Genomic DNA, 44,812 nt, shown 5'->3' on the forward strand with positions numbered 1-44,812 from the left:
GCACAGTGCATTGAATTACCTGACCCCGGCCGAATACCGGGAGAAACGCTTACCCCAACCACGCCTGATTGCTACCTAATCAGTGGTATACCAACTGGGGAAAGGTCAATGTAGTGTGAATTCTTGGACAGACTGTCCATCTTATGTCGTTGCGGGAGATCTGCATTTTTGCAAAAATGCGCGGCAGATATTTTATGCAGCGCATATTATTCAAAATGTCGAATTAACCCCTAGGGCGGAAGTCTTGAGCAAATTCAAGGGCGGCGAGTGGCTGCTATTCGGCGCGGTCTGGCTTGCCTGCACGCTGCTTGTGACGGCGCAGTGGGGAGTGAGCGAATATCGCCGCTTGCAGGACGGCTTCGAGCTGGCCGCGCATCAGGCGTATGCGGGTGTGGCCAGGCGGCTGGACCAGAACGAGTCGGTGCTGTCGGCGATCGATGCGCTGCTGTTGTCGCGCGAGCCGTTTGATGCGGCTGCCGTCGGCGCCTTTTCCCGTGAGATGCTTCCCCGTTATCAGCAGTTGTACGCCATCCAGTTTCTCCGCAATGTTTCCGCCGATAATCGGGTGGTTTTCCTGAGAGAGATGGAGCAACGCTTCGGCGAGACTTTCTATATCCGCGATTTCGACGTCGTGGGGCGACGCAGCTGGCAGCCTGCCCCGGTGCGAGCCCAGTCTCTAGTCGTCTCGATGATAGAGCCGGATCTGCCGGCAGCCAGTCCCGTTTATGGTTATGACGTGCTTGGCGATGCCTATTTCGCTCCGGATTTGCGGCGGGCGATTTCCGGCGGGCAGAAAGTGTCTTCTCGTCCCTTCGAACTGTATGACGGCGGTGGGCGGGCCTATCTGCTGATGCAGCCCTTGTTCCGGGACTCGGAATCGCCAGGCAGAAAGCGGCTAGCCGGGATGGCGGTGCTGGTGGTTTTCTGCGATCGGCTGTTGCAATTGCCGGTCGATGCCAGCCTGTCCAATAATCTGGATTTGGCCTTGCTGGCCAAGGAGGGCGGGCATGAGCTGTTGTATGAGCGGCTTCATCGCGTCGCCGAGCATGATTGGTGGCCGGTCGTCACCCGATTGGAGGCGAAGCTGCCGCTGAACAGCGAAGCGCAGCCATTCGTGCTGGGCGTCGCCCAGGACGTCCGCGTCAGCGATCTGGCGTTGTTGCCGCTGCTGTTGAGGGAGCTGTTGCTGACGCTGCTGCTGGCCGCCGCCGGCCTGATATATTCCCAGCGCATGGCCTTGCGCAGGCAGCGCAGCCTGGCGGATGAGGAGCTGTTTCTGCAGAGCGAGCGCGCGTCTGTGACCTTGAATGCGATTCATGACGGGGTGATGATCCTGCGCCAGGATCGCAACATTGAAATGGCGAATCCAATGGCGCTGAGGCTGGTGGAAATGCCGGCCGAAGAGGTGCTGGGCCAGCCTTGCCACGAGGTGTTCCGGCTGCTGGGGGAGCTGGCCTCGGAGTTCGCCGAGGATCCGATAGGCGAGTGCTTCCGCACCGGTCTGCCGGTGGAGTTGCAGGAAAGAATGCAGCTGACCACCGCGCGTGGCAAGGTGCATTTCGTCGAGGGCGGCGTCGCGCCGCTGCTGTCCCGCGACGGCGTGCTGATCGGCGTGGTGTGCGCGCTGCGCGACATGGGGCCGCTGCGCCAACGCACGGCCGAGGCGTTGGAGGCCAGCGAAACCCGGGTCAAGGAGCATTTGGAAAAGCTCTCGCACGTGGCGCGGCTGCACACGATGGGGGAGATGGCTTCGGGCATCGCACATGAGCTCAATCAACCGCTGACCGCCATTTCCAATTATTGCCAGGCGGCGATGCAGATGCTGGAGGGCGTGGATGACGCGCCGCCGCAGGTGCATTCGGCGCTGAAGCTGGCGGTGGCGCAGGCGGGCCGGGCCGGCGAGATCATCAAGCGGCTGCGAGCGCTGGTCAGCAAACGGGCGATCGAGACGCGGCTGATCGATATCAACCAGGTGGTGGGCAACTGCATGTTCCTGGCGGAGTACGATCTGCGCGAGCGGGGCATCGAAGTGGTGCAGCTATTGTCCGGTTACTCCATCCCGGTGATGGCGGACAGCATTCAGCTGGAGCAGGTGGTGTTGAACCTGCTGTCCAACGCGATGGATGCCTTGAAGGACGAGCCGCCTATGAAACGGCACGTGATCATCCATACCCGGCGCGAGGGGCGGAAGGGAATCCTGGAGGTGAGAGACACGGGGCGTGGGATTACTCCCGATCTGCTGGAAGTGCTGTTCCACCCGTTCTTCTCCACCAAGCCGCATGGCATGGGCTTGGGCTTGTCGATCTGCCAGACCATAGTCGAGCAGTACGGCGGGCTGATCTCGGCCGAAAACATACCGGCCAGCGGCGCCTGCTTCCGGATCGAGCTGCCGCTGGCCCTGCAGGCGGAGCGGCAGCTGAGCTAGTTCAGGATGCGCGCGTCAGCGCGCCGGGCAGGGCGCGTTGGGCGCGTTCCTCGCGCGGCGTGATGTTGAAGTGGTTGCGGTAGGTGCTGGAGAAATGCGGACCGCTGGAGAAGCCGCAGGCCAGACCGATCTGGACGATGGATTTGCTGGTTTGCTGCAGCAGTTGCCGGGCGCGGCTCAGACGCAGCTCCAGATAGTATTTCGACGGCACCGTGCCCAGGTATTGCTTGAACAGCCGCTCCAGCTGGCGGCGGGACACGCCGACGTAGTAGGCGATGTCGTCGGTGGACAGGGGCTCCTCGATATTCGCTTCCATCAGGCTGACAGCCTCGGTCAGTTTGGGCTGGCTGCCGCCGATGCGGGTGGCCAGCGGGATGCGCTGGCGCTCGTTGCCGGGACGGATGCGCTCCATGCTGAACAGCTCGGACAGCTGGGCGATGAATTCGTGGCCCTGCTGCTTGCCGACCAGGTCCAGCATGAAGTCGAAGGTGGCGGCACCGCCGGCGCAGCTCAGGCAGCGCCCCTCGCTCTCGTACAGATTGGACGTGACGATCACGTCCGGGAATTCCTCGGTCAGCCGCGCGATTTCGCGCCAGTGTATCGTCGCGCGCTGTCCCGCCAGCAGGCCGGCGCGCGCCAGCCAGTAGCTGCCGCAGCCTAGGCCGGCCAGGGTCATCTTGTCGGCGTTGCCGCCCCCCAGGGCCTTGCTCAGGTCTTCCAGCGCGAAATCGCTGACGATCTCGTCGGCCAGGATCAGCAGGTAGTCCAGCTTGGGCGCGTAGGACAGCGGCAGGTCCACCGCCAGCTTGATGTCGTTGGATAGCTGCACCGGCGCGCCGTCCAGCGACAGCAGCAGCGTTTCGTACAGGCGCTTTTCCGCCAGCAGATTGGCGTGCGTCAGCACCTCGGAGGCGCTGGCGAAGTCGGCCATCGAGGCGTGGGGCAGGAGCAGGAAGCCAAAGCGCAGGGCTTTGCCGGTTTGGGGCGGGTGACCCATGGTGTGATTGTCTGTGTCAGTTGGCAAAAATGCCGCCATGGCAGGCAAGCCTGGCATGGCGGCGTTATCTCGCCCTGCATTGTACGATTTATTTCAGCGGGCCGGCACAAATTGTTGCCGGCCCGCGCGGCCTCACTGCTTGCGGGGCGCGAGGAAGGCCAGGTAGCGGCGCTCGGCCCGCTTCATCAGCCAGACCAGGCCGAAGGTGAGTGCCAGGTAGATCAGCGCGGCGGTGAGAAAGGGCTCGAACGGCATGTAGCTTTCGCTGTAGATGCGGCGGGCGACGCCGGTCAGGTCGGCCAGCGTCACCAGGCCGGCGATGGCGGTGCTCTGCAGCATCATGATCACTTCGTTGCTGTAGGCCGGCAGCGCGCGGCGCAGCGCCGATGGCAGCACGATGCGGCGCAGCATCAGCCACTGGCTCATGCCCATCGAGCGGGCCGCCTCGATTTCGCCCCAGTGGGTGGCGCGGATCTGGCCGGCGATGATCTCGGTGGTGTAAGCGGCGGTATTCAGCGTGAAGGCCAGGATCGCGCAGACGTAGGCGTCCTGCAGATAGCGCCAGGCCCAGCTGTCGCGCACCCAGTCGAACTGGGCGAGGCCGTAGTAGATGATGAACAGCTGCACCAGCAGCGGCGTGCCGCGGAACACGTAGCCGAACAGCCAGACCGCGCCCGCCAGCGCGCGGTTCTTGGAGACGCGGGCCACCGCCAGCGGGACGGCCATGGCCAGGCCCAGCAGCAGGGACAGGCCCAGCAGCTCCAGCGTCAGGATCAGGCCGTCGGTGCTGGACAGCATCGGGCCGCCGTCATGGGCGCCGAAGAACTCGGGCAGCCGCTCGATAATCAGTTGGGGATCGATCACAGTCCGCTCTCCTTGGCGCCCATCGAATAGCGTTTCTCCAGCCAGTGGAGCAGCAGGTTGGATACGCCGGTCACCACGAGGAACAGCGCGCCGACGACGACGTAGACATCGAACGGCTGCTGGGTGGCGGATTTGGCGGCGTCGGCGCGGTACATCACGTCATTGAGGCCGATCACCGACACCAGCGCGGTGGACTTCACCAGCACCAGCCAGTTGTTGGAGAAGCTGGGCAGCGCGTAGCGCACCATCTGCGGCAGCTGGATGCGGAAGAACACCCGCAACGGAGACATGCCGTAAGCAAGGCCGGCTTCCATCTGGCCCTTGTGCACCGCCATCATCGCGCCGCGGAAGGTTTCCGTCATGTAGGCGCCGAAGATGAAGCCCAGCGTGGCCACGCCGGCGGCGAAGGGGTTGATGTCCGGGCTCTGCCAGCCGAAATAGCCGCAGATGTCGTTGAGCGCCATCTGGGCGCCGAAGAACAGCAGGAACATCCACACCAGGTCGGGAATGCCGCGCACCACGGTGGAGTAGAATTCGGCCAGCAGAGTCAGCGGGCGGGAGTGGCTGGACTTGAACAGCGCGCCGACCAGGCCGAGCGCGACGGACACGACCAGCGAGGTGCCGGCCAGTTTCAGGGTCAGCACGCCGCCTTCGAGGATGCTGGGAAGGTAGCCTTGAAGCATGAAGCAATCTCGGAAAAGGGGATTGCCGACGCCGGCGCGCCGGCGTCGTATCGGGTGGTTCAGTTCAGGGCTCAGCCGCCGTAGATGTCGAAGCTGAAGTACTTGTCCTGGACTTTCTTGTAGGCGCCGTCCTTGCGGATCTGGTCGATGGCCTTGTTCAGGCGTTCGACCAATGCCTTGTTGCCCTTCTTGACGGCGATGCCGCAGCCCGGGCCAAAGTATTTGACGTCGGAGTAGTTGGGGCCGACGAAGGCGTAGCCCTTGGCCTGGGCGGTCTTCAGGAACTCCTGCTCGCCGACGGCGCTGTCGACGAACACGGCGTCCACGCGACCGGACTTCAGATCCAGGAAGGATTCAGGAGACTTGGCGTAGGACACGATGGCGGCGCCGTTCTTGCCCCAATTGTCCTTGGCGAACTTTTCCTGGGTGGAGGCGCGCAGCACACCGATCTTCTTGCCCTTCAGGCTGGCGGCGTCCACCTTGGTGCCGTCCTTGGCCACCATGCGGCTGGCGATGTTGTAGTACTTGTGGGAGAAGTCCACCGCCTTCTGGCGCTCCGGCGTGATCTGCATCGAGGAGATGATGGCGTCGAACTTGTTGGCGTTCAGCGCCGGGATCAGGCCGTCCCAGTCCTGGGGCACGATCTGGCAGGTGACTTTCATCGCCGCGCACAGCGAATTGGCGATGTCGATGTCGAAACCTTGCGGCTTGCCGTCGGCGCCTTGCTTGGAGAAGGGCGGGTAGTTGAGATCCACGCCGATGCGCAGGGTTTCCGCCTGGGCGGACAGGGAAGCGAGCAGGGCGATGCCGGCGCTTGCGATCAGGGCTTTTTTCATGATGTTGCTTCTACTTCTCTCTCGTTGGCCGCTGGCGCGATGCGCAGGCGGCCGGCTTGTAAACCCCGCACCGGAGGCGACGTTAATGTTCCGATCCGGGCCGTTTTGTGTTCTGAATTGACCAACGGTTTTTGCGATAGCCAACAATAAGCGGCTGATTTGGTCAATCCCCACAAGCAAGTGCGCACATTCTACCTTACTTTTGCGAGCAAATGGAAATATCATAAAAATCAACAAGTTACGCGATAATTGTTTGATGATCTACAATGCGTGCTGTTACGAGATTTGTGTAATTGTCCGTCGCTTTGCTGTAAGGTGTCGGCTGGATTTTCGGGCGGCTTATGCGCCTGCGTTGTTGCCTCTGGGATAGGCGTGGCGCTTTTTGTGTAAGTGCATGTCGCATTAAGGAAATCCGGCCGGGGTGGCGCTATCTACAATGCCCCGACAACCTCCCTGCTCACAACAAGAGAAGCTAAATGTCGCTTACCAACAAGACCGAACTGGCCAGCCTGATCGCTGATATTCAGGCAGTGGCCGAGAGCAAGCTTTCTTCAAAGGAGACCCAACGACTCGCCGCCTTCTTCCCGATCTATTTCGAAGAGACCGAACATGCCGACCTCAGGCAGTTCTCCTCGCTCGATCTGTTCGGCGCAGGGATGGCGCACTACGAGTTCGCCGGCAAGCGCTCTGCCGGACAGGTCAAGTGCCGCATCTATAACCCCGATTTCGAACGCGACGGCTGGCAAAGCACCCACACGGTGATCGAAGTGGTGAACGACGACATGCCGTTCCTGATCGATTCGATCTCCATGCTGCTGTCGCGATACAACCTCAATCTGCATCTGCTGGTCCACCCGGTGTTGGCGGTTGCCCGCGACAAGAGCGGCGTGCTGGCCGAGGTGAAGCGCACCGAGGACCGCAGCCTGCCGCTGGAATCCTTCATCCACGTCCAGATCGACCGCATCAGCGACGCCGAGCTGCTGGCCAAGCTCGAAGCCGAGCTCAAGCGCGTGCTGGCCGATATCCGCCTGGTGGTCAGCGACGAGCCGAAAATGCGCGAAGTGCTGGCCGGCATCGGCAAGGACCTGGCCAAGCTGAAGGGCGACCGCGCCGCCGAGGCCAAGGAGGCGGTAGCCTTCCTCGACTGGATGGCTGGCCGCAACTTCCTGTTCATGGGTTATTGCGATTACGACCTGGTCAAGCGCGACGGCAAGGACAGCCTGAAGATCGTCAAGGAGTCCGGCCTCGGCATCCTGAAAGAGCAGGGCGACAAGGAGTACTCCGCCAGCTTCGAACAACTGCCGCAGGAGCTGCGCGAACTCGCCCATCTGCCGCAGCTGATCATCCTGAACAAATCGCAGACCCGCTCCATCATCCATCGTCCGGCCTATGTCGACTTCGTCGGGATCAAGCGTTTCAACGACAAGGGCCAGGTGATCGGCGAGCGCCGCTTCCTGGGCCTCTACACCGCCAGCGCCTACCAGATGTCGCCGAAGGATGTGCCCATCCTGCGCCAGAAGGTGTCCACCGTCGTCAAGAACTGCGACTTCGTCGACGACAGCTACAAGTCCAAGACTCTGGGCTTCGTGCTGGAAAGCTACCCGCGCGACGAACTGTTCGAGATTCCGGCCGAAGTGCTGGCGCCGATCGTCGAAGGCATCGTCAGCCTGCAGGAACGTCCGCGCGTGCGGCTGTTCGTCCGCGCCGACCGCTACCACCGCTATGTCAGCAGCCTGGTCTATGTGCCGCGCGACAGCTTCAGCACCGAAGTGCGGCTGAAGATCGAAAAGGTGCTGATGAACGCCTTCAACGGCGCCAGCGCCGAGTTCAGCGTGCAGATCGGCGACGGCACCCTGGCCCGCGTCCATTACATCATCCGCACCGCATCCGCCAAGCTGCCTGAATTCCACGCCGCCGACATCGAGGCTGAAATCGCCCGCCTGGTGCGCGGCTGGAGCGAAGAGCTGCACCAGCAACTGGTGGAAGCCCACGGCGAAGAGCGCGGCAATGGCCTGTTCAACCGCTACAAGGATGGCTTCCCGCTGGCTTACCGCGAAGAGTTCGCGGTGCGCAACGCGGTGCTGGACGTCCAGCACCTGGAGGCGATCTGCCCCGAGCAGCCGCTGGCGATGAAGCTGTACCGACCGTTCCATCGCGGCGGCGCATCGTTCAATCTCAAACTGTTCCGCGAAGGCGAGCCGCTGGGCTTGTCCGCCAGCCTGCCCATCCTCGAGAACATGGGCGTCAAGGTGCGCGACGAGCACCCGTACTGCGTGAAGCGCAGCGACAACAGCCAGGTGTGGATCAGCGACTTCGGCCTCGACGTCGGCGGTTTCGGCGAGCAGATGGCGCAGGACCAGGTGCAGCAGGACTTCCAGGAGCTGCTGGCCCAGGTGTTCGCCAAGCGTTGCGAAAACGATGGCTTCAACCGCCTGGCCTTGGTGGCGGGGCTGGACTGGCGCGAAATTTCGCTGGTGCGCGCGCTGGCCAAGTATCTGCGCCAGGGCGGGCTGACTTTCAGCCAGGCCTATATCGAGCAGTGCGTGGCCAACTACCCGGCCATCACCCGCAGCCTGGTTGAGCTGTTCTACGCCCGTTTGGACCCGGCAGGCTTCGACGACGACAAGGGCGAACTGCTGCTGGCCGCGGTGCGCGGCATGCTGGACGGCGTGGCCAACCTTGACGAAGACCGCATCCTGAACGGCTTCCTGGCCGTGATCCTGGCCACCCGCCGCACCAACTTCTGGCAGAAGGCGGAAGACGGCCAGTTCAAGTCCTACATCTCGTTCAAGCTGGAATCCAGCCAGGTTCCGTTCCTGCCGCAGCCGCGGCCGATGTTCGAAATCTGGGTCTACAGCCCCCGCGTCGAAGGCGTGCACCTGCGCGGCTCCAAGGTGGCCCGCGGCGGCCTGCGCTGGTCCGACCGGATGGAAGACTTCCGCACCGAAGTGCTGGGCCTGGTGAAGGCGCAGATGGTGAAGAACTCTGTGATCGTGCCGATGGGCTCCAAGGGCGGCTTTGTCGGCAAGCAGCTGCCGGCGCCGTCCGAGCGCGAGGCTTTCCTGGCCGAAGGCATCGCCTGCTACAAGATCTTCATCTCCGCCTTGCTGGACGTCACCGACAACCTGGTGACCGGCCAGATCATACCGCCGACCGACGTGCGCCGCCTGGACCCGGATGATCCGTACCTGGTGGTGGCGGCCGACAAGGGCACGGCCACCTTCTCCGACATCGCCAACGGCATTTCCGAGGCCTACGGCTTCTGGCTGGGCGACGCCTTCGCCTCCGGCGGCTCCGCCGGCTACGACCATAAGGGCATGGGCATCACCGCCCGCGGCGCATGGGAATCGGTGAAGCGCCACTTCCGCCACCTGGGCATCAACACCCAGGAGCAGGATTTCAGCGTGATCGGCATCGGCGACATGGCCGGCGACGTGTTCGGCAACGGCATGCTGTTGTCCGAGCATATCTGCCTGAAGGCGGCGTTCAACCACCTGCACATCTTCCTGGACCCGACTCCCGACGCGAAGAAGAGCTTCGCCGAGCGCGCGCGCCTGTTCAATCTGCCGCGCTCCAGCTGGACTGACTACAATCGCGAGCTGATCTCCAAGGGCGGCGGCATCTTCGAGCGCAGCGCCAAGTCCATCCCGCTGTCGCCGGAAGTGAAGGCGTGGCTGGAGACCAGCAAGGATCACATGGCGCCGAACGAGCTGATCCATGAGATCCTCAAGGCCAAGATCGATCTGCTGTACAACGGCGGCATCGGCACCTATGTCAAGGCGTCCACGCAGAGCCATGCCGACGCCCGCGACCGCGCCTGCGATCCGGTGCGCGTCAACGGCAACCAGCTGCAAGCCCGCGTGGTGGCCGAAGGCGGCAACCTGACGTGCACCCAGCTGGGCCGCGTCGAGTTCGCGCTGGCCGGCGGCCGCATCGCCACCGACGCCATCGACAACTCCGCCGGCGTGGATTGCTCCGACCACGAGGTCAATATCAAGATCTTGCTGGGCGCGGTGATGCAGGCCGGCGACATGACGTTGAAGCAGCGCAACGAGCTGTTGGCCGAGATGACCGACGAAGTGGGCCACCTGGTGCTGCGCAATAATGTGCTGCAGACCCAGATTCTGGCGATCAAGCGCCAGGAGTCGGCGGCGATGCTGACCACCCATGCGCGGATGATCGCGCACATGGAAAAGACCGGCGAGCTGAACCGCGAGATCGAGTACCTGCCGTCCGAAACCCAGATCAACGAGCGCCGCCTCGCCCGCCAGGGCCTGACCGTGCCCGAGATCGCGGTGCTGCTGGCCTATAGCAAGATTTCGCTGGATCAGGCTATCCTGGCCACCGACGTGCCGGACGACAAGGACTTCCTGCCGGTGTTGGTCAACTACTTCCCGAAACCGCTGCAGCAGCGCTTCGGCAAGCAGATGGAACAGCATCAACTGCGCCGCGAGATCATCGCCAACCAGCTGGCCAACCAGATCATCAACCGCATGGGCACCACCTTCGTGTTCCGGATGCAGGAGGAGTCGCCGTTCTCCGCGGCCGACATCGCCCGCGCCTGGTGGATCGCCAGCCGCGTGTTCGACGCGGAAAGCCTGTGGGGCCAGATCGAGGCGCTGGACAACAAGGTGCCGGCCGACCAGCAGATGCAGCTGATGGTGCTGGTGCGCACGCTGGTGGAGCGCGTGACCCGCTGGGTGCTGCGCAACAAGCGTCCGCTCGGCTCCGTCAACGCGGTGATCGAGCAGTACGCGTCCAAGGTGCAGGGCCTGCTGGCGCAGCTGCCCAAGCTGATTCCGGCCGCCGACTACCCGGCGGTGGCCGCGCTGGAGCAGCGCATCGCCCACGCCAACCTGCCGCAGCCGCTGACCCAGGTGCTGGCGCGCCTGGAGTTCGCGGTGCCGCTGATGGACATCATCGAGATCAGCGAGGGCAGCAAGCTCAAGCTGGAGCAGGTGGCCGCCAACTATTTCCAGCTGGGCAGCACGCTGCAGCTGGACTGGCTGCGCGACGCCATCACCGGCCTGCCGCGCGACAACCGTTGGCAGTCGCTGGCTCGTTCCGCGCTGCGCGACGACCTGTACAGCGTGCATCGCAATCTGGCCCGCCAGGCGCTGGAAGGCGTATCGGCGGCGGACTTCGCCGCCAAGTGGCTGGTCAACCGCCAGGGCGCGGTGGAAATCTGCGGCCAGATGTTCGCCGAGCTGCAGTCGTTCAGCGCGCTCGACCTGGCAATGCTGTCCGCCGGCATGCGCGAGTTGAACAACCACCTGTTGGCCTGATGCCGATGGCCTGAAAATTCCGGCCGCGAGGACGGAATGAAAAACGCCGCGAGGACTCCTCGCGGCGTTTTTGTTGATAATGCCGGAATATCGGATTTACATTGGTTTTGTGGATTTTAGTAGCTCAAATGTCACTGAAATTGTGTATCTTTGCCGATCTCGACGTCATGCCGTGGCAGCGGCGGGCTTCGTTAAGAACAATACACAAGGAGCAAGTGATGAAACTGATTTCGCTGGGCATGACCCTGGGCGCCGCGCTGGCGCTGGGCGGCTGCATGTCCGATTCCTCGTCCGTGAGCGCGACGCGCACCCAGACCGGCGACGAAGCCGCCGCCGGCCAGGTGGCGGTCAAGATGATCGCCTTCAACGATTTCCACGGCAACCTGGAAGCGCCAGGCGCGCTGGCGATTCCCGATCCGCAGGACCCGAGCAAGACCGTCAAGGTGACGGCCGGCGGCGTCGACTATCTGGCGGCCTGGGTCAAGCAGCTGCGCGCGCAGTCGCCGAACACCGTGGTGGTGTCGGCCGGCGACCTGATCGGCGCCAGCCCGCTGGTGTCCGGCCTGTTCCACGACGAGCCGACGGTAGAGGCGATGAATCTGCTGGGCCTGGACATCAATGCGGTGGGCAACCACGAATTCGACGATGGCCAGGATGAATTGCTGCGGATGCAGAATGGCGGCTGCAAGCCAGGCGCGGCCGATACTTCTTGTCTATACGGCGGCGGCTTCGCCGGCGCCAAGTTCAAGTTCCTGGCGGCGAATGTGCAGAAACAGGACGGCGGCACGCTGTTTCCGGCTTACGAGATCAAGAAATACGGCAATATCCCGGTCGCCTTCATCGGCATGACGCTGAAGGGCACGCCGGACATAGTGACGCCCACCGGCATCCAGGGCCTGAGCTTCAAGGACGAGGCGGACACCGTCAACGCGCTGGTGCCCAAGCTGAAGGCGCAGGGCGTGGCCGCGGTGGTGGTGGTGGTGCACGAGGGCGGCTACCAGAGCGGCAACTACAACGAGTGCAAGGGCATTTCCGGCCCCATCGTCGACATCGTCAAGAAACTGGACAAGGCGGTGGGGCTGGTGGTCACTGGCCACACCCATCAGGCTTACAACTGCCAGATCGACGGCCGCACCGTCACCAGCGCCAAGAACTATGGCCAGTTGTTCACCGAGATCAATTTCAAGCTGAGCCCGGCGACGCGGACCTTCGTGCCGGGGTCGATCCAGGCGGTGAATCGCCTGGTGACGCAGGACATCGCGCCGCTGGCCAATATCAGCAGCCTGGTTCAGTTCTATCTGGGCAAGGCTGCGGAAAAAGGCAACAAGCCCGTAGGCACGCTGGCGGGCGCGCTGACCCGCAGCGCCAGCGCGGCGGGCGAGTCGACGCTGGGCGACGTGCTCGCGGATTCCCAGCTGGATGCGGGCAAGGCGCAGGGCGCAGTGGCGGCCTTCATGAATCCGGGCGGCATCCGCGCCGATCTGGCGCCGGCGGCAGACGGCAGCGTCAGCTACAAGCAGATCTACACCGTGCAGCCCTTCGGCAACACCATGATGACGATGACGCTGACCGGCGCGCAGATAGACCGCTTGCTGGAGCAGCAATGGAGCAATCCGTCCCAGCCCAAGATCCTGCAGGTGTCGTCCGGCTTCAGCTACAGCTGGAGCCAGTCGGCCCCGGCCGGCAGCAAGGTGGACATCAACAGCATCACGATCAACGGCGTGAAGATCGATCCCGCAGCCAGCTACACGGTGCAGGTGAACAACTTCATCGCCGGCGGCGGCGACGGCTTTACCGTGCTGACCGAAGGCGGCAACCGCGTCGGCGGCGGGGTGGATGTGGACGTGCTGCAAAGCTATCTGGCCAAGCACGCCAACTTGCCGGTGCCGGCGCTGAACCGCATCGTTCAGCTGCCATGAGCGATGGGCCTCTCCGCCTGCGGGCAGGTGGAAGGGCTCTGCGCCTGTTCAAAGTCCGGCGAGCGAGGGCGAGACAAGGAGAAAACAGCTGAAGAAGCGCAGCGCGCATACGGCGCGTGAGATTCCGAGGCTGTTTTCGCCGTGCCGCCGACGCGCGGCAGGCATGGGGCGGGCTTTCAGAAGTAGTCTATCTGGTCGGCGATGAGCGGGGATTCCAGCTTGCCGCCGGCCACCAGCTTTTCATAGCCGCAGACCTGGTCGCGGCCGTGGCTCTTGGCGTAGTAAAGCGCGCGGTCGGCTTGTTCCAGCAGCTGGTCCGGCAGCAGGCCGGGCGTGATGGGGGTGTAGCCGATGCTGATGGTGATGCAGCCTGCTTGGGGGAAAACGTGCCGCCGGACCGAGGCGCGGAAGCGCTCCAGCGCGACTTCGGCCGGCTCTGCGTCCCCGCATTCCAGCAGCAGCGCGAATTCTTCGCCGCCATAGCGGAACAGTCCGTCTTCTTCGCGGAAGCTTGCCTGCATCAGCTGAGCCATCAGCAGCAGCACCTCGTCCCCGACCATGTGGCCGAAGCGGTCGTTCACCTGCTTGAAATGGTCGATGTCCAGCAAGGCCAGCATATGGGTGGCCGCGGACTCCGCCTCATGCTGCAGGGAAGCGATCAGGTTGTAGAAGCGCAGGTCGAACTTGCGGCGGTTGTGCAGCGCGGTCAGCATGTCGCGGTCGGCCTCGAACAGCAGCCGCAGGAAGTTCTCGTGTATCCGCGCCATCGCCAGCAGCATGTCGCGGTTGACGTCGGCGTCCGGGCCGCAGTGGATCACCACCAGCGAGGTGATGTTGCCCATGCAGTGCAAGGGCAGGCACAGGCCGCTGGGAATGCGCAGCAGCGCTGTGTTGTCGTGATGGGCATGGCTGAACAGCTCGCGCAGGAACGGGGAAGGGGGCAGCCAGCCGTCGGCTGGGGTTTCGCGGACCTCCGGCTTGCCGGACGCGGCCAGCGCTTCCAGCCGCCGGCAGAGATAGGGCGAGCCGTTGACCCGGCGGCAGGCGAACAGCTCGACCCTGTCGACATGCATCAGCTCCACCAGGGTGGACAGCAGGCTGGACTCCAGCATTTCCTGCTCGCGCTGCGAGGTCAGCTCGACCAGATTGTCGAGCAGCAGCTTGCTTTCATCCTGCTCCGCGGGAGACGTCGGCATGGCGGGAACTCCTGGAATGGCCGCGATGCGGCGCGTCCGCGCCGCAAGTTCCCAGAATTATAGGCAAGCCGCCGAAGAAAACAGTCCTAGCCGCGACCAGTGCTGCCGAAGCCGCCGGCGCCGCGGTCGGAAGCGTCGAAGTCGTCGACGATATTGAAGCCCACCTGCACCACCGGCACGATCACCATCTGGGCGATGCGCTCCATCGGCTCCAGGCGGAACGGTTCCTGGCCGCGGTTCCAGACCGAGACGAACATCTGGCCCTGATAGTCGGAATCGATCAGGCCGACCAGATTGCCCAGCACGATGCCGTGCTTGTGGCCGAGGCCGGAACGCGGCAGCAGCATGGCGGCCAGGCCCGGATCGTTCAGGTGGATGGCGATGCCGGTCGGGATCAGCTTGGTTTCGCCCGGCTGGATGGTCATCGTCTCTTCGGTGGCGGCGCGCAGATCCAGGCCGGCCGAGCCGGAGGTGGCGTAGGCGGGCAGGTTGTCGCGCAGGCGCGCGTCCAGGATCTTGACGTCGATTACGGGTTGCATGGTGTTTCCTTGTGATGCGGGGCGGCCGAAAGCCGCCCGATGGTTGATTCTTCAGCGCTTGGCCAGCAGGGCGGCCAGGTGGTGGACGATGGCGGCGGCCACGTCGTCCTTCGGCATCTGCGGCAGCGGGTGCTCGCCGGCGTCGTCCAGCAGCACCACCTGATTGTCGTCGGCGCCCATCGCCTGCTGGGCGAGGTTGGCCACCAGCATGGGCAGCTTCTTGCGCCTGCGCTTGGCCTCGGCGAATTCCAGCAGGTTCTGGCTTTCGGCGGCGAAGCCGACGCAGAACGGCGCGGCCGGCAGGCTGGCGACGGTGGCCAGGATGTCCGGGTTTTCTTCCAGCTCGATCGTCGGCGCGGTGGCGCCTTTCTTGATCTTGTGCTCGCTGCGGTTCTTCACTCGGTAGTCGGCCACCGCCGCCACGGAAATGAACACATCGCTGCGGCCCACCTCGGTCAGCACCGCCTGTTGCATCTCGGCCGCGCTCTGCACGTCCAGCCGGCGCACGTTCAGCGGCGTCTCCATGCCGGTGGGGCCGGATACCAGCGTGACTTCGGCGCCGGCGTCGCGGCAGGCGCGCGCCAGCGCGTAGCCCATCTTGCCGGAGCTGATGTTGGTGATGCCGCGCACCGCGTCTATCGCTTCGTAAGTGGGGCCGGCGGTCAGCAGCACTTTTTTGCCGGCGAGCAGCTTGTCGGCGAAAAAGCCGTGCAGCAGCTCGACGATTTCATGCGGCTCCAGCATGCGGCCGTCGCCGGTCTCGCCGCAGGCCTGGAAGCCGTTGCCGGGGCCGAACACGGTCACGCCGTCTGCTTCCAGCTGGGCGATGTTGCGCTGGTTGGGCGGGTTTTGCCACATTTGCAGATTCATCGCCGGGGCGACGATCAGCGGGCAGGTCCGCGCCGCGGCCAATGTCGAGACCAGGTCGTCGCAAGCGCCGTGGGCCAGCTTGAACAGCAGGTTGGCGGTGGCCGGCGCGATCAGGAAGGCGTCGGCGCGGCGCGACAGCTCGATATGGGCCATCGCGTTGCTGGGGCGCGGATCCCACAGGTCGGTGTAAACGGTGTGGCCCGACAGCGCCTGGAAGGTGGCGGGCGTCACGAAATGGGTGGCCGATTCGGTCATCACCACTTCCACTTGGTGCCCGGCCTTGATCAGCTGGCGGGTCAGCTCGGCCGACTTGTAGGCGGCGATGCCGCCGCCGATGCCGAGGAGGATGCGTTTGGCAGTCATCTCTATGGTTTCGAAATCAGCCGTAAACTGGCCATTCTAGCGGATTTGTCCTTTCGGGTGGTCGTGTCGTCGGCAGTTCATGCCAATGTTAATGTCATTGCCTGCTTCTATCTTGTTGGCCTGACCCCACAAACAATGCTATAGCCAGAAGGAGGATGCGAGATGTCCATCGCCAGTTGGCCCGAGTCCGAGCGTCCGCGGGAGAAGCTGTTGTCCCAGGGCGCCGCGACGCTTAACGATTCCGAATTGCTGGCCATCTTCCTGCGCACCGGCATCAAGGGCGTCAACGCGGTGGAGCTGGCGCGGCGGCTGTTGCAGGAATTCGGCTCCCTCTCGGCGCTGCTGGCCGCGCCGCTGCCCGCGTTCAAGGCCAAGCAGGGCCTGGGCGAGGCGAAATACGCGCAATTGATGGCCTGCACCGAGCTGGCGCGGCGGGCGCTGTCGGAGCAGCTGAAACTGGGCGACGCGCTGTCCAGCCCGCAGCAGGTGAGGGATTATCTGAGACTGAGCATAGGCAGGCGGGAGGTTGAAACATTTGTTGTGATTTTTCTGTCGGCACAAAACCGGCTGATCGAAGTCGAAGAAGTGTTCAAGGGAACCTTGACCGAGACCCGGGTGTATCCGCGTGAAGTGTTGCGGCGGGCGTTGCGGCACAATGCGGCGGCGCTGATTATCGCGCATAATCACCCGTCAGGCGTCAGCGAGCCGTCCAGCGCCGACCGGGTGCTGACCGACACGCTCAAGCGGGCGCTGGAACTGGTCGATATCAGGTTACTTGACCATTTTGTCGTGACCGGCGGGCACGCGGAGTCGTTCGCCGAGCGTGGTTGGCTGTAGCAGGCGCGTGAGCGCGCGGGGCTTGATGCGATGGCGGTTTGACAGTGCCGCCCCCGATGACGGGGCCCGCGAACAATAACTGTTTGCTTGACCTTTGTTCTCCACCGCATCATAAGGAGGTCGTCATGAACATCCTGCGTTTGCTGAATGAATCGGATTACATTCAGGTCAACAACCAGTTCGTCAAGCCGGACTTCCACACGGTTTCAGAAGAGTTTTCGGACGACGACGACGTGGTGCTGGAAGCCACGCTGGATGGCCAGGAGCTGGTGCTGACCGTGGCCGACCTGACCGATGCCACGCCGCTGGCCGACGGAGGGTTCTGGCTGGAAGGCCTGGGCTATCTCCGTTTCCTGTCGCAGCAGAATCTGCATTGACGTTTTGTCTCCGCATTCCCCGATGGCCCGGCCGACGCCGGGCCATTTCGTTTGGCGGCCGTGGTTTGACCTGCCTCAACTCCGGCACGGGCGCGATGTTCTAGAGTGGCGGCTGTTATTTGCCAGTCATAAATCGGGAGCGTGGAGCGCGTATGCAAAAGTTCAGGATAGGCATGGTGGGAGTGGGGGAAACAGGCACGCCTTTGCTGAAGCAGTTGCTGGATGCGTCGTTCGTCGATCTGGTCGGCGTGGCGGATCTGGATCTGCGGTTGCCGGGCATTCTGCTGGCCAAGGAGCGCGGCGTGCCGGTGACCGATAATTTCATCGAGATCGCCGAGCAGGGCGAGCGCGTCGACATCATCATCGACGTCACCGGGTCCCGCAAGGTAAGGGAAGATCTGCGCCGCTACATGCAGTTTTCCGGCAACACCCATACCGTGATCGTGCACGAGCGGGTCGCCTTGCTGATGCTGTCGCTGGGCGCCGGCCGCTGGGTGGAAACCAGGCATGACGAGCTAAGCTATTGATCTGGAATGTTTGGAATGTGAGGCTGTCCCAGCGATAAGGGAGAGCTGCACGAGGGGATGCGGGAGGCTTGCGCCTCCCGCTTTTTTATTCTCCGGTCGGCGGTTCCGGCGAGGCCGCGTTCTTGTATGCTGAGAGTGTAGTCCGCGCGGTATGGCGCCGCGGGCTATCCTTCATTGCCGTGCAAGGGGAATTAAATGATCAAGCCATCTTCATCCGCCTGGCTGCTGCTATTGCTGCCCGGACTCGCCTTCGCCGCCCTTGGGCAGCGCATCGATTTATCGTCTTCCACACCGGTGGCGGGCCGTCAATTGACGGCGGCAGCCATCGGCGCGCCCTATCGCGTGGTGCAGGATCAGGATGTGGCGGGAAGGGTGATACGCCAGTATGTCGCCGGCGACGGCACCGTTTTCGCCGTGACCTGGAGCGGACCGACGCTGCCGGACCTGCAGCAGTTGCTGGGCGATTATTTTCCCGCTTTCCGCCAAGCCCAGCAGTCCAATCGTCGAGGACTGAATGCGCTGCAAGGGCAGGCCGGCGGCTTTGTGGTGCAGTCCCGCGGCAGGCTGGGAGCATTTTCCGGCTTTGCTTGCGACAGCGCGCTGTTGCCGGCGGGCGTGACCGTTGACCAGCTGAAATGAGGGCGAAACGATGCGCAGAATGATATCGATATGCCTGATGCTGTTGTTGAGCGCCTGCGGTGGCGGCGGCGGCGGGGGGGGAGACAATCTGTCCAACGGCGGCAATGGCGGCAGCACTTCCGCCAATAGCGTGGCGATGACGGTGGACTCGGGGCCAAGCGGCGTGCAGGGGGCGTTCAACATTCCTTATGTCTCGGTCACCGTGTGCGCGCCGGGCAGCACTAGCAATTGCCAGACCATAGATCACGTCCTCGTCGACACCGGCTCCACCGGCTTGCGGATACTGGCGTCGGCTTTGAGCGCCCCGCTGCTTGCCGGGCTGGGCAGCCAGCAGGTGAGTAGCCGCCAGGTAGTGGAGTGCATGCAGTTTGTCACCAGCATCACCTGGGGCGCGGTCAAACTGGCCGACGTCAAGATGGCGGGCAAGGTGGCGAGCTCGTTGCCGATGCAGGTGATATCGGACCCGGTTTATACCACGGTTCCTAGCGGCTGCGCGTCGCGGGGCACCAATGACGGCACGCTTGCCGGTCTTGAGGCGAATGGGATCCTTGGCGTCAGCCAGGCTCTGCAGGACTGCGGCGGCAGTTGCGCGAACAGCACGTCCAACAGCGTGTATTACTTATGCTCTGGAGCATCCAGCTGTGTCGGCGGCGCGGTGCCTGTTTCGCAGCAGGTGGCGAATCCGGTGGCGGCGTTCAGCGGCGATAACAATGGCGTGCTGCTGCAATTGCCCGGCGTGGCTGCAACCGGCGCGGCAACCGCGACGGGCTCGCTGACTTTCGGTATAGGCACGCAGTCGAACAATGCGATTCCCAGCGGAGCGCAGGCTTTCCCGGCAGCCAACTCCGGCTTTACCATCAACACCAGTTACAAGGGCGTCAGCTATTCCAGTTTCATCGATAGCGGCTCCAATATCCTGTTCTTCCCGGATAACGGCATAAGCACTTGTACGGTATACAGTTCGACTTGGTTTTGCCCGTCTTCGCAGCAGAATCTGAGCGCGGTGCTGTCCAGCGGCTCCAGCAGCAGCACGATCAACTTCAGCGTGATCAGCGCGCAGTATCTGACGAGCAGCAACAATGCGGCCATGCCCGGCATTGCGGCGCCGGCCTCGGGCTCACTGTCCACTCAATTCGACTGGGGCCTGCCGTTCTTCTATGGGCGCAGCGTGTTCATCGGTTTTGTCGGCGGCAGCAATGCCTTGGGATCCGGACCTATGTATATTTTCTGAGCTAGTCCGATCTTGCGGCGCAACAATATCTGATCTATAACGCAATCGTCATCACGATGACATCTCCTCTGTCTTTGTGCTTGAGGATAATGGCAAACAGGCCCGGAACATTCCGGGCCTTTTTTTGTTATATGGGCAGCACGAAATATCAGTTAAGCCAGCATTCGTTCCATGCTACATTTCCATGTCATTTTTATTTCGGAACAAGCGTGAACGCGGCGAAGAAGATACGCCAGTTGCTGGATCAGAGCGAAGAGCCGGAACAGGTGGAGGTGTTGCTGCAAATGGTGGCTGGCTTGCAACTGGGGCAGCCGTTCGACCTGAGGCGGCTGTGCGGGATCGAGCAGTCCTATTTTGAGCTGGGCATGGCGCTATTGAAGGATTGGCACGCCGATCATCACATCGCCGCGCGCAGCAAGCTGGTCGAGTCCATTCTGGCGCGCGACCACGGCCTGCAGCTTCAGCTGTGCCATCTGGACGTCCCGGCCGGCTGACGCTTGCTGTTAGAATGGTCGTCTTTGCGCGACGGAGACGACCATGCTGGCGGATGTGGAACTGGCCAAATCCTATCGATTGTTGAACCACGGGCCGACGGTGCTGGTGAGCAGCGCGGCGGGCGGCAGGCTCAATGTGATGGCGGCGGCCTGGGCGATGCCGCTGGATTTCGATCCCCCCAAGGTGCTGGTGGTGGTGGACAAGTCCACCTATACCCGCGAGCTGATCGAGGCCAGCGGCGAATTCGTGCTCAACATCCCGTGCCGCGCTCAGGCGGCGCAGGTGGTGCAGGTCGGCAGCGAGAGCGGCCACGGGCAGGACAAGTTCGCGTCCAGCGGGCTGGAGCCGATGCCTGGGCTGAAAGTGGGCGCGCCGCGGGTGGCCGGCTGCATCGCTTACCTGGAATGCAGGGTGGTGCAGGAGCCGCATAACCAGCAGCAGTACGATCTGTTCATCGGCGAAGTCGTCGCGGCCCAGGCCGACAGCGAAGTTTACAGCGATGGCCGTTGGCATTTCGCCGATGACGCCAAGCGCAGCCTGCATTACATCGCGGGCGGCGCTTTCTTCGCCACTGGCGAGGCGTTCAGCGTATAAGAAAAGAACCCGCTTATGATCGCAAACAGGCGCCAAGCGCCGTGGTTGTGATCCGATAAAAAAAGCCCGCCTTCACGGCGGGCTTTTTTGTTGGCGTCGCGGCGCTTACTGCCAGTCCACCAGCGCATACAGCTTCTTGCCGCGCTTGAGCAGCGAGTATTGGCCGAACAGGCGCTCGCCGTCGCCGATGGCGTGCTCCAGGCTGTCCACCTTGATGCCGTTGACGCTGACCGCGCCGCTCTGGATGAAGGTGCGCGCCTCGCTCTTGGACTTGGCCAGGCCGCCGGCGGCCAGCGCGTCGACCAGGCCGCTGGCGCTCTTGTCCAGGTGGATGGTCGGCAGGCCGTCCTGCGCCAGCTGGGCGAAGTCATCGGCGGTCAGGCTGGACAGATCGTTGCTGAACAGGCTGTGGGTGATGCGCTGCGCCGCTTCCAGCGCGGCCTTGCCATGCACCAGCGCGGTCACTTGCTCGGCCAGGATGCGTTGGCCTTCCGGCTTGCCCTCGCGGGTCTTGTCGGCCTCCTCGATCGCGGCGATCTCGTCCACGGACAGGAAGGTGAAGTAGCGCAGGAACTTGTACACGTCGGCGTCGGCGGTGGAAAGCCAGAACTGGTAGAAGGCGTAAGGCGAGGTTTTGCTCGCGTCCAGCCAGACCGCGTTGCCTTCGCTCTTGCCGAACTTGGTGCCGTCAGCCTTGGTGATCAAGGGCAGCGTCAGGCCGTATACCTGGGTCTGATGGATGCGGCGGGTCAGGTCGGTGCCGGCGGTGATGTTGCCCCACTGGTCGGAGCCGCCGATCTGCAGCTTGCAGCCGTGGCGGCGATACAGTTCGGCGAAGTCATAGCCCTGCAGCAGGCTGTAGGAGAATTCGGTGAAAGAGATGCCCTGGTCTTCGCGGGCGATGCGCTGTTGCACCGCTTCCTTCTTGATCATGGCGTTGACCGAGAAATGCTTGCCGATGTCGCGCAGGAACTCCAGAGCGCCCATCTGGCCGAACCAGTCGTAGTTGTTGGCCATGATGGCGGCGTTGCCGCCTTCGAAGGACAGGAAGGGCTCCACCTGCTTGCGGATTTTATCCACCCAGCCTTCGATGATGTCCGGGGTGTTCAGTTTGCGTTCGGTGGCCTTGAAGCTCGGGTCGCCGATCATGCCGGTGGCGCCGCCCACCAGCGCCACCGGCCGGTGGCCGGCCTGCTGGAAGCGCTTGAGCATGAGAACCGGGACCAGGTGGCCGAGGTGCAGGCTGTCCGCGGTCGGGTCGAAGCCGCAATAAAGCGTAACCGATTCCTTGTTCAGCAGTTCTTGCAGCGCGGCCATGTCGGTGGTTTGCGCGATGAGGCCGCGGGCCTCCAGATCCTGAAGAAGGGCGGTTTGCGTCATTTGACTGGGTCTCCAACACGGTAGAAAACAACGGCCCGTTGCGGGGCCGTCAGGGGATGCGGTTCCGACGCCGCTTCGCGTCGCCGGGAAAAACGTCCATCTTAACCGAAAATGGAGCGAATTGCGCTTCCGGGCGTAGAATAGCCATACCCATAGCATGGGCGGGTTTGCCCAGATGCCGCATTGCGGCAAAATGTCGGGCGGGAAATCAGAAAAGGAAAAATCGATGTCGCAGCAGGTCAAGGTATGGGATGTTCCCACTCGTTTGTTCCACTGGACGCTGGTGGGATTGTTCTGCGCCATGTGGTACTGCGCCGAGCAGGGCGGCGAATGGCTGCAATACCATATCTATTGCGGCGTCGCGCTGGCGTCGCTGCTGGTGTTCCGTCTGATCTGGGGCGTGATCGGCAGCCAGACCGCGCGCTTTTCCAGTTTCGTGCGCGGTCCGAAAGCCATCCTGCGCTATCTGAAGGGCGAGTTGCCGGAGCGCGAAGCGCCGGGCCACAATCCGCTGGGCGGCTGGATGGTGGTGGCGATGCTGCTGGCGCTGGCCGCGCAGGTGCTGACCGGCTTGTTCGCCGCCGATGTGGACAGTTATCTGTACGACGGCCCGCTGGCCAAGCACATCGACAGCGGCCTAGCGGAATCCGCCACCGGCGCGCACAAGCTGCTGTTCAACGGCTTGTTGGGCTTGGTGGCGCTGCATATCGCCGCCATCGTCGTCTACCGGGTGGTGAAGAAGCAGAATCTGGTGGGGCCGATGCTCACCGGCTACAAGAAAATGGCCGGAGAAAAGCCGAGCTTGCGTTTCGCGCACGGCGCGCTGGCTTTGGCGGCGCTGTTACTGTCGGCCGGCGGCCTGTATTTCGCGCTGCTGCGGTAGGGGCCAGCCCATAGTCTGCGGCGTGTCGTTGAAAACGGTTTTCGCTTGCGTGCCGATTGTCAGGTAAACGGCATGAGGCTGCCATCGCGGCGGCGCGTCGGCTTTGCTGCGCGCCGCCGTTGTATTTTAGCTTGTCAGCGGGGCCCCAGGATTCGCCGCAGGCTGCTGGCAGGCGGCGCGCCTTGCACCTTCTGCATTTTCCCCTTGTCGTCCTTGAAGAAAATCATGGGCGTGGCGAACGCGCCGAAGCGCTCCATCAGTCGATGATTGCTGTCCAGCTTGGCCTGAACGGCTGGCGGAATAGCGGTTAATGGTTTGACGCCGCCGCTGGCGTGTTGCCGCTCGTGGCGGTCGAAAGCGGCGGCCGGGTTGCTGTCGCCCAGAATGGCCGCCGCCTTGCCGGGGCTGTCCGGTTTGATGATGCCAACCATGATATGGCGGATTTGCACTTTCCCGGCTTTGACCCAGGGGCGGGCATCGTTCCAGAACTTGTTGCAGTAAGGGCAGTTGGGGTCGGTGAAGGCGTAGAGCACGCGCGGCGCCTTGCTTTCTCCATCGGCGATCCAGAAACTGCCTTCCAGCTGTTGCCACAGCGCTTGACTGAACTGTTTGTCCAAGCCGGCCTGATTCCAGGCTTGCCCCTTGCTATCCAGCATGGCGCCGACAATGGCCTGCTTGCCGTCGGCGGTGAGGTAGATGGTTTGCGGCCGGCTCAGGTAGAGCGCGGCGTAGCCGGTCATCCCGCCGGGGGCGGAGAAGCGGTCCAGGATTTCATAGCCTTGCTGCTCCAGCGCCTGCAGCGGCGCTGGCAAGGGGCTGGCCGGGGCGGCGAGCGCTGGCAGGCTGAATGGCAGGGCCAATAGCGGCAGCAGCCAGTTTCGGCATGGAGTGGTCATGGAGTGTCCTTTGCTGAATGGGGCGCGTCGCGCAGCGCGGCCAGCTTGCTGGCCAGCGTGGCGGCGGAGAGTTCGCCCAAGTGGGTGGCGGCCAGGCGGCCTTGCGCATTGAAAAACAGGGTGGTGGGCAGCGCGGCGGAGCCGTATTCCGCGCCCAGCGCGCCGCTTGGGTCGAGCAGCACATGCTCCAGCCGCAGCCCTTCCGCTTGCAGGTATTGGCTGACCGTAGCTTTGTCTTCGCCTTGATTGGCGAAGACAAAGCGGACGGCCGGCTCGTTTTGCTGGGCGGCCTGCAAGAGCGGCATTTCACGGCGGCATGGCGGGCACCAGCTGGCCCATAGATTCACCACCGCGGGATGGCCCTGAGCCAAGGCTGGCAGCGTCACGGGCGCGCCGGATAGGCTGCGCAGGGTTTGGCCGGAGAGCGGCTGCGCTTCCTCCCGCGCGAGCCAAGCCTGGGCGGAGGCCCAAACCAGCCCGCCGGCCAGCAGCGCCGCCGTGAGCGGCTGGCGCAGGGCGGGCTGCGCCCAGCCGCGCCATAGCGCCAAGGCCAAGGCACCCAGCGCGCCGGCCCACAGCGAAAAGCCGCCGTCGCGCAGGTCCAGCATGCTCCAGGGTTGCGCCCGGTATTGTTCGAACCAGATGGCGACGAAGCCCAGCCGCGCGGCCAGCGCTCCCCACAGCAGCAGGTCGTTGAGATGGCTGGCCACGCTGACGCCGTGGCGGCGGCCGGCCAGCCAGCCTGCGGCATGGGCGGCCAGCAGCGCGCCGCCGAGCAGCGCTGCTGCGGCGGGAATGGCCAGCGGGCCTAAGTGGAAGCTCAGCATGGTCATCCTTGTTCTTTGGCCTGTTTCAGGCGGGCGAGGAATGCATCGGCGCTTAACTTGCCGATGATGCGTTGCGCGCGGCGCTCTTTGCCGTCTGGGCCGATCAGCAGCAGGGTGGGAGGCCCCAGCACCTGGCGCGAGGCCATCAGTTGGCTGCTGTCGTCGCTGGCGGCGGTGACGTCCGGGCGCAGCAGGCGCATGCCGGCCAAGGCTTGCTGCACGCGGGCGTCGCCAAACACTTCATGCTCGATTTCCTTGCACGCCACGCACCAGTCGGCGTAGTAGTCCACCAGCGTCCATTGACCGTTGGCGCGGGCGGCGTCCAGTTCCCGCTGCAAGGCGGCGGGGCTGCGCAGCGTGGCAAAGGCATCCATCGCCGAGGCCGGCGCGCCGGCGCTGGCTGACAAGGAGAAGGCCAGGGGTTGCAGCGGATTGCCTTGCCCGGCGGCCGCGCCCAGCAGCATGGCGGCAGACCACAGCCCCAGCAAGATGGCGCTGCCGCGCAGCAGCCATTGCCGGCCGCTGGCTTGCCAGGGGTGGCTGATGCGGAACAGTCCCGCCGCCACGGCGAACAGCCACGCGCCGGACAAGGCCAATGCGGCGGCGGCGGGCAGCACCCGCGCCAGGAACCAGATGGCCATTGCCAGCAGCGCAAAGCCGAAAGCAGCCTTGACCCGGTTCATCCACAAGCCGGGGCGCGGCAGCAGCTCGGGCCCCAGCGCGCCCACCGCCAGCAGGGGGGTGCCCATGCCCAGGCCCATGGCCAGCAGCGCCAGGCTGCCTTTGAGCGTATCGCCGCTTTCGCTGATGTACAGCAGGGCGCCGGCTAGCGGCGCGGTCATGCACGGGCCCACCAGCAAGGCCGACAACACGCCCATGCCGGCCGCGCCGCCAATCGTGCCGCCTTGCTGGCGCTGGCTGGCTTGATTGAGGCGGTCGCGCAGGAAGGCGGGCAGCTGCAATTCGTAGGCGCCGAACATCGCCAGCGCCAACAGGACGAACAAGCCGGCGAACAGGCTCAGCGCCCATGGGGTTTGCAAGGCGGCTTGCAGATTGGACCCCATGGCGGCGGCGGCCGCGCCCAGGGCGGCGTAGGTCAGCGCCATCGGCAGGACGAAGGCCAGCGCCAGCACGAAGCCGCGCCTGGCGCTGGCGCCGCTGCCGACGATCAGGCTGCTGAGTATCGGCACCATTGGCAGCACGCAGGGGGTGAAGGCCATCAGCAGGCCCAGGCCGAAGAAGGCCAGCAGCGCCCAGGCGATGCCCGCTTGCGCCAGCCGGCCGGCCAACGCCTGGTCTTCGCCTTGCGCGCTCGCGGCGGCATCCGTGGCGATATCCGCTTCGGCCCCGGCTGGCGGCGCGCCGTTTTGCAGCGTGACCACGCGGCTTTGCGGCGGGTAGCACAGGCCGGCCTTGGCGCAGCCTTGCCAGCCTATGCGCAACTGGCGCGCTTGCTTGGCTTGCGCCAGCGCTTCCAGGCGTTTGAAGTACACTTCCGATTCGCCGAAGAATTCGTCGGAAATGATTTGGCCCGCCGGCATTTCCAGCGAAGGCGCGTCGCCGGTCGGCAGGGCTTCCACTTTGATGTTCTTGCGGTACAGATAGTAGCCGTCGCTGATGTCCCAGCTCAGCTTGACCTGGCCGTCGCCCAGCTCGGCCACGCTAAGGCGGAACGCTTGCTCCGGCGGCAGAAAATCGGTTTGCGCGCCGGCGGGCGCGGCCCACGACAACGCGAGCAGGAGCAGGCTCCAGATGAAGCGCAACATCGGCATCTCCTCATGGTTGGGATGCCGGGAAGCCTGCTGGCGAAGGATTAAGGCAGCGTTAACCGTGGGATAATCCGCCGCGTGCAAGCTTGGCGGCAAGGAGGGCGACATGCGGGTATTGCTGGTGGAGGATAATGAACTGATCGCGCTGGGCATCACCGCGGGTTTGCGCGCCCATGGTCTGGTGGTGGATGGCGTGGGCACGGCGGCGCAGGCGGAGGCGGCGCTGGCCACGCTGGACGCCGACGCCATGATTTTGGATCTGGGCCTGCCGGACGAAGACGGCATGCGTTTGCTGGCGCGGTTGCGCGCCAAAGGCATCGCATTGCCCATTTTGGTGCTCAGCGCCCGCGACGGCGTGGCGGACCGGGTGGCCGGGCTGCGCGCCGGCGCGGATGATTATCTGCTCAAGCCGTTTGATCTGGATGAGTTGGTGGCGCGCTTGCACGCCTTGCAGCGCCGCGCGGGCGGCCGCAGCGTGGATGTGATGGAAGACGGCCCCTTGCGGCTGGACCCGCTGCGAGGCGAGGCCTGGCTTGATGGCCAGGCGGTGCCGTTGGCGCGGCGCGAGCTGGCGCTGCTGGCGGCGCTGATGCAGGCGCGCGACCGCATTCTCAGCGCGGAGCAGCTAAAAGACCGGCTGTACGACTACAGCGAGGAAATCGAAAGCAATGCGCTCAACGTCCACATCCACCATTTGCGGCGCAAGCTGGGGCCGGAGATCGTGGAGACGGTGCGCGGCTTGGGATATCGCTACGGACGGGCCGGCGCATGAGCTTGCGCCTGCGTTTGCTGCTGTTGATCGGCGTCTCGCTCAGCCTGTTGTGGTGCGGGGTGGCGGCCTGGACCTTGCATGATCTGGACCGTCAGCTGCGCCGCACGCTGGATCAGCGGCTGGCGATGTCGGCGCAGATGGTGGCCGGTTTGATGGCGCAGCTGCCGTCGCCGCGCGCGGGGGCGTTGCCAAGCTTTGCCGGCATCCACGCCGGCATCGCCTGCCAGATCGTTTCGGTGCGCGGCGAGGTTTTGCTGCGTACGCCCGGCGCGCCCGAGGTGAAGGCGTCCCGTTTGCCGCTGGGCTACGCCGATCAGCAGATAGGCGCCGTGCATTGGCGCAGTTACACGGTGGAGGCCAATGGCCTGTTGGTGACCACCGCCGACAGGCTGACTGAGCGCGACGCGTTGTTGGCCACGGTGCGCTGGGCCGCGGCCGTGCCCTTCATCGCCGCGCTGGCCGGCAGCTTGATCGCCTTGTGGTTTGGCGTGCGCCAGGGCCTGTTGCCGCTGGAGCGCCTGCGCCAAGCGCTGTCGCGCCGAGCTCCGGATGCTTTGGAGCCGGTCGACTCCCGTAATTTGCCTGGCGATTTGCAGCCCTTGGTCGCCAGCCTGAACGATTTGCTGGGGAAAATGGCTCTGGCGCTTTCGCGCGAGAGGCGTTTGACCAGCGATGCGGCGCATGAACTGCGCACGCCGCTGACGGCGATCAAAACCCATCTGCAAGTGGCGCGCATCACCCAGGGGCATGACGCGCAGACTGCCTTGGCGCGCGCGGAGGACGGCGCGGACCGATTGCAGAACACGCTCAGTCAGCTGCTGACCCTGGCGCGGGTGGAGGGCGAGTTTGACTGGGAGGATGGCGGCGTGGCCTTGGCGAGCGAGGTGGTGGATCTGGCGGCGCGCGACGCCGCGCCGCGCCAACCAGAACGCATCGCCATCGGTCCTTCGCCGCAGGCTCAGTTGGCGCTGCCGCAGGCGCTGGCGGTGACGGCGCTGCGTAATTTGCTGGACAATGCCTTGCGTTATTCGCCGCCAGGCTCGCTGGTGCGGCTGAGCGTCTGGAGAGAAGGGGCTTGTTTGCATTTTGAAGTGGCCGATCAAGGCCCGGGCCTATCCGCAGAATCCATGGCCCGGGCCACGCAGCGGTTCTGGCGCGCGCGCCAGTCGGCGGATGGCGGCAGCGGCCTGGGTCTGGCGATTGCGGCGGCCATCGTCGAGCGTTTTGGCGGGCGGCTGGCGCTGCGCGCGGAAGAGGCGGGCGGTTTGCGCGTCATATTGACTTTGCCGGCGCGGGATTGATGTTGGCGGAGCGGCGGCGGGCAAGGTGTTTTGCGCGCGGTTGTCCCGCTCCAAAACGTTGAACAGATCAAAAACGATCCAAACGACAAAGCCGGCACGTAGCCGGCTTTTTGATTCTCGTCGCGCGGGGCGCTTATTTTTCCGGGCCGCGGAAGGCGTCGTGACAGGTCTTGCAGTTCTGCGCCACCTGGCCGTAGGCCTTCTTGATGGCGGCCAGGTCGCCGGCTTTGGCGACGGCGGCGAGGTTGTCCACCGACTTCAGGAAGACGTCGCGGTCGGCCTGGAACTTGGCCGGCTGGCTCCAGATTTCCGGTTTGGCGCGGCTTTTGCCGGTGATGCTGTTCGCCGGGAAGTGCTTGAACGGTTCCGCGGCCAGCGTCTTCATCGCTTCCGCCTGCTGCTCGAACTTCGCCTTGTCGTAGGGCGCGCGTTCGCGCACCGCCATGCCCATCGGCTCGAACGATTGCAGCAGCATCTTCTTGAAGGCCTGGCTGCGGATCTCGGCCGGCGTGTCGGCGTGGGCGGCGGGAATGGCGATCGCTGCCAGCAGCAGCGCGGTCAATGTCTTGTTCATGGCGTCTCGAATGGATGGCTATGCTTGTCGAATGCCGGCGCGGCGCGCCGTAAGAGCCTGTTTACGATCTTTCTGCGAGCATCACAGCCCAGCCAACAGGCCATCTGCCGCGTTGTCAGGCTAGGCCTTGGAATCACCAAGGCCTACGCCCTCCGCCTTGCATCTGGCCTGTTGGCTGGGCTGCCCTCCGGGGCCATTCTCTGTCGGCGCATGGCTTTGTCAAGCGGCCCTTGTAGTGAATGACACTGCGGCGGGCCGTTTTTCGTGCCCTGCATCCGGCAGAAAATGGCCGATGCCACAAAAAGATCGTAAACAGGCTCTAAGCCGATTATATCGATGACGGCGGGAAATGGGGCCGGGTGGGCGGCCCGAAGGGATCAATCCTTGCGGAAATCCTTGTGGCAGGCCTTACAGGTCTGCTGGGTGGCGCCGAACTGGGCCTTGATCGCGGCCAGATCGCCGGTCAGCGCCACTTGCTTCAGCTTGGCGGTGGCGGCCTTGTGGTTGTCGATGGCTTTCTGCCAGTCGGCGGGCTTGCTCCAGATTTCGGGCTTGGCGTCAGTCTTGCCCGCGCCGCTGCCGGCGGGGAAGTATTGCCAGGGTTGCTGCGACAGCTGTTCCAGCTTGGCGGCCTGCTTGGCGAATTCGTCCTTGTTGTAAGGAATTTCGCCTTTGACCATCTTGCCCATCTCGCCGACCACCGGCTTGTACTGCTTGAACGTCTCCTTGCGCTGGCTGGCCGGATCGGCGGCGAACGCCTGGCCGGCGATCAGCAGCGCCAGCGACGCCATTAACATCTTTTTCATCGAAAGCTTCCTTTTTTGGCATGAAAAGACGCCCGCAGCCTATCACAGCGGGCGGACCGTCAAAACCCGCATTATGTAAATGGTTGAATGGTTGTGATGTTATACAGTAACATTCGCTCATTATTCAGCTGATGCCATATCCTATGGACCCCACCGTCTATCTCGCCGCCGCCGAGCGCCATTGCGCCGCGCGCGGCAGCAAGCTCACCGATCTGCGCCGCCAGGTGCTGGAACTGGTGCTGAACCGCCGCGGCGTGGTCAAGGCCTACCAGGTGCTGGCCGACTTGCAGCAGCAGCGCGGCTCGGCCGCGCCGCCCACCGTCTACCGCGCGCTGGACTTCCTGGTGGAGCTCGGCCTGTTGCACAAGGTGGACGCGCTGAACGGCTTCATCGTCTGCGAGCACTTCGACTGCCAGCACGAGAGCCTGATCCTGGTGTGCGAACAATGCGGCCGCGTCAACGAGGTGGACGCCGCCAGCGGCCTGGCCCGGCTGCGCGAGATGGCGCAGGCCGCCGGTTTCGCGCTCAGCCCGCAAAACCTGGTGCTGGCCGGACGCTGCCAGTCCTGTGCAGCCTGAATCTGAAGAAATCATGAACAAGACCAAAGTCAATCTGTTTACCGGCTTTCTTGGCGTGGGCAAGACCACCGCGCTGCGCCACCTGATCGCCAATCGCCCGCAGCACGAGAAGTGGGCGGTGATCGTCAACGAATTCGGCGAAGTGGGCATAGACGGCGCCGCCTTGCTCAACGACGAGCTGGCGGTGGCCGAGATCGCCGGCGGCTGCCTGTGCTGCGTCGCCGGCCCGCAGATGACCGCCACCGTGGCCACGTTGTTGCGCCGCGAGAAGCCGGACCGCCTGCTGATCGAAGCCAGCGGCCTGGCCCACGCCGCCGGCGTCATCGACGAATTGCGCGCCAAGCCTTTGGGCGAGGCGCTGGAAGTGGCCGCGGTGCTGACGCTGGTGGACCCGCGCCAGTTCATCCAGCCCGATTACCACCGCCAGCCGCTGTACCGCGACCAGATCTCCATCGCCGACGTGCTGGTGGCCAACAAGATAGACACCGCCGACATCCCGACCATGGAAGCCTTCCGCGCGCAGGCGGCGGCGCTGTTTCCGCCCAAGTCGCTGGTCGGCGAGGTGAAGGACGGCCAGCTGGACGTCGCCTGGCTGGACGCCGAGCTGGCGGCCAAGCCGCGCTACCGCCCGGCGGTGCTGCCTGACAACACAAGCGCGTGGCAATCGGCCGGCTGGACTTTCGAGCCGGAACTGAATTTCGACGGCGAGCGGCTGACGCGGCTGTTCGACGACCTGCCCGCCAAAGTGCCGGGCCTGGTGCGCGCCAAGGGCGTGTTCCGCGTGCTGGACAGCTGGGTGTGGCTGAACTGGGCGGCCGGGCAGTGGGGCGCCGCCCAGGTGTCCTGGCGCCGCGACAGCCGCTTCGAGCTGATCGCGCCGGAATTCGACGCCGCCGCGGTGGAAGCCTGGCTGAAGGAGTGCCTGGAATGAGCGGATCGCATTCGCACGATCACGGCCACGCGCACGAGCCGCACCGCCATGTCACCGCCTCCAATCTGCGCCCGCCGCTGAGCCTGCTGGCCATGTCGGCCGGCCAGCGCGTCGCGCTGACGCTGCTGCCGCTGGCTGGCCTGTGGCTGCTGGTGTGGTGGGCATTGCGGGAGCTGGCATGAGCATCATCCTGAACAACCTGACGGTGTCTTACCAGCGTCATCCGGCGGTGCACCACATCAGCGGCCGCTTCGCCGACGGCGACGCCACCGCGATTTTCGGGCCCAACGGCGCCGGGAAAAGCACCTTGCTGAAGGCGATGATAGGCGCGCTGACGCCGGATTCCGGCCATGTGGACCTGAACGGCCACCGCCGCTCCGACATCGCCTATCTGCCGCAGCAGGCGGAGATCGACCGCAGCATGCCGGTCAGCGTGCTGGAGCTGGTCGGCACCGGCCTGTGGCACCAGAGCGGGCCGTTCGGCCGGGTGGGGCGCGACGGCATGGCCCGCGCGATCGAGGCGCTGGAGCAGGTGGGGCTGGCCGACTTCGCGTTGCGGCCGATCGCGGCGTTGTCCAGCGGCCAATTCCAGCGCGTGCTGTTCGCCCGCATCCTGGTGCAGGACGCCAGGCTGATTCTGCTGGACGAGCCGTTCAACGCGGTGGATGCCAAGACCACGGAAGACCTGCTGGGCCTGGTGGCGCAGTGGCGGCGCGAGAAGCGCACCGTGATCGCGGTGCTGCACGACGCGCTGCAGGTGAGGGCGCATTTTCCGCACACGCTGCTGATGGCCCGCGAGGTGATCGCCTGGGGCGAAAGCGCCGCGGTATTGAACGATGACAATCTGCGGCGCGCGGTGGACACCGCCGCCCATTGGCAGTCCCAGGCGCCGGTTTGTGGCCTGGATGGAGCGAGAGCCTGATGCAACATTTGTACGATCTTCTGGTATCGCCCTTCGTCGAGTTCGCCTTCATGCGCCGCGCCCTGGCCGGCTGCCTGGCGCTGGCGCTGGGCTCCGGCCCCATCGGCCTGTTTCTGGTGATGCGGCGCATGAGCCTGATGGGCGACGCGATGAGCCACGCGGTGCTGCCGGGCGCCGCCGTCGGCTTCATGTTCGCCGGCCTCAGCCTGCCGGCGATGAGCCTGGGCGGCTTCGTCGCCGGCGTGCTGGTGGCGCTGCTGGCGGGTCTCGCCACCCGCTTCACCAGCATCAAGGAGGATGCCAGCTTCGCGGCGTTCTACCTGCTGTCGCTGTCGCTGGGCGTGCTGTTGGTGTCCAAGGGCGGCAGCAATGTCGATCTGATGCATATCCTGTTCGGCTCGGTGCTGGCGGTGGACGACGCCGCGCTGTACCTGGTGTCCGGCGTGGCCACGGCGACGCTGCTGACGCTGGCCGTCATCTACCGGCCGCTGCTGCTGGAGAGCCTGGACCCGGTCTATCTGCGCGCGGTGGGCGCGCGCGGCGCTTGGTGGCATCTGCTGTTCCTGATGCTGGTGGTGCTGAACCTGGTGGCCGGCTTCCAGTCGCTGGGCACGCTGATGGCGGTGGGCTTGATGATGCTGCCGGCGATCACCTCGCGGCTGTGGACCGAGCGCATCGAGGCCATGCTGGCGCTGGCGGTGGGCATCGCCTTCCTCAGCGGCCTCGGCGGCTTGCTGCTGTCTTATCACTTCGAACTGCCATCCGGCCCCGCCATCATCCTGCTGGCCGGCGTGGTCTACCTGCTGTCCTTGTTGTTCGCGCCGGTGGGCGGAGCCTTGCCCCGCTATATCCGCGCGCGGCATCTCGAATCTTGAACCGATAGGGGAAAACCCATGAAGAAGACTCTAGCCGCTTTGCTGCTGCTGGGCATGCCGGCCTTGGCGCTGGCCAAGGTGCCGGTGGTGGCCAGTTTCAGCATCATCGCCGACATGACCCGCGAGATCGGCGGCGACCGCGTGGAAGTGGTGTCGCTGGTCGGTCCGGACCAGGACGCGCACGTGTTCCAGCCGTCGCCGGCCGACATCAAGAAGGTATCCGCCGCCAAGGTGCTGGTGACCAACGGTCTGGGCCTGGAGGGCTGGATGTCGCGTCTTGACAAGGCGGCCAACTTCCGCGGCGCGACCGTGGTGGCGTCCAAGGGCATCAAGACCCGCCAGGCGCCGGAAGAGGAGCATGCCGACGAGGATCACGGCCATGACCACGGCGACGTCGATCCGCACGCCTGGCATGACCCGGCGCGGGTGCAGACCTATATCAAGAACATCAGCGCCGGCCTGATCCAGGCCGATCCGGCCGGCAAGGCCGAGTACCAGCGCCGCGCGGCCGATTACGCCGCCAAGGTGAAGGCGGTGGACGACTGGGCGAAGCAGCAGTTCGCCGCGGTGCCGGCCGCCAAGCGCAAGATGCTGACCTCGCACGACGCCTTTGGCTATCTGGGCGAGCGCTATCAGCTGAAGGTGCTGGCGATCCAGGGCGTCAGCACCGAGTCCGAGGCTTCCGCCAAGGGGGTCGCGCAGCTGACGCGCCAGGTGAGGAAAGAAGGGGTGACGGCGATCTTCATGGAGAACATGAGCGACACCAGGCTGCTGAAGCAGCTGTCGGCCGAAGCCAAGGTGCGGATAGGCGGCAAGCTGTACGCCGACGCGCTGTCCGGCCCCAGCGGCCCGGCTGCCAGCTATCTGCAGCTGATGCGCTACAACGTCGACACCATCATGAAATCGTTCCGCTGACGAGTTGAGCAAGCTTCCACACGCCGATTCCCGCCACGCCCAGTCCGGCCGCCAGCCGCACCGGGCGTTTTTGCATCCAGCGCCGCAGGCCGTCGGCGAACACGCCCATCAGCAAGAGATTGGGCAAGGTGCCCAGGCCGAAGGCCAGCATCATGCCGGCGCCGTTCCAGGCCGATCCGCTGGCCAGCGCCGAGATCGATGCGCTGTACACCAGGCCGCAGGGCAGCCAGCCCCAGGCCGCGCCGACCGCGACCGCGCCGCCGGCCGACCGCACCGGCAGCAGCCGGCCCACCAGCGGCTGCACCCGCCGCCAAAGCGGTTGTCCCAGCTTTTCCAGCGCTACCACGGCCTGGGCGAATCCCGCCAGATAGAGGCCCATCGCGATCAGCATCAGATCGGCGAGCAAGGCCAGACCCAGCTGCCAGGCATGGGTGGAGGCCAGGCTGAGCCCGCCCGCCGCCAGTCCGCCCAGCAAGGCGCCGATCAGCGCGTAGCTGGCGACGCGTCCCAGATTGTAGCCGGCCAGCACCCGCCAGCGGGCGTAGCCGGGCGGCTGGTGCAGGGTGAGCGCGGCGACGATGCCGCCGCACATGCCGACGCAGTGCCCGCCGCCCAGCAGGCCGGCGAGGAACAAGATCCAGAAATTTGTCTCAATCATGCCGCAAGCGCTTCAGGAAAGCTCTATGGTAACAGAGGGCATGACGTAGCGGCTTGAACGTGCCGATTTGGCTTGATGACGGGGTTTGCGGCGGTTTGTTCGATTCTTTTTGGCATTGTTGAAACAGTCATTCTACAAAAAAGGTTGAAGATAATTGTTTCGCCTACTGGCCAAAAGTACAGTTTGCAAAGAAAATGGCGGCTTGGGCGAGACAAGAAGGGCGGCGCTGTCTATAAGACGGACGCGGTCCAAGCCCGGAGCCAGGCTGGGATATGGGAGCGATTGCCGCGTAAGGCGGATCGATCCGGCCTGGGCTGCAATGAAAAGGAATGGGGATACATGAGGAACACAATATGGCCAGGTATCTGACACTTGAACGGCTGGGCAAATCGGCCATCATCACGCTTTCCAACCTGCCTGCCAATCTGCTGACGACCGATGGCCTGAACGAGCTGACGGCGACGCTGCAGGCGCTGAATGCGGATGATGACGTGCGTTCGGTGGTGATTACCGGCGCCGGCGACGCGTTTTTTTCCGCCGGAGCAGATTTGAAGCAGTTCGCCGCTGGCGACAAGGCCGCGGCGGATGTGGTGCTGCAGGCCTTCGCCAACGCGCTGCAGGCGATACGCGCCTACCGCGGCGTCACTGTCGCCGCCGTCAACGGATTCGCGCTGGGCGGCGGCTTGGAGTGCGCGCTGGTGTGCGACTACATCATCGCCGAGCGCGGCTCCAAGCTGGGCCTGCCGGAAGCCAAGGTCGGTCTGATTCCCGCCGCCGGCGGCACCAAGACGCTGGCCGACAAGGTGGGCGTGTCCTGGGCCAAGCGCATCATCCTGGGCGGCGAGGTGGTGTCGGCCGAGCAGGCGCTGAAGATAGGCCTGATCGAAGAGGTGGTGGATCAGGGCTTCGCCAAGATCGTCGCGGTCAGCCTGGCCAACAAGGTGGCGGGGCAGGGGCCGGTCGCGGTGGCCGCCGCGCGCAAGCTGATCGAAGACAGCCCCAATCTCAATCTGGACGAGCATCTGAAGCGCGAGCGCGCGGCGACGCTGGGGCTGGTGGGCGGTTCGGAACAACTGGAGGGCGTGGCCGCCTTTCTGGCCAAACGCGCGCCCAGTTGGGCGCAGGACGACGACGACTGAGCCGTCGCCGCTTTGCGAGCCGATATGACGACAGCCGCCTGCGCGCAAGTTTTGCCGCCGGCGGCTTTGTTTTGGCGGCGTCTGCCATGTTAGCCTAGTCGTCATTTGGCATATTCGGCCGCGGACGCCTGCGGCCGGCATCGCAGGGGAGAGCATGGAAATCTACCAGTTGCGCACCTTCGTCACCGTGGCCCAGCAAGGCCACCTGACGCAGGCGGCCGAGTTGCTGCATCTGTCGCAGCCGGCGGTGACCGCGCAAATCAAGGCCCTGGAGGAAGAAGTGGGCATGCAGTTGTTCGAGCGCAGCGCCGGCGGCGTCAGCCTGACCCGGGCCGGCCAGGAGTTGCTGCCGCAGGCGCAGGGCGTGCTGGCCGCCGCGCGCGACATCATCAACCACGCCAAGCAGCTGAAGGGCCAGCTGTCGGGACAGGCGCGCATCGGCGTGACGCTGATGCCGGACCTCCTGAAGCTGGGGCCATGGGTGGCGGCGCTGGCGGACGCCCACCCGCTGCTGGAGGTGAAGCTCACCCATGGCGTATCGGTGGATGTGCTGAATCTGGTGCGCAAGAAAGAGCTGGACGCCGGCTTCTACTTGGGCAAGAACCCCTATATGAACGTCAGCACCGTGCCTTTGCGGATGCTGAATTTCCGCGTCGCCTTGCCGCCGGCCTGGGCGGGGCAGGCGGCGGAAGGGCGGCTGAAGGAGCTTGGCAAGCTGCCCTGGGTCGGCATCTCGCAGTTTTCCAGCTTGTCCAAGATCACCGCCGAGTTGTGGCGGGAACTCAATATCTCGCCTAAAAAGGTGGCGGAGAGCGATCACTTGTCTGTAATACTGGAGCTGGTGGCCGCAGGCGTGGGCGCGGCTCTGGTGCGCGAGGAAGACGCGCTGGCCTGGGAGGCCGCCGGGCGCGTCCGGCTGGTGCCTGACCTGCGCAAGAGCGCCGAGCTGCAGTTTGTCTATCCGGCCGACCGGACCGGCGATCCGGTGCTGGAAACCTTGTTGCGCGAGTTGCTGGCGGTCTGGGAGCTTCCCTGTCCGCAAACGTGAGTCCGGGCGCGCGAGCGCCGTCGAATGAGGAGGCCGCATGGCCAGATGGATAGTCGGAGCGATGGAAACATATTGCGGCGCGGTGGAGCAGGGGCAGCGCCGCTGGCTGGACGCTCAGCAGGAGGCGTGCAGCTGTTGGCTGTCGTCGATCACGCCGAGCTTCGCCTTGTCGGAAGGGGAGATGGAGCGGCGGATCGATGGCGGTCTGCTGGCGGGCGCCTCGATATGGCAGGCCCAGGCCGACATCCAGCGTGGATTGATGCTGGCTGCCGAGAGGCTGTGGACCGAGATGGGACGCAGCATCGCGCGGCAGCTGCCCGATGACGGGGCGGCGCCGATCGCGGCGGTGCGCCAGGCGCTGGAGGTGGGCTGCGCTTCCGGCGCGGCCTTGTCCACCGCGTCGCGGCAGGCCGGGCATTTCGCCGCCACCAACTTTTCCGGCATTCCGCTGAAAGCCGCCCGCGATGTGAGGCGCGTGCTGCGGCAATCCTGATCCGCGGTCGCCGCGGTTTGCGCAGGCGCATGGTATGCTGACCGCATCGGCCCGGAGATGGGCATCAGGGGAAAGCGTGCGATGAGAATCCATGGCGCCTGTCACTGCGGCAATATTTCCTTCGACCTCGACTGGCCCGACGGCGCGGCGATCCCCGCTCGTCGTTGCGGCTGCGGCTTCTGCCGCAAGCATGGCGGCGTCTGGACCACCTCTCCCGCCGGCAGGCTGGAGGTGACGCTGCGCAATCCGCAGGGGGTATCGCATTACCGCTTCGGCACCCGTACCGCCGACTTCCACATCTGTTCCGATTGCGGCGCCGCGCCGCTGGTCACCAGCGAGATCGGCGGCCGTTTGCGCGCCGTGGTCAGCGTCAACGCCTTCGAGACGCCTGGCCTGCCGCTGGGCGATGCGGCCGACGTATCGTTCGATGGCGAGAGCGAAACGGAGAGGCTGGCGCGGCGCGCCCGCAACTGGATCCCCGATGTCCGTTTCGTCTGATCGCCTTCCCCTTATCCGGCTGGAGGCCTTTTCGGCCGAGGCCTTGGCCGATCTGGCCGATGGCAGGCAGCCGGCAAGCCTGGGCCGCCGCTGCGAGGAGGGCGCCTTGCCGCCGCCGGAGGTGGCAAGTCGGGCATTGCGTTTGTTGGCGTCAGGCGTGGCCGAGCGTTGGAGCCTGCCCTACGCGATGATCGATGAGCGCGGCGCGATTGTCGGCGCCTGCGGCTTCAAGGGAGCTCCCTGCCTGGGGCTGGTGGAGATCGGCTACGGTGTGGCCCCCCTGCGGCGTGGACGCGGCATTGCCGCGGCCGCCGTGAGGCTGTTGCTGGAGGAGGCGGTCATCCGCGGCGGCGCGCGCCGGGTGCTGGCGCGGATCAATCCGGATAATGCCGCGTCGTCGCGGGTGGCGGACAAGCTGGGTTTCGTCCGCGGCGAGGTGAGGCTGGACGATGACGGCGAGCCGTTGGCGCAATGGCTGTGGCCGCCTTCAACTGATTTTGCCCATGATGGAGAAGCGCCATGAAGCTGATCGGCATGCTGGATTCCCCCTATGTCCGCCGCGTCGCGGTTTCCCTGCAGTTGCTGGACCTTCCATTCGAACACCATCCCTTGTCGGTGTTCAGCGCATTCGGCCGTTTCCGGGAGATCAATCCGGTGGTCAAGGCTCCCACCCTGATCTGCGACGACGGCACGGCGCTGATGGACTCCACGTTGATCCTGCAGTACGCGGAGTCGATCGCGCCGGGGCGCAGCCTGCTGCCGTCCGATCCGCAGCGCCTGCTGCGCAGCCTGCGGGTGACGGGGCTGGCGCTGGCGGCCTGCGAGAAGAGCGTGCAGATCGTCTACGAGCGCAAGCTGCGCCCTGAAGACGCGCGCTACCAGCCCTGGCTGGAGCGGATCAGCAGCCAGTTGCTGGCCGCTTACGACGAACTGGAGCGGGAGCTGGCATCCGGCGTGCCGGACATCGGCGGCGGGGCCATTGATCAGGCCTGGTTGAGCACTGCCGTCGCCTGGCACTTCAGCAGGCGGATGACGGCTGACATCGTGCCGGAAGATGAGTATCCGGCCTTGGCCGCCCTGTCCGCGCGGGCGGAGGCTCTGGACGCGTTCCGGGCTGCGCCGTATGGAGATGGCGCGTATCCGGTCCGTTTTTGATGCGCTGCGTCAAATAACATATCCTGCATGTTCCTGGGGCGTGATCAACGACCGCAGCGGCGGCTGGTATTACTGCTTCACTACCGGCGACATCGTCAGCGCGGTGCAGTCCGGGCGGCAGATCGTTCTCGACGTCTACGGCAAGGGCAACACGGTGAAGTGCGGCGATGTGTTCACGCTGACTGCGCCCTGACCCTGCTGCGATGACACAATAAAACGCCGCCGCATTTCACAATGCGGCGGCGTTGTCGTTGACGCTTGATGGAATTACTTCTGATGCGCGTCGTCGGCCACGATGCCGCGCACCTTGGCCACGTCGCCGGCAGCCACCGGACTGGCGGCGTTGCCCCAGCTCTGGCGCATATAGGTGAGCACGTCGGCCACCTCCTGGTCGTTCATCTGCTGGGCGTAGCCCGGCATGCTGTATTCCCAGGCCAGGTGGCGCGTGCGGGCGTTGACGCCGCCTTCCAGCACCACGCGGATCAGCGAGGTGGCGTCGCGTGCCATCACCGCCGAGCTGCCGGCCAGCGCCGGCACCACCTTGTCATGCCCCTGGCCGTTGGCCTGGTGGCAGGTGGCGCAGTTCTCGAAGAACAACGTGGCGCCGGTGCGCACCGGGGCGACGTCGGCCGCGCCCGCGCCCGGAAGGCTCTTCAGGTAGACGGCGATCGCCGACAGGTCGGCGGTGTTGATGTGCTGGCTGCTGTAGTGCACCACTTCCGCCATCGGGCCGAATGCCGCGGTGTAGCGGTTGCGGCCGGTCTGCAGGTATTGCACCAGCTCGTCGGCCGACCAGCCGCCCAGGCCTTCGCGCGCGTCGCCGGTCAGGTTGCCGGCGTACCAGCCGGCCAGCTGCGCGCCGGTCAGGTAGCCGGGCTTCTTCTCGCTCAGCGCCACTTCCTGGAAGGCGACGCCGCGCGGGGTGTGGCAGGTGCCGCAGTGGGCCATGCCCTGCACCAGGTAGGCGCCGCGATTCCACTCGGCGTTCTTGGCGGCGTCAGGCTGGTAGCGACTGTCGTCGTGGAACATCCAGCGCCACAGCGTCAGCGGCCAGCGCATCGACAGCGGCCAGGGAATGTCGCTGTCGCGGTTGGCCTGCTTCACTGGCGCGACGCCGTGCATGAAGTAGGCGTACAGGTCGCGCATGTCATCGTCGTTGATGCGGGCGAACGAGGTGTAGGGCATGGCCGGGTACAGCGAATGTCCTTCCTTGGCCACGCCACGGCGCAGCGCGCGGGCGAAGTCCTCGTAGCTGTAGTTGCCGATGCCGGTTTCCTTGTCCGGCGTGATGTTGGTGGAGTAGATCTTTCCCACCGGGGTGTCCATAGGCAGCCCGCCGGCGTTTTCCTTGCCGCCGGGCGCGCTGTGGCAGGCGATGCAGTCCGACACGCGGGCGAGGTAGGCGCCGCGGCGCACGCCGTCGGTGTCGACATGCGCCAGCGCGGCGTTCGCCGCACAGGCCAGCAGGGCCGCGAGACCCAGGGTTTTCATCAGTTTCATCACGGTGTTCCTGTTAGCTCAGCTCGTTGACGGCGCGCCATGCCTGGTCGATGGCGGCGTGGGTGTACGGGTTCCAGTCGGAGTCGGAGTTGGCGATCGCCACCTTGCCGGCCGGGCGGCGGGCGGTGGCGATGATGCGCTTGGACTCTTCTTCGTCGTCGTACATCGAGTTGAGGAAGTAGGAATAGCCGTGCGACCAGCGGTTGACGGTGATGGCCGCGATGTCGCGGTTGTGGTCGAAGCCGGCGGGGCCGAGGATGCGCTGCAGCTGGCTGCGGATCATGTTCTCGTGCTCGGAGAACGGCATGGCCAGCAGTTTGGCGCGGCCCATCTTCCACTGGGTGCGCGGGTCCAGATTGGAGCCGGCGATGGTGGGCACGTAGACCATGTGCAGGCACATCGGCTCTGACGGCTTGCGCGGATGCTGGTAGCCGCCGATGTCCACCGGATAATCCATCTTGATGCGGCTGTACGGCATCGACGGGCAGTACAGCTCGTGCACGCCCAGCTTCATGAAGCTGTCCCAGTTCTTCAGCACCACCTTGGTGTAGACCAGCGGCGCCTTGACGTTCATCGCCAGCGCCTGCTTCTGATCGTTTTCCAGCTCCGGCATGATGTGCGGGATCATCATGTTGTAACAGGCCATCACCACGTGGCGGCCCTGCACGCGGCGCAGCCTGCCGCCCTTGTCCAGATAGCCGACGTCCACCGGGCCCTTGGCGTTTTCCACGCGCACCACGGTGCTGTTCAGCCGCAGCCGCACCGGATTTTCCGGCAGGTCGAGCTTGCTGTAGTCGAAGCGGGCAAGCACGATGTCGTTCATGTCCTTGCCCGGCGCCGCCTGCGGAATCATCTTGCGCACCAGGAGGCGGGCGATGGACGCGTTGCCGTCGGGGAAGTGGTAGATGTAGGGGTCGCGCAGCTCGGCTTCCGCCTCGGCGCTGATCTTGCCGAGGCCGGCCACGCCGTGGAAGCCCGGCAGGTCGAGGTTGCGCGCGTCCAGCGCCGGCAGGCCGTCGATGCCCACTGCCTGGAAGTCGTTGCTGCGCGACTGGAAGAAGCGGATCGCGGTGGCGCTGAGGCCGACGTGGCGGGACAGGTAGGTGCTGTAGCTGATCTTGGCCAGATAGGCTTCGCGCTTGTTCTTGGGCATGTCGCCCAGGTAGTCGCGGGTGCTGGTGTGCAGGGCGATCAGCGCGTCGCGGTCCTGCTTCGACATCGGGAAGTCGTTGATGAAGTCGCGGATCGGGCGCGCGTTCAGGCGCTTGGGATCGATGTCGTCCGCCACCTGCAGATAGGGGTCGCCGCCTACGGTCTTGTCGATGCCGAAGTCTTCCTTATTGAAGAACACGCCGCGCGACAGCTTGAGGTCGGGATAGAAATTGCGGTGGAAGTGGCTGGCCAGGCCATCGATGTCGATGGTCAGTTCCTTCATCAGCGCCAGCGCTTCCTTGCTGAACACGTGCTTGGGCGATTGCAGCGATTCGGTGCCGCCGTAGCCCAGCATCAGGCGGTTGCCGACCTTGAACTCGTTGCGCTTGGCGTGGCCGCCGAAGTCGTCGTGGTTGTCCAGGATCAGTACTTTGGCTTGCGGATGCTTCTTGCGGTAGTAATGCGCGGCCGCGAGGCCGCTGATGCCGCCGCCTACCACCACCAGGTCGTATTGCTCTTCCACCTTGGCACCGCCCAGGTTGAACGCGTGGTGGGCGCGGCCCAGCTTGTGGGCGTTCTCGAAGGAGCCGTCATGGTTGCCGCGCAGTCCGGTGAGCGAAGGCGGGTAGTAGCTGGCGCTGATCTGTCGGGGTGCGGCACGGAGGATTTCCAGCGGAGTGAGCCCGGCAGCCACCGTCAGCGCAAAACCGTTGAGGAAGTCTCGTCGGGTAATGGACATGGCTTTTCCTGTGTTGTTGTTGGAATAAACCAGCAGCCTCTGCGTGCTGTCTGGCGTTCCATTATAACAAATTGTAAATATAGTTAATTTTTATGCTGCGGGAATGACGAATCGAGGCAGGGAAACGAACAGGCCCGGTTGAGCCGGGCCTGGGAGGATGGGATGGGGCCGCGCGGCGGCGGGATCAGGCCAGGGCGATTCTCTTCTTCAACAGGCCCAGCGCCAATGCCGTGACCAGGGTGCCGGCGGCCAGCGCCGCCAGGTAGCTGAGCAGGTGTTCCACCGCATTGGGGATGGGCAGCACGAACACGCCGCCGTGCGGCACCTTCAGTTGCACGCCCATGGTCATCGAGACGGCGCCGGCCAGCGCCGAGCCGGCCATCAAGGCCGGGATCACGCGGAAGGGATCGCGGGCGGCGAAGGGAATGGCGCCTTCGCTGATGAAGGCCAGGCCCAGCACCGCGGCGGCCTTGCCGGCCTCGTGCTCGTCGGCGGTGAAGCGGTCGCGGAATAATCGGGTGGCCAGCGCTAGCCCTAGCGGCGGCGTCATGCCGGCGGCCATCACCGCGGCCATCGGCGTGTACACCTGGCTGGCGATCAGGCCGGTGGCGAAGGCGTAGGCCGCCTTGTTGACCGGACCGCCCATGTCGAAGGCCATCATCGCGCCCAACAGCGCGCCCAGGGCCAGCGCGCTGCTGCCCTGCATGCCCTTTAGCGCCTCGGTCAGCGCCGACAGCACGGCGGCCACCGGCTGGCCCACCACGTAGATCATCAAGAGGCCGGTCAGCAGCGAGCCTAGCACCGGCAGGATCAGCACCGGCTTCAGGCCGTCCAGATGCTGGCCCAGCTTGATCCGGCGGTTCAATTCGCGGGTGCCGTAGCCGGCGATGAAGCCGGCGGCGATGCCGCCCAGGAAGCCGGAGCCCAGGCTGGCGGCCAGCATGCCGCCCACCATGCCGGGCGCGATGCCGGGGCGGTCGGCCACGGAATAGGCGATGTAGCCGGCCAGGATGGGCACCATCAGCGCGAAGGCGGATTTGGCGCCGATCTGGAACAGCGACCACGCCAGGGTGCCCTTGTGCGCGTCGTCGAAGGCGTAAATGCCGCCCAGCGCGAAGGCGAGCGCGATCAGGATGCCGCCGGCGGTGACGAAGGGCAGCATGAAGGACACGCCGGTCATCAGGTGGCGGTAGGGGCCGTCCTTGGCTTTTTCCGGGCTCGCGGCTGTGGCCGAGCCTGCGCCTTCCCATGGCCGCGCTTCTTCGATGGCGCGGCGGATCAGCGCCTTGCCGTCGCCGATGGCGGCCTTGGTGCCGCTCTTGAACAGCCGCTTGCCGGCGAAGCGGTCCAGCTGCACCTGGGTGTCGGCGGCGATCACCACCAGATCGGCGGCGGCGATCTCGGCGTCGGTCAGCGCGTCCTGCGCGCCGACCGAGCCCTGGGTTTCCACCCGCATCGCGTGGCCCAGCGCCTTCGCGCCCTGGACCAGCCCCTCGGCCGCCATGAAGGTGTGGGCGATGCCGGTGGGGCAGCCGGTGATGGCGACGATGCTCAGCGCGCGCTCGGTCGCCGCCGCGCCATCCAGCTGCGCGGCCGGATCGGCTAGTACCGCGTCCAGCGTGGCATGGCGCGCGGGCCGCTGCCCGGCGCGGCCGTCGTCGGGACAGTCCACCAGCAGGATCTGGCTGGCGGCCTGCAGGCGATCCGCGTCCAGCGCCGGTTGTCCGTCGATTTCGATGTCTATCCGCTTGCCCTGACGCTGGGCGGCCTGTCGCAGCGCTTCGGCGGCCAGCCTGGCCTGGGTGCTGCGTTCTCCTGCGCGGATGATGGCGACGATGCTCATGTGTTTCCCCTGTTGCTAAGCGGGCGCGGCTCAGGCCGCGTCCAGGGTTTGCAGGCTGACGGCGGCGGCCAGCTCTCGTATCTGTTGTTCCGGCGGCAGATGGGGACCGACGCGCTGCAGCTTGGCGACGGCGAAGGCCACCGCCAGCCTCAGGCTGTCGGCCGCGTCCAGGCCCTGGCGCCGGGCGGCGACCAGGCCGGCCACCAGCGCATCGCCGGCGCCCACGGTGCTCAAAGGCCGCTGCGGCGGCAGGCTGGCCAGCAGCGCCGCGTCGGCGTCCACCAGCAGCGCGCCTTGTTCGCCCAGCGACACCACCACCCGGCCGACTCCCATCCGCTGCAGGCCGCGCGCGCAACGGACCACGTCGCCCAGGCCGGGCAGCGGGCGGCCGGCCCATTGCGCCAGCTCCTCGCGGTTGGGTTTCACACAGTCGGGCAGCGCTTCGGGCGGGTTGGCCAGCGCGGCGGCCAGCGGCGAGCCG

The 44,812-nt window shown here is 65.1% G+C and carries 44 protein-coding genes; 26 read left to right on the forward strand and 18 right to left on the reverse strand.

What is annotated here, in order from left to right; all coding sequences use genetic code 11:
• Window positions 1–244: 244 nt before the first annotated feature.
• Complete coding sequence (locus VL52_RS17805; protein WP_235429326.1) at window positions 245–2,425, forward strand: ATP-binding protein; 2,181 nt, start codon at window positions 245–247, stop codon at window positions 2,423–2,425.
• 1 nt (window position 2,426) lies between these two features.
• Here the strand turns inward: VL52_RS17805 and VL52_RS17810 are convergent, their stop codons facing one another.
• The 4 genes from VL52_RS17810 to VL52_RS17825 all read right to left on the reverse strand — a co-directional run bounded on the left by VL52_RS17810 (window position 2,427) and on the right by VL52_RS17825 (window position 5,805).
• Window positions 2,427–3,422 (reverse strand): GlxA family transcriptional regulator, encoded by a 996-nt coding sequence (locus VL52_RS17810; protein WP_021475743.1) that lies wholly within the window; start codon window positions 3,420–3,422, stop codon window positions 2,427–2,429.
• A 132-nt stretch (window positions 3,423–3,554) separates the two neighbouring features.
• Window positions 3,555–4,286, reverse strand: a complete 732-nt coding sequence (locus VL52_RS17815) for an ABC transporter permease (RefSeq protein WP_082113820.1) — start codon at window positions 4,284–4,286, stop codon at window positions 3,555–3,557.
• Window positions 4,283–4,969 carry an ABC transporter permease gene (locus tag VL52_RS17820; protein ID WP_046158296.1) on the reverse strand — a complete coding sequence of 229 codons (687 nt, stop codon included), beginning with the start codon at window positions 4,967–4,969 and terminating at the stop codon, window positions 4,283–4,285. Before VL52_RS17820 ends, VL52_RS17815 begins: the two co-directional genes overlap by 4 nt.
• Window positions 4,970–5,040: 71 nt before the next feature.
• Complete coding sequence (locus VL52_RS17825) at window positions 5,041–5,805, reverse strand: ABC transporter substrate-binding protein (protein WP_046158297.1); 765 nt, start codon at window positions 5,803–5,805, stop codon at window positions 5,041–5,043.
• A gap of 476 nt (window positions 5,806–6,281) precedes the next feature.
• Between VL52_RS17825 and VL52_RS17830 the strand changes: the two genes are divergently transcribed.
• Together VL52_RS17830 and VL52_RS17835 are read left to right on the forward strand one after the other, a co-directional pair.
• Window positions 6,282–11,090 carry an NAD-glutamate dehydrogenase gene (locus VL52_RS17830; protein WP_046158298.1) on the forward strand — a complete coding sequence of 1,603 codons (4,809 nt, stop codon included), beginning with the start codon at window positions 6,282–6,284 and terminating at the stop codon, window positions 11,088–11,090.
• Between the two features lie 218 nt (window positions 11,091–11,308).
• Window positions 11,309–13,009, forward strand: coding sequence for a bifunctional metallophosphatase/5'-nucleotidase (locus tag VL52_RS17835; RefSeq protein ID WP_046158299.1), 1,701 nt, complete (start codon window positions 11,309–11,311; stop codon window positions 13,007–13,009).
• Between the two features lie 176 nt (window positions 13,010–13,185).
• On the opposite strand, the gene VL52_RS17840 is transcribed toward VL52_RS17835, so the two are convergent.
• The 3 genes from VL52_RS17840 to coaBC form a co-directional block, all read right to left on the reverse strand.
• Entirely contained in the window at window positions 13,186–14,205 is a 1,020-nt protein-coding gene (locus tag VL52_RS17840; RefSeq protein WP_046158300.1) for a GGDEF domain-containing protein, read from the reverse strand.
• An 86-nt stretch (window positions 14,206–14,291) separates the two neighbouring features.
• A complete protein-coding gene (gene dut, locus VL52_RS17845) occupies window positions 14,292–14,744 on the reverse strand; it encodes a dUTP diphosphatase (RefSeq protein ID WP_021475736.1) in 453 nt (150 codons plus the stop codon).
• Window positions 14,745–14,795: 51 nt separating this feature from the next.
• A complete protein-coding gene (gene coaBC / locus VL52_RS17850; RefSeq protein ID WP_046158301.1) occupies window positions 14,796–15,977 on the reverse strand; it encodes a bifunctional phosphopantothenoylcysteine decarboxylase/phosphopantothenate--cysteine ligase CoaBC in 1,182 nt (393 codons plus the stop codon).
• A gap of 162 nt (window positions 15,978–16,139) precedes the next feature.
• On the opposite strand from coaBC, the gene radC reads away from it, so the two are divergent.
• The 7 genes from radC to VL52_RS17885 all read left to right on the forward strand — a co-directional run bounded on the left by radC (window position 16,140) and on the right by VL52_RS17885 (window position 20,677).
• Window positions 16,140–16,814, forward strand: a complete 675-nt coding sequence (gene radC / locus VL52_RS17855; RefSeq protein WP_021475734.1) for a RadC family protein — start codon at window positions 16,140–16,142, stop codon at window positions 16,812–16,814.
• 125 nt (window positions 16,815–16,939) lie between these two features.
• Window positions 16,940–17,191, forward strand: coding sequence for a hypothetical protein (locus tag VL52_RS17860; RefSeq protein WP_021475733.1), 252 nt, complete (start codon window positions 16,940–16,942; stop codon window positions 17,189–17,191).
• A gap of 152 nt (window positions 17,192–17,343) precedes the next feature.
• The gene (locus VL52_RS17865) at window positions 17,344–17,718 is read left to right on the forward strand and encodes a Gfo/Idh/MocA family oxidoreductase (RefSeq protein WP_046158302.1); all 375 of its coding nucleotides are present in this window, start codon (window positions 17,344–17,346) and stop codon (window positions 17,716–17,718) included.
• 195 nt (window positions 17,719–17,913) lie between these two features.
• A complete protein-coding gene (locus VL52_RS17870) occupies window positions 17,914–18,357 on the forward strand; it encodes a DUF2844 domain-containing protein (RefSeq protein ID WP_046158303.1) in 444 nt (147 codons plus the stop codon).
• 37 nt (window positions 18,358–18,394) lie between these two features.
• Window positions 18,395–19,588 carry a DUF3443 domain-containing protein gene (locus tag VL52_RS17875; RefSeq protein WP_200896045.1) on the forward strand — a complete coding sequence of 398 codons (1,194 nt, stop codon included), beginning with the start codon at window positions 18,395–18,397 and terminating at the stop codon, window positions 19,586–19,588.
• Window positions 19,589–19,797: 209 nt separating this feature from the next.
• Window positions 19,798–20,082, forward strand: coding sequence for a hypothetical protein (locus VL52_RS17880; RefSeq protein ID WP_052717575.1), 285 nt, complete (start codon window positions 19,798–19,800; stop codon window positions 20,080–20,082).
• A 43-nt stretch (window positions 20,083–20,125) separates the two neighbouring features.
• A complete protein-coding gene (locus tag VL52_RS17885) occupies window positions 20,126–20,677 on the forward strand; it encodes a flavin reductase family protein (protein WP_046158305.1) in 552 nt (183 codons plus the stop codon).
• Window positions 20,678–20,782: 105 nt separating this feature from the next.
• Here VL52_RS17885 and tyrS read toward each other — a convergent pair whose 3' ends face one another.
• The gene (gene tyrS / locus VL52_RS17890; RefSeq protein WP_046158306.1) at window positions 20,783–22,057 is read right to left on the reverse strand and encodes a tyrosine--tRNA ligase; all 1,275 of its coding nucleotides are present in this window, start codon (window positions 22,055–22,057) and stop codon (window positions 20,783–20,785) included.
• A gap of 226 nt (window positions 22,058–22,283) precedes the next feature.
• Here tyrS and VL52_RS17895 point away from each other — a divergent pair, with 226 nt between their 5' ends.
• Window positions 22,284–22,940, forward strand: a complete 657-nt coding sequence (locus VL52_RS17895) for a cytochrome b/b6 domain-containing protein (RefSeq protein WP_186009500.1) — start codon at window positions 22,284–22,286, stop codon at window positions 22,938–22,940.
• A gap of 134 nt (window positions 22,941–23,074) precedes the next feature.
• On the opposite strand, the gene dsbG is transcribed toward VL52_RS17895, so the two are convergent.
• The 3 genes from dsbG to dsbD are packed head-to-tail and all read right to left on the reverse strand — an operon-like array spanning window position 23,075 to window position 26,429.
• On the reverse strand, window positions 23,075–23,836 hold the full coding sequence (gene dsbG / locus VL52_RS17900; RefSeq protein WP_046158307.1) for a thiol:disulfide interchange protein DsbG: 762 nt from the start codon (window positions 23,834–23,836) through the stop codon (window positions 23,075–23,077).
• Window positions 23,833–24,669 (reverse strand): TlpA family protein disulfide reductase, encoded by an 837-nt coding sequence (locus VL52_RS17905; protein WP_200896046.1) that lies wholly within the window; start codon window positions 24,667–24,669, stop codon window positions 23,833–23,835. The genes dsbG and VL52_RS17905 overlap by 4 nt, the downstream gene beginning before the upstream one ends.
• On the reverse strand, window positions 24,666–26,429 hold the full coding sequence (gene dsbD / locus VL52_RS17910; RefSeq protein WP_046158308.1) for a protein-disulfide reductase DsbD: 1,764 nt from the start codon (window positions 26,427–26,429) through the stop codon (window positions 24,666–24,668). The genes VL52_RS17905 and dsbD overlap by 4 nt, the downstream gene beginning before the upstream one ends.
• Window positions 26,430–26,538: 109 nt before the next feature.
• Between dsbD and VL52_RS17915 the strand changes: the two genes are divergently transcribed.
• The gene (locus tag VL52_RS17915; protein WP_046158309.1) at window positions 26,539–27,204 is read left to right on the forward strand and encodes a response regulator; all 666 of its coding nucleotides are present in this window, start codon (window positions 26,539–26,541) and stop codon (window positions 27,202–27,204) included.
• Window positions 27,201–28,505 carry an ATP-binding protein gene (locus tag VL52_RS17920; RefSeq protein ID WP_046158310.1) on the forward strand — a complete coding sequence of 435 codons (1,305 nt, stop codon included), beginning with the start codon at window positions 27,201–27,203 and terminating at the stop codon, window positions 28,503–28,505. The genes VL52_RS17915 and VL52_RS17920 overlap by 4 nt, the downstream gene beginning before the upstream one ends.
• A 133-nt stretch (window positions 28,506–28,638) precedes the next feature.
• Here the strand turns inward: VL52_RS17920 and VL52_RS17925 are convergent, their stop codons facing one another.
• On the reverse strand, window positions 28,639–29,079 hold the full coding sequence (locus tag VL52_RS17925; RefSeq protein ID WP_046158311.1) for a c-type cytochrome: 441 nt from the start codon (window positions 29,077–29,079) through the stop codon (window positions 28,639–28,641).
• A gap of 377 nt (window positions 29,080–29,456) precedes the next feature.
• Complete coding sequence (locus tag VL52_RS17930) at window positions 29,457–29,885, reverse strand: c-type cytochrome (RefSeq protein WP_046158312.1); 429 nt, start codon at window positions 29,883–29,885, stop codon at window positions 29,457–29,459.
• Window positions 29,886–30,028: 143 nt separating this feature from the next.
• Here VL52_RS17930 and VL52_RS17935 point away from each other — a divergent pair, with 143 nt between their 5' ends.
• Genes VL52_RS17935 through VL52_RS17960 form a run of 6 tightly spaced genes read left to right on the forward strand, consistent with a single transcriptional unit; the run spans window position 30,029 to window position 34,106 of the window.
• A complete protein-coding gene (locus tag VL52_RS17935) occupies window positions 30,029–30,463 on the forward strand; it encodes a Fur family transcriptional regulator (protein WP_046158313.1) in 435 nt (144 codons plus the stop codon).
• A gap of 13 nt (window positions 30,464–30,476) precedes the next feature.
• Window positions 30,477–31,394 carry a CobW family GTP-binding protein gene (locus tag VL52_RS17940; RefSeq protein WP_046158314.1) on the forward strand — a complete coding sequence of 306 codons (918 nt, stop codon included), beginning with the start codon at window positions 30,477–30,479 and terminating at the stop codon, window positions 31,392–31,394.
• Window positions 31,391–31,576 carry a hypothetical protein gene (locus tag VL52_RS17945; RefSeq protein WP_046158315.1) on the forward strand — a complete coding sequence of 62 codons (186 nt, stop codon included), beginning with the start codon at window positions 31,391–31,393 and terminating at the stop codon, window positions 31,574–31,576. The genes VL52_RS17940 and VL52_RS17945 overlap by 4 nt, the downstream gene beginning before the upstream one ends.
• Window positions 31,573–32,316, forward strand: coding sequence for a metal ABC transporter ATP-binding protein (locus VL52_RS17950; RefSeq protein WP_046158316.1), 744 nt, complete (start codon window positions 31,573–31,575; stop codon window positions 32,314–32,316). The genes VL52_RS17945 and VL52_RS17950 overlap by 4 nt, the downstream gene beginning before the upstream one ends.
• Window positions 32,316–33,191 (forward strand): metal ABC transporter permease, encoded by an 876-nt coding sequence (locus VL52_RS17955; protein WP_046158317.1) that lies wholly within the window; start codon window positions 32,316–32,318, stop codon window positions 33,189–33,191. Before VL52_RS17950 ends, VL52_RS17955 begins: the two co-directional genes overlap by 1 nt.
• 18 nt (window positions 33,192–33,209) lie before the next feature.
• Complete coding sequence (locus tag VL52_RS17960; RefSeq protein ID WP_046158318.1) at window positions 33,210–34,106, forward strand: metal ABC transporter substrate-binding protein; 897 nt, start codon at window positions 33,210–33,212, stop codon at window positions 34,104–34,106.
• Here the strand turns inward: VL52_RS17960 and VL52_RS17965 are convergent.
• Window positions 34,087–34,764, reverse strand: a complete 678-nt coding sequence (locus VL52_RS17965) for a sulfite exporter TauE/SafE family protein (RefSeq protein WP_046158319.1) — start codon at window positions 34,762–34,764, stop codon at window positions 34,087–34,089. The genes VL52_RS17960 and VL52_RS17965 overlap by 20 nt on opposite strands.
• A 353-nt stretch (window positions 34,765–35,117) precedes the next feature.
• On the opposite strand from VL52_RS17965, the gene VL52_RS17970 reads away from it, so the two are divergent.
• The 7 genes from VL52_RS17970 (at window position 35,118) to VL52_RS25070 (ending at window position 39,290) form a co-directional block, all read left to right on the forward strand.
• Window positions 35,118–35,903 carry an enoyl-CoA hydratase gene (locus VL52_RS17970; RefSeq protein ID WP_046158332.1) on the forward strand — a complete coding sequence of 262 codons (786 nt, stop codon included), beginning with the start codon at window positions 35,118–35,120 and terminating at the stop codon, window positions 35,901–35,903.
• Between the two features lie 154 nt (window positions 35,904–36,057).
• Window positions 36,058–36,951 (forward strand): LysR family transcriptional regulator, encoded by an 894-nt coding sequence (locus VL52_RS17975; protein WP_046158320.1) that lies wholly within the window; start codon window positions 36,058–36,060, stop codon window positions 36,949–36,951.
• 37 nt (window positions 36,952–36,988) lie between these two features.
• Complete coding sequence (locus tag VL52_RS17980; RefSeq protein ID WP_046158321.1) at window positions 36,989–37,444, forward strand: hypothetical protein; 456 nt, start codon at window positions 36,989–36,991, stop codon at window positions 37,442–37,444.
• Window positions 37,445–37,525: 81 nt separating this feature from the next.
• On the forward strand, window positions 37,526–37,942 hold the full coding sequence (locus VL52_RS17985; RefSeq protein ID WP_046158322.1) for a GFA family protein: 417 nt from the start codon (window positions 37,526–37,528) through the stop codon (window positions 37,940–37,942).
• Window positions 37,926–38,465 (forward strand): GNAT family N-acetyltransferase, encoded by a 540-nt coding sequence (locus VL52_RS17990; RefSeq protein WP_052729391.1) that lies wholly within the window; start codon window positions 37,926–37,928, stop codon window positions 38,463–38,465. Before VL52_RS17985 ends, VL52_RS17990 begins: the two co-directional genes overlap by 17 nt.
• The gene (locus tag VL52_RS17995; protein WP_046158323.1) at window positions 38,462–39,097 is read left to right on the forward strand and encodes a glutathione S-transferase; all 636 of its coding nucleotides are present in this window, start codon (window positions 38,462–38,464) and stop codon (window positions 39,095–39,097) included. Before VL52_RS17990 ends, VL52_RS17995 begins: the two co-directional genes overlap by 4 nt.
• Window positions 39,098–39,137: 40 nt before the next feature.
• Window positions 39,138–39,290 carry a hypothetical protein gene (locus VL52_RS25070; RefSeq protein ID WP_160298962.1) on the forward strand — a complete coding sequence of 51 codons (153 nt, stop codon included), beginning with the start codon at window positions 39,138–39,140 and terminating at the stop codon, window positions 39,288–39,290.
• Window positions 39,291–39,364: 74 nt separating this feature from the next.
• Here VL52_RS25070 and VL52_RS18000 read toward each other — a convergent pair whose 3' ends face one another.
• The 4 genes from VL52_RS18000 to VL52_RS18015 all read right to left on the reverse strand — a co-directional run.
• Window positions 39,365–40,597 (reverse strand): cytochrome c, encoded by a 1,233-nt coding sequence (locus VL52_RS18000; protein WP_046158324.1) that lies wholly within the window; start codon window positions 40,595–40,597, stop codon window positions 39,365–39,367.
• Between the two features lie 13 nt (window positions 40,598–40,610).
• A complete protein-coding gene (locus VL52_RS18005; RefSeq protein WP_046158325.1) occupies window positions 40,611–42,488 on the reverse strand; it encodes an NAD(P)-binding protein in 1,878 nt (625 codons plus the stop codon).
• Between the two features lie 184 nt (window positions 42,489–42,672).
• A complete protein-coding gene (locus VL52_RS18010) occupies window positions 42,673–44,331 on the reverse strand; it encodes a PTS fructose transporter subunit IIC (RefSeq protein ID WP_046158326.1) in 1,659 nt (552 codons plus the stop codon).
• A 30-nt stretch (window positions 44,332–44,361) separates the two neighbouring features.
• On the reverse strand, window positions 44,362–44,812 hold a 451-nt coding region (locus VL52_RS18015), incomplete at its 5' end, for a 1-phosphofructokinase family hexose kinase (protein ID WP_046158327.1).

Source organism: Chromobacterium vaccinii (assembly GCF_000971335.1).
Classification (GTDB): Bacteria; Pseudomonadota; Gammaproteobacteria; order Burkholderiales; family Chromobacteriaceae; genus Chromobacterium; species Chromobacterium vaccinii.

Excerpts from the sequence above, each read along its gene's own strand:
- VL52_RS17810 (WP_021475743.1), bottom strand. The coding sequence starts at position 3,422 with ATGGGTCACCCGCCCCAAACCGGCAAAGCCCTGCGCTTTGGCTTCCTG.
- VL52_RS17820 (WP_046158296.1), bottom strand. The coding sequence starts at position 4,969 with ATGCTTCAAGGCTACCTTCCCAGCATCCTCGAAGGCGGCGTGCTGACC.
- VL52_RS17825 (WP_046158297.1), bottom strand. The coding sequence starts at position 5,805 with ATGAAAAAAGCCCTGATCGCAAGCGCCGGCATCGCCCTGCTCGCTTCC.
- VL52_RS17830 (WP_046158298.1), top strand. The coding sequence starts at position 6,282 with ATGTCGCTTACCAACAAGACCGAACTGGCCAGCCTGATCGCTGATATT.
- VL52_RS17835 (WP_046158299.1), top strand. The coding sequence starts at position 11,309 with ATGAAACTGATTTCGCTGGGCATGACCCTGGGCGCCGCGCTGGCGCTG.
- VL52_RS17840 (WP_046158300.1), bottom strand. The coding sequence starts at position 14,205 with ATGCCGACGTCTCCCGCGGAGCAGGATGAAAGCAAGCTGCTGCTCGAC.
- dut (WP_021475736.1), bottom strand. The coding sequence starts at position 14,744 with ATGCAACCCGTAATCGACGTCAAGATCCTGGACGCGCGCCTGCGCGAC.
- coaBC (WP_046158301.1), bottom strand. The coding sequence starts at position 15,977 with ATGACTGCCAAACGCATCCTCCTCGGCATCGGCGGCGGCATCGCCGCC.
- radC (WP_021475734.1), top strand. The coding sequence starts at position 16,140 with ATGTCCATCGCCAGTTGGCCCGAGTCCGAGCGTCCGCGGGAGAAGCTG.
- VL52_RS17860 (WP_021475733.1), top strand. The coding sequence starts at position 16,940 with ATGAACATCCTGCGTTTGCTGAATGAATCGGATTACATTCAGGTCAAC.
- VL52_RS17865 (WP_046158302.1), top strand. The coding sequence starts at position 17,344 with ATGCAAAAGTTCAGGATAGGCATGGTGGGAGTGGGGGAAACAGGCACG.
- VL52_RS17870 (WP_046158303.1), top strand. The coding sequence starts at position 17,914 with ATGATCAAGCCATCTTCATCCGCCTGGCTGCTGCTATTGCTGCCCGGA.
- VL52_RS17875 (WP_200896045.1), top strand. The coding sequence starts at position 18,395 with ATGCTGTTGTTGAGCGCCTGCGGTGGCGGCGGCGGCGGGGGGGGAGAC.
- VL52_RS17885 (WP_046158305.1), top strand. The coding sequence starts at position 20,126 with ATGCTGGCGGATGTGGAACTGGCCAAATCCTATCGATTGTTGAACCAC.
- tyrS (WP_046158306.1), bottom strand. The coding sequence starts at position 22,057 with ATGACGCAAACCGCCCTTCTTCAGGATCTGGAGGCCCGCGGCCTCATC.
- VL52_RS17895 (WP_186009500.1), top strand. The coding sequence starts at position 22,284 with ATGTCGCAGCAGGTCAAGGTATGGGATGTTCCCACTCGTTTGTTCCAC.
- dsbG (WP_046158307.1), bottom strand. The coding sequence starts at position 23,836 with ATGACCACTCCATGCCGAAACTGGCTGCTGCCGCTATTGGCCCTGCCA.
- VL52_RS17905 (WP_200896046.1), bottom strand. The coding sequence starts at position 24,669 with ATGACCATGCTGAGCTTCCACTTAGGCCCGCTGGCCATTCCCGCCGCA.
- dsbD (WP_046158308.1), bottom strand. The coding sequence starts at position 26,429 with ATGTTGCGCTTCATCTGGAGCCTGCTCCTGCTCGCGTTGTCGTGGGCC.
- VL52_RS17915 (WP_046158309.1), top strand. The coding sequence starts at position 26,539 with ATGCGGGTATTGCTGGTGGAGGATAATGAACTGATCGCGCTGGGCATC.
- VL52_RS17920 (WP_046158310.1), top strand. The coding sequence starts at position 27,201 with ATGAGCTTGCGCCTGCGTTTGCTGCTGTTGATCGGCGTCTCGCTCAGC.
- VL52_RS17925 (WP_046158311.1), bottom strand. The coding sequence starts at position 29,079 with ATGAACAAGACATTGACCGCGCTGCTGCTGGCAGCGATCGCCATTCCC.
- VL52_RS17930 (WP_046158312.1), bottom strand. The coding sequence starts at position 29,885 with ATGAAAAAGATGTTAATGGCGTCGCTGGCGCTGCTGATCGCCGGCCAG.
- VL52_RS17935 (WP_046158313.1), top strand. The coding sequence starts at position 30,029 with ATGGACCCCACCGTCTATCTCGCCGCCGCCGAGCGCCATTGCGCCGCG.
- VL52_RS17940 (WP_046158314.1), top strand. The coding sequence starts at position 30,477 with ATGAACAAGACCAAAGTCAATCTGTTTACCGGCTTTCTTGGCGTGGGC.
- VL52_RS17945 (WP_046158315.1), top strand. The coding sequence starts at position 31,391 with ATGAGCGGATCGCATTCGCACGATCACGGCCACGCGCACGAGCCGCAC.
- VL52_RS17950 (WP_046158316.1), top strand. The coding sequence starts at position 31,573 with ATGAGCATCATCCTGAACAACCTGACGGTGTCTTACCAGCGTCATCCG.
- VL52_RS17955 (WP_046158317.1), top strand. The coding sequence starts at position 32,316 with ATGCAACATTTGTACGATCTTCTGGTATCGCCCTTCGTCGAGTTCGCC.
- VL52_RS17960 (WP_046158318.1), top strand. The coding sequence starts at position 33,210 with ATGAAGAAGACTCTAGCCGCTTTGCTGCTGCTGGGCATGCCGGCCTTG.
- VL52_RS17965 (WP_046158319.1), bottom strand. The coding sequence starts at position 34,764 with ATGATTGAGACAAATTTCTGGATCTTGTTCCTCGCCGGCCTGCTGGGC.
- VL52_RS17970 (WP_046158332.1), top strand. The coding sequence starts at position 35,118 with ATGGCCAGGTATCTGACACTTGAACGGCTGGGCAAATCGGCCATCATC.
- VL52_RS17975 (WP_046158320.1), top strand. The coding sequence starts at position 36,058 with ATGGAAATCTACCAGTTGCGCACCTTCGTCACCGTGGCCCAGCAAGGC.
- VL52_RS17980 (WP_046158321.1), top strand. The coding sequence starts at position 36,989 with ATGGCCAGATGGATAGTCGGAGCGATGGAAACATATTGCGGCGCGGTG.
- VL52_RS17985 (WP_046158322.1), top strand. The coding sequence starts at position 37,526 with ATGAGAATCCATGGCGCCTGTCACTGCGGCAATATTTCCTTCGACCTC.
- VL52_RS17990 (WP_052729391.1), top strand. The coding sequence starts at position 37,926 with ATGTCCGTTTCGTCTGATCGCCTTCCCCTTATCCGGCTGGAGGCCTTT.
- VL52_RS17995 (WP_046158323.1), top strand. The coding sequence starts at position 38,462 with ATGAAGCTGATCGGCATGCTGGATTCCCCCTATGTCCGCCGCGTCGCG.
- VL52_RS18000 (WP_046158324.1), bottom strand. The coding sequence starts at position 40,597 with ATGAAACTGATGAAAACCCTGGGTCTCGCGGCCCTGCTGGCCTGTGCG.
- VL52_RS18005 (WP_046158325.1), bottom strand. The coding sequence starts at position 42,488 with ATGTCCATTACCCGACGAGACTTCCTCAACGGTTTTGCGCTGACGGTG.
- VL52_RS18010 (WP_046158326.1), bottom strand. The coding sequence starts at position 44,331 with ATGAGCATCGTCGCCATCATCCGCGCAGGAGAACGCAGCACCCAGGCC.